Here is a 57,671-nt window from a genome sequence, read left to right as displayed (position 1 = left end):
TACGGGTGCCCTTTACCAAGCAAGGCATGGGTGCTGATGCGGCGCTGTCGACCATTCCGCTGGCGGGAGATTTGGCAGGATTGGCACTAACAAGCTATGCCTTTATATTAGGTCGGCAGTTGGGCGTCCCTGCGCATAAAATGACCCCAGCGGTTAGGCTGGCGCTGATTGATATGGTGGTTGGTATCGTACCTGGTATTGGTACCGTACTTGATATATTTATTCGCCCTAGTCGCAAGACATTGACCATCGTGCACGAGCATCTACACAATGAATATGGCATCACCGAAACCATGCATATGGATCGACCGTTTTTGCATCAATCATTGGAAGATAAGCAGCAGCAAAGCCGCTTTGCGTTCTTTTGGCGCAACCCTGTCGTTGCTTGGTTATATCTGCACATTCCTGACCTATTGGGATTAATCGTTATTGTGGTTATCGGCTGGGGCTTATGGGCGATGATAAGCTGGCTGGTCAGTCTGTTTAGCAAGACCACTGGTTTTGGCTAAAGGTAAAGCAGAGCAAAAAGGCGGCAAATATTATAAATATTTGCCGCCTTTTTATTGCGGGTTTTATTGTCTTTAACAGATTCTAAGCCAAGTTTTTATTGATAACATTATTCGGTGATGACTTCTGCTTCTACACTAATGGCCTCAAAGCTTGTTGTTTTATTATTTTGAATAAGGTCAATGCTGCTACCACCGCCATGACTGACCAGCTGAATACTGCCATCGCTTGAGCGGTAAGTAGGGTTATTGCCTTGGCCTTCTAGCGCACTCAAGGTCATTTTTGGTTTATTGGGCAGGTTGACGATAGCGTTAAGTACGCCTTTTTCTGAGGTCTCAAAAATGACAAATAACGTCTCACCGCTGGCGCTGCGATAGTTAACATCAGTGATTTGCGCGCCTTTGATGGCTTGTTCTGGATTGGGCATTATCGCAGCACTATTTGTTGAAGTATCCGCTGCGCTAAGCTCGTTTTCTGATTCATTTAAGCTTGTATCCTGTTCTAAAGTATTAGCTGGCTTAGCAGTATTTTCATCAGCAATTTTAGGCGCATTAATATTAGAGCTTACGGATGTCGTTTGGGTGCTTGTGTCAGCAGCAGTTTCTTCGGCGGTTTCAGGTTCTGGCGTCTTTTGGCAAGCACTTAGTAGGGATAGGCTTAAGAACGCAATAGAAAGCGCTTTAAGTGATGGTTTTGATTTCACTAAGGTAAAAATATCGGTTTTCATAATAGACAGCTATCCATTGATTAAGGTATGGGCTAGTTTTTACTTTAATTTTAATAAATCGTTACTGGTTGCGCTTTCTTGGTAGACATCATCTAAATAGCGACGACTGGCAAGCAGTTTATCAACGACGCCACTTTGGCTTTGGATGTTTAGCTTTTGTGCAAAGTCCAAAATAGAATGCAACTGCTCTAATACCATACTATAACTGGTAACAGATTTATCACGATCAATAATGACAGTAGTGGCATAATGCGGGTCGAGGCTGAGGTAATCATGAATCAGTTCGGGTATGCGTATCTCTATAAGTTTATTAAGAGTAAACAGCTGTGATTCGGTAATTTGCGTATGGTGCATGCGCTCATACTGTTGTCCAATATCGTCCATAATGGCACGAAATGCCTCAGGAACTTGTTCAGCATAGAGGTATTTTATAAATGGATGCTGCGCGGTAAACTTAATAACAGTCAGACCATCTGTTTTGTCGTTCTGCGGCACTTTTTGCTCGCTTTCAGACAAGGCGCTACTTGCGGACGCTAAATATTGCTTATGCCTATGGATCGAGTCAATTTGCAGCCGACGAGATTTCTCTTTTATGATAAAAAAGATGGGTACAATAATGATAAGGCTGAGTAAAATAAGTAGCGTAAAAAAAGACATATCAATACTCTGTCATAAAAAGCTATAAATATAAAAAAGCGCGCATTTTTCTGTGCATATTTGTGTATCACAACATAACATACTTGTGCTATTTTACCCCAAGGTAAAACACTAGTTGGCAAGCGTTGCGATAAAACAATTAATAATGGATAAGCAGTTAAGGACAATAATGGATAATGACACAATTACAAAAAGTCAGCTAGCGGCATATAAGCCGACGACCGCTTATGTAGGTACTTCTTGGGCGGTGATGCTGGTAGGCGTCTTGGCGTATTTGATGGGCTTATGGAATGCACAAAGTATGCTACTGAATGAAAAGGGTTATTACTTTGCTATTTTAGCATTGGGATTGTATTCAGCAATCAGCCTACAAAAAACACTGCGTGACCGTGCAGAAGGTATTCCGACCACCAATCTATATTATCTAATAAGCTGGGCGGCGTTGGCGGTTTCCATTGCACTTATTGCTATTGGGCTGATGAATGCCAGCGGTTTAAGCTTGAGTGAAAAAGGATTTTATATGATGGCGTTTACCATGAGCTTATTTGCTGCTGTCACGATTCAAAAGAACACCCGAGATGAAGCGCAAATCCGTGCATTAATTTCACCGAATAGTCTTAGCGATGATAATACCGCCAGAATATCGAATCAAAAGACAGACTCAGGAAAGTCACTATTTGGTTCTGTTAAATCAAGAATAGATAGTCGTGATCAGAACGATAGTGAATAATATTTTACTATATTCATAAAAGTTAGTTGAATAGCCTATTTTAAGCTATATAAAATAAATGATTAAAATAATAAATTAGCCCGCTTTATGCAATCGCGCCCGATTGGGTGACAGTCGCGCTAAGGTAACAGCGGATAAAGGCGTAAAGCAGCCAAGCATCATATCTGCTAATGCTTCAGCGCATATCGGGGCTAGCGCATAACCTTTTGCACCCATCGCGGAGAGCGTCCAAATGCGGCGGCTTTGCGCAAGTCGTCCGACCAAGGGATGATAATCAATCGTTTGCGTGCGTACACCGGCGCGCGCTTGCCATGCGCTAGTATCATCTGGCAATATATCGCTTAATTCAGGAATATCCTCAAGCAATTTGTCATAATTTTGCTGATTTTCTTCTTCACGGATATCAATGCTGGCGTCAGCATCTACAAAGCTGGCACCCAGTAAAAACTGAGGCTTACCTTCGCGAATGTTATTTATCTTAGCATCGCCGCTTTGTCCGATAAAGGGCGCGCAATAACCACTATATTTGAGCGGTAATTTAGGCAGACCAGCTACCTGCTCGTCAGTGGGCATAAACCAAGATAATTGCCCGCGAATAGTACGGCACTCAACGATACGTTTGTCTAGTTGATGGCTCTCATAGGCGGCGCAAATCACGACATTGTCAGCGCAGATAGTAATAATTTGATTATTGTTACTGCCACTTTCTTTCTTACCAATCACCGTCACTTTATCTGCAGTTTCTTTGATATCAGTAACGCTAAGCTGCTGATAATTGATATTTGAGTGCTTAAGAATAAGCGTTTTTAGCGCTTGTGGATTGACTAATCCAGATTGGGGTAAATATAAATTGTCCGTTAAGTCTTTAGTTTTTAAGCCGCTTAATTGCCGCGCCTCTTCAATCGTAACCGTGGTTGCCATTTCATTGGGATAATCGGCAATTTGCACAGGGCCGATATTGGTTTTGATTAGCAAGTCTAACGCGCCTGTTTGCTCAAGTATCGGTGGCGTTTGCTGCAGAGCTGCTTGCCGATTAAAATAACGATACAGCCTGCCGCTATAGAGATAACCGATAGAGTGCAAGTGCTCATAGACATGGTGAATGGGCGTCATGTTTGGCGCGAGGAGGGCGCGCGGATTGCCAGAGGCGGCAGCAAGCGGCGCGACTTTATCTACTATCGACACAGCCACACCGCGATTGGCCAGCGTCCAAGCCGTAAGTAGTCCCGCAACGCCTGCGCCAATCACCACTGTATGATTAGGAGTATGGTCATGAGGGTGTGGCAAAACGCAAATATTGTTATTGTCATTTAGTGCTAAAGCATCAGGCAAGGACTCAGCATTGTCGGCTATCACCGCCGTTAACATCTCACGCTTGCGTCCAAAGCCTTTTACCTTTTTAACGCTAAAGCCATGCGCTTGCAAGCCACGTTTAACGATACCGGCACAGCTATAGGTAGCAGCAGTGGTGCCAGTGCGAGATAAGCGCTGCATTTGGGTAAAAATCGACTCCGCCCACAAGCTCTCATTACAAGAGGGCGCAAAACCATCTAAAAACCAAGCATCAATATAAGGACGATTGATAGCAGTCTCAGTATTTAAAGTAGCTAAGCTATCAAAAGTAGCCAGACTTGCCAAACCATCGCCCGCATCGCCCAACCAAATATCAAGCGTGATATTATCGTCAATAAAATTTAGTCGATGACAGCCTGCAATCAGCGGTGGGTAGTTTGCTAAAAGTTCTTTAATCAATTCAGCAAGTTCGGGGGCGCGCTGTGCCCATAAAGCGAGTATCTGCGTTAAGTCGTTAAGCACAATGGGGTATTTTTCAGTGGTGATAAAGTGTAAGCGCGCGCTTGTTAAATGCGGCTTTTTAGCACGAAGCTGTCGCCAAAGCTGCCATGTCGCCAAAAAATTCAAGCCCGTACCAAAGCCCAATTCAGCAACAGTAAAGCATTGCTTGTCGGTAAGGTTTGCTAGGCGCACGGGTAATTGATTATGGGCTAAAAATACATGGCGAGATTCTGCCAAGCCATCAGCGTGCGAGAAATAGACATCGCCAAACTCCCCTGATACTGGCACTTGATTGCCAGCATCATCGGTTTGCCATGCAATCTTAGCAGGGGTAATCACGTTTGGCGGTGCGGGTTTTTTAGGGAGTTTGGTGGCTTTATAAGGTTTATGCGCGGCGGAAGAGGTAGGCTTAGATATAGCAGATTTAGACTTAGGTTTAGACACAAATTTGGACATAAAGCATCACACTTATAGAGGATTTGCTACCAGCGCTCGCGGCGCACAAACACCAACCACGAAATAAAAATCCCAACCAATAAGCTCATTAACACCGTAAATGCGCCGTATAAAAACAATTGACCTTTGCTTTCATATACTAAAACGTTTACTTGTGTTTGTAAGTCATTGACTTGACGCTGAAGCTGGGCATTACGGCTGAGCAATTCTTGATTGGCTTCAGAGAGCGCTTTAGTTGATGGTTGTAGCTGCGCGGCTAAAGTGTCGCTAATATTGGTCGCAGGCTGAGCACTAGTAGCTTGGTTCGGTGCTGTAGTAGACACCGTATTTGAGGCACTATTTGGTAGCACTAGTTGACTAACAGTATTGGGCGCTAATACAGCGTTAGGCGCTAGCGTAGCCGTTCCTGCCGCAGGATCAGCATTGGTCACAGTTGGCGCTGCTTGTACTGATAAACTAGCAAGCAACAATAGGCTAGCAACACTAACCTTAGCAACACGGCCAAAAACGCGCGCAATATCATGATGAGCGACATGATGAGTAACGTGATTAGAAACAGAATTATTTAATGAAAATGCCCGCTCAATCACGATGCTGTTACCTTATCGGCTGGTTTATCTGCTGCGCTGTCAGTAGGTTCAGGTAAGGTCTGCACAAACGGCTTGATATCTACATGGCTATAGACGCCATCACGCAGATAAGGCTCAGCGCTCGCCCATGCTTGCGCTTCATCAAGGGAGTCAAAGTCAGCAATAATCAAGCTGCCTGACATCTCGCTTTTACCGTGTTCGATGGGCGTTGGACCTGCGATAATGAGTCGCTGCTCGCTTTGTAATACTTGCAGGCGGGCAACGTGTTCGGCGCGTGTTACCTGACGTTGGGCACTGCTGCCAGCAACATCGTGGCCGATAATAGCAAATAAGGACATGGGACTTCCTCAAGTAAATAATATGTATAAAGCGCTAATAACCAGAATAAAAAATAATGATAATATGTCTCATTATATTTTTAAGTCTTATATTATGATTGAAATAGCTTCTATTTAGTGGTTTTATCGGTTAATGCTGGATTGAGATGGTTTTTTAATACGGCAAATTGGGCAATCACAAATACCAACATAATTGGAATCCAGCCATAAGTTTTAAAGTTAATCCAAGCCTCATCAGACATCGTAAATGCCGTGATATAATGCAAAATACCCATAAAGGCAAAAAACAGTGCCCAAGCGACGGTCAGTTTTTTCCAGCCACTCAAGGTCAGTGAAAACACTTCTTTCATCGCCAGTTGCATCAGTGGCTTATTGATGATGGCACTGACCAATAGCGTAACGGCAAAGATACCGTTGATGATAGGCGATTTCCAGCGCAAGTAAATGTCGTCACGCAATAGCAGCGTCCCACCGCAAAAGACGATGGTTAATAATAAAACGACCCATTGCTGTTTATCAAATTTGCCTTTTTGGCGCACAAAATGGATGGCATAAATAATAATAGTGGCCACAAGCAAGGCGCCTGCAGCCGCTAAAATGCCACTATAACGCGCGGCAATAAAAAACGCGATCAACGGAATGAAGTCTAATAAGGCTTTCATAGCAAATAGGATGTCCAACAAAAACGTAAGGGGTAGTTTACACGTCTACCGCCGCAAAAAAAAGCAATCAACCTGATAATCGTCCGATATGGCCTCGATATACTGTTGATATGCCATGTCTTCGCCGCATTTCCCATTTTTTACTGATAATATAGTCAGTAGTGACAGCATATCTACATGCACAAAACCTTCAACACCTTAAGGCCCTGCTTTATGAAAATCGACTTACATTGCCACAGTACTTGCTCTGATGGTACCTATGCACCGACCGAGGTAGTACAGCGCGCGCATCACGCTGGCATTCATGTACTGGCGCTGACCGATCATGATACCTTGATGGGTATTGACGAGGCACGCACGGCGGCGGCGGCCTATGATATACAATTAATTAATGGGGTTGAGATTAGCTGCGAGCATACGCTTAGTGGCGGTTATGGTAAAAATAAATCCACCAATAAAATTATCCATGTGTTGGGACTTGATTTTACCGATTTGGATAAAATGCATGCGACTTTGCAGCAATTGCAAGACAGCCGTGCCACACGCGGTCGACGTATCACTGAAAAACTCAGTGAGCTATTAGATATTGATTATAACGAGCTATGGCGAGCGGTGCTCGATAAAGCAGGCGGCAATCCACAGGCGGTAGGGCGTGCACATATTGGGCAAGTGTTATTTGAGCGCGGTGAGGTAAAAACCGTGCAAAAAGCCTTTGATAAATATCTGGCCGATAATAAGCCTGCTTATGTGGCGATTGAAGCATTAACGATGCAGCGCGGTATCGAGCTGATTCATGCTTGCGGTGGCAAGGCGGTACTTGCGCACCCAACGCGCTATCAGCTGTCTGCCACCCGCGTACGTAAACTGATCGAAGAATTTGCCGAGCTTGGCGGTGATGCTTGTGAGTTACCCTCAACTAGTGAGCCTATCAGTACGCGTCGAATGATCGATCGCAGTATCGCTGAACATCGGCTTGCCGCTTCTATCGGTAGTGATTTTCATGGTAGTAATATGCCGTGGCGACGTTTGGGCGACGTACCAAACCTGAATCCTGAGCAGCAAGGCGTTTGGCAGTCGTTTGCGGCATTGGCTTAGTCCAAAATAGGCTATCTCTTAACAATAGTAAGTAAGGTAAAATAAAAAATCAGCTATCAAGGCATAAATGAATTAAAGGGATTGATAATTAAAGGAAAAATTGCCACACTAACTACGTCAGTTTAGGTCTAATATAAGTCATGCTCTTTATTTTTATGTTTGATTTGGCTCAATAACTTTCACTATCTGCGGTAGCCCATTATGGCTGTATCGATATCTCATCTAGGCTATAGAAAGCTCTCGCGAGTGATTTTCGAGTGGCAAGCAGCTGATAGAGCCTCACTGCTGGCGCTGTTTGTGTTAATAGAAGTCACCTCACATTGGCTATGGTGTGTGTTTGTTTGGTGGCGCCAAGACCTTTATGGCTCCTATATAGATATGGATCTGCTCTATCCTTTATGGACTGGGGTGACGCTGATGCTGCTATTCTTTTTTTGGATGGTCAGCCGAGCATCGCCCATTAGAACAGATACAGGCTCCTTATATAAATGGCAAGCGATCATGATCACGCTTTATAGCCTTTATATTGCCGTGGTGATTTTAGTCATGGGACATAGCAGTTTGGTCGCTGGAGTTTCGCTGGTTGGTGGCGCGATGCTTGGGATGATGCTGATACGGCGGCGCTATGTATGGAAGGCCTTTTTAGCCCATATTGCTTTGATTTTTTTGGTTACCTTAATTCCTTATTTTGGTTTTACCATTCCCAATCTGCGTCAAATGACGATTACTTCTTTCCCCTTAGATACTTATAGCTATCTTACCTTTAGCGAAACGGCGGCAATCGAAAACGCCATTTCTGCTTCTATCTTTCAAAACGGTACGCTCAGCTGGGATACTTTTAATCAACTGCGTTCTTCATCAGCGTTTTTTTGGCGCACCACCCATATTTATATGGCGCTGCCAAAGGCGATTTTTATCATCTATATGTTTCGCACCCTGCTGTTGATATTGGATAACAGTAAAGCTGAAATCATGCAGTATGCCAATCAAGACGAATTGACTCAGTTAAAAAGCCGCCGTTACGGTTTGACGCAAATGCAGCAAGCACTGCTAGCGATGGGCGATAAACAAGATTTTAGCGTGATTTTATTGGATTTAGATTGGTTTAAAAATATCAATGATAATTATGGACATGATGTCGGCGACCAAGTTTTGTCTGAGGTTGCCCAAACGCTATTAAAATCGTTATCAGAAGAGGCGATTGTCAGTCGTTATGGCGGCGAAGAGTTTTTAATCGTGCTGCCCGATACCACGCATGAGCGCGCGATGGTTATTGCTAAGCAACTACGCAAAAATATCGCCCAACAAGTCATCAAGAGCGATGATGGTGCCGATTTTTATATTACTGCCAGCTTAGGCGTTTATACGCTGACGCATGAGGAGCGTGCGCGTATCCAAAATGAGTATAAAGCCTTAGCACTAGAGGCAAGTACGCACCCGCTGGAGATGCGTAAAAACCGTAGGCAAGGGGATCGTAGACAAGAGGGTGGCTCGCACAGTTCAAGCCAAGCAGGTGCACAACAAACCCATGCGCAAAAAAGGATTTCGCAGAGAAGAAAGCGCGCTGCTAAAGAAATACTGCAAGCCCAACTGCCCAGCGATATTTGTCAGCGCTTAATTTGTATTGCCGATAAAGCTTTATACGAAGCAAAAGACCGCGGTCGTAATCAAGTGGTCAGTGCCAATCATATGCTCGCGGCAGAAAAAGACAAAATTGCCGTCCTTTATGCCACTAGCTAATGATTAACTAGTGGCTGACGAGGAGCTTAAGTTCTGTACTAAGCTTGAAAGCACACTGGTTGCAAAGCTGCCCGTCGTTAAAGTAAAACTGAGCACCAATCTCGGCTCATCATCTGCGTCCTGCCATTCCCAGCTTAATTCTTCAATCGGTAATCTTAGCGCGCGTCGTTGGGATTTGATATCGCGCTTCTCTAAGCCTGCTGCCAACTGACTTAACAATGGACTTTTCTGTACGATATCATTTTCGATAGCAGCCGCTGCGCCACTGACTTTATCATTACCCACGCCCCATAATACCGCCGTTGGATGAATATCTCCGCTGGCAAGTCGCGCTTGCAAAGTGTCGTCCATTACTTCGCTGGCAAATATCGAACCTGAGCCGTCCAAATTAAAGACTTCACCGGCAAGCCCTGTATTCCAGCTACCATCGCGCACCCGCGCTGCCAATATCTCATTAAATATCAAGCTACGCGCCGCGGACAATTCCATGCTGTTTTGCTCGCGCGGCGCCTGCTTGCGTTTGCTCTTTTTGGGTTGCGGAAGACTTTCAGGTACAGGACGCGCAAATAACGCCAATGCTTCTCTAACATTATTACCGTGACGGCCAAAGCGCTGCGGACCAAAATAATTGGGCACGCCCGTTGTGCTGATATGAGCCAAATGCTGCTCGACGGTATACTTGTCGCTTTTGTTAGACGGCGTCGTCTCTGTGTTCGCAAAATGGATGTCACGCAAGGTAATGATAAATTGATTGGCTCGGTGGGTCCCGCGATTGAGTTTTTTATTGTGCCACTGCTGTGCAAGGATAGTAAGCGATTCATTAACGCCGATATCAATTGGAGCAAATTCAGACTCTGGTAATTGCTTTTTTGGTAGGCGCAGGCTAAACCACTGTGTCGTCAGCGCATGACGGTCTTTTAGCCCCGAGTAACCGACATCACGCAATGGAATCTCTGCCCACTCAGATAGCAGTTTAGCCAGATAGGCGGTATTCATACCGAGCTTTTCGATATGCAGCCATAAATGCTCACCTTCGCCCGTAAAGTCGAGCGGCAATATCTCATTGACCACAAAATCTGTGGCATGGGCTTTATAGGTCGCTTGCCTTAAAGGCGGCTGCGTCGGCTGTGGCAATTTGGCCGTATCAGTGGCGGCGGTAATATCGATATTTGAGGTATCAAAGGTTTTATCAGCCAAAGGTTTGTTATTAGGAGAATCGTTATTAAATGAGTCGTTAGCAAAATCGTCTTGAGAAGTCATAAAAGGTATCTTTTGTATTGATAAAAAGTGGTAAGAGCAAAACGTTAAAGAGGGAGTAAAGGTAAGTTTACGTTTTGCAACGCAGTCAGTATATAAAAAAATGGCGTCTGGCAATGGGTCTTGCTAGTATCAAAGTATCTGGCAAGATATCTGGTTTTTTAATCACGTATTTTTGGCGTTAATATTTTATTTAAACCGCCGATAAAAAATACGTTTGCAGCAGGGAATAATAAATTTTAATAATAACCGTTAAGGATAACTTATGAGTAAGGCAAGGATTCAAACCGTCACCATTAGCAAAGCCGACATCCCAAATGGTGGCATGAAATCCTATAAACAGGATGACGATAGTATCATTTTAATCACCCGTGATGAGGACGAGTTTAGCGCCTTCGATGGTAAATGTCCGCATGCTGGCGCAGATTTGGGTGAGGGGCTGCGCTGCGGTAACCGCGTCGTGTGTCCGTGGCATCACGGTACTTTTGACAGTCGCGACGGCACCCTATTGGAGCCAGTCGCCATGCGCGGCTTGACGCAATACGAGCTGAGCGATGAGGGCGATAGCATTACCGTCAATACCGCCGCAAAGATAGATAAGCGTGTGGAAAATGACAAGCTGACGGACACCCATACCATTATCATTGGCGGCGGCGGTGCGGGATTTATGACTGCCAATCAACTGCGTCATAGCGGCTATGGCGGCAAGATTACGATGATTAGTAAAGATGATAAAGCGCCTTATAATCGTCCTTTATTATCCAAGATGTTTTTGGCTGGCAAAATGAACGAGAAGTATTTGATGCTTGGCGGCGCGGATTGGGCGAGTAACAATAATATCGATTTGCGCTTAAACCAAACTGTCAGTGAAGTATTATCAAACGCGCGTACCATCATAATAAAAGGCGAAGACGGTAAACGTGAAGAGCAAACGGCGGACTTCTTAGTGGTGGCGACAGGCGCTGAGCCAAAAGTGCCACCGTTTAAAGGCGCAGATGCCAAGGGAGTCTATACACTGCGTAGTATGGATGATGCCAAAGACATTAAAGAGGCCAGTGAAAACAAGCAGGTGGTAATCGTCGGTACCGGCTTTATCGGTATGGAGGTGGCGTCAGCATTAATGGAGGCGGGGAAGGTCGCTTCTATTACCATCGTTGGTCGTAGCCCTCGGGTAATGAGCAATATCGTCTCCGAAAGTATCAGTGATGCTCTGATTGATTTGCATAAAGAAAAAGGCGTGAACTTCGCCTTTGGTGCCAACGTTGCTGAGATAGCGCAAGATAATGGCACAGTGAGCGGGGTTATCTTAGATGACGGCAACAAAATTGACGCCGACATGGTCATATTGGGTACAGGTGTGGCACCGCGTACCGAAATAATATACGAGGTCAACGATCCTGATGGCGTGCAAGTTAACGATTATTTAGAGCTGCGCGACGGCGTTTATGCGCTGGGCGATATTGCCAAAGCCACCAATCAGATGGGTCGTATGCGTATCGAGCATTGGCGCGTGGCGTTGCAGCACGGTATCGTCGCGGCCGCTGCTATCTTAAATGAAGACAATGTCAACTCTTTAGCCGAGCGTATTCCATTTTTTTGGACGGCACAGTACGGCAATAGCCTACGCTATAGCGGTCATGCCGCAACGCCTGACCACGGCATTGTGTTCGGCACGCCGAGTAAGTTCGACTGTATCGAGTACTATTTTGATGACGAAGCAGAAAACACCCGTGCAAGTGCTGCTATCTCACTTGGCCGTGATAAAGAGTTGGTTGCCTTCTCTGAGCTACTACGCCGAGGTCACGCGCCAACGCGCGCGCAAATCAATGCTGGGTTTGATATTATCGAGCAAGCCCATGCGTTATCGCGCTAGTAGTAAAAACGGATACGTATTATTATAAAGGCTGGCTTGGTTATCCGAGCCAGCTTTTTATATGACTTATAAGCTATGAACGGAAAAGGAAAACCGATGCTATGAATAAAGACCACATTACTAAAGAAGCCTTAAACAAAACAACCGTATTTTTACGTCAAGCTGAAGTAAGTGATATCGACGCGCTCGAGCAATTGCTCAATCGCTGTTATCGGCAAGCGGCAGGCTGGACCAATGAAGCAGATTTGGTCGGCGGTATTCGCACCACCAAGGACGAGCTATTGGCTGTCATTAATGACCCCAAGCATTACGTTTTTATTTATCCAAAAACCACGACAGGTGAGCGTGACGGAAAAGAAACAGGTGAGCTATTAGGCTGTATCGCGGTCGATATAAAAGACGAAGTTACTACAAATCAGCGTGCTGGTAATCAAAAAGCGTATATCGGTATGTTTGCCGTCTTGCCTGAGCTACAAGGGCTTGGCGTCGGTCATCAGATACTGCAGGCGGCAGAGACGTTTGCGCAGCGGCATTTACAATCAAATATCCAAGCTTCTGCTCAAAACCCTGCGCGTTTAACGATGTCTATTCTAAGTCATCGACCAGAGCTCTTGGCGTATTATCAGCGCCGCGGTTATCAGTTAAATGGCAATAGCATGCCGTTTCCCGTCGATGGCAATAATGGCGAACCTAAGCGCCAAGATTTAGAGTTATTAGAATTAGAAAAACTCGTAAGCTAATTATAAGTCAATCAGTTTTACTAAATCTAAAGCTATTCACCTCAAAGCAATGAACCCCAGAGCAACTAACGTAAAAGCCACTAACCCCAAAAGCTGCCAAAGGTCATAAATAAACCGACACTCAATAGGAGAAATGCCACGATAATCAAACGCTTAAACCAGTTAAAACCCAGCAAGCGCGTGGCATTATCATTGGACATCAAATAAGCAAACAAGCCGATTAGGCTTGCGACCAAGGTCATGATACCAAGACCAATCGGTAATATAGAAAAATACATCTGCCACACAAGCATCTCGCAACGGTGATTATTAAACGCATCATAGCAGTATCGTGATTGTGCTGTCTGAATTATCTGCCTCTTACGTTTGAAAAACGCTATCAGCATAACAGGAGGTCAAGGTGGAAGATTTTAAAAAATTGGCGTTAATCATCGTCTTTACACTATTTTTTGTCAGCTATTCTAAAGCGCCTCCTGACAGTACGGTTGCGCGCTTGATTGCAGCGCAATATGAAGAAGGTATCAAGATAATGCAGGCTGCCAAAGCGAATGCGAGCAGTGATAAGAACAATAAGATGGCACAAGATATAAGCAATCTAATGGAGCACATGATGCCAATACTTGAGAGTGTCGAGAATATCAACTGTAACCGCGTCAAAGGTGAGCATACTTATCGCTGTACTGCTGAGATCACTCAGACGATTGCGGGAAATAGCCGAACTAATAAAACCATATTTAACGTTTATCAAGTCAATGGAGAATGGACGCTGGATAATTAACCGCCTTGATAAATGAAGATTTATATGGAAAACGAAAAACGCCTTAATGACGTCTAATAAAAAAGCTACCTCGTTAAAGGTAGCCTTTTATGAATTTAGCCCAGTTTGTAAAAACTAGCGCATGGTCACAAATTCTTCTGAACCTGTCGGATGAATGGCAACCGTGTTATCAAAGTCAGCTTTCGTCGCGCCCATTTTTATCGCCACTGCAAAGCCCTGAATCATCTCATCGACGCCGTAGCCAATGCCGTGTAAGCCAATCACTCTTTCTTCTTCACCCAAGCACACCAGTTTCATCACGCACTTTTGACGGTGCTGGGTCACCGCACTATACATAGAAGTAAAGGTCGATTTATAGCATTTGATATTTTCTTTGCCATGCTGCTCAACGGCGTCGATTTCAGACAAGCCAATCGTGCCGATAGCAGGATGGGTAAAGATGACCGTCGGTATCAAATCATAATTGAGATGCTCATTGGTTTTATCGTTAAATAAGCGCTCTGAAAGCCTGCGACCGGCAGCGATAGCCACTGGCGTCAAATCAATGCTGTTTTCGATAATATCGCCCACCGCGTAAATGCCTTTGACATTGGTGTTTTGAAATTTATCGACTTTAATTTTGCCAAATTCAGTCGTTTCAACGCCGGTTACCTGCAAGTTGATATTGTCGGTTGAGGGCGCGCGACCAATCGCCCAAATTAAGCAATCTACCGTATCAAGGCTACCATCTTCAGTACATAACGTCAGGCTACCATCCTCATTTTTATGAATCTCAGTGAGTGTGGTATTGGTATGCAGCTGAATACCGTCTTGCTCCATCTCTATCAGCAAGGTTTCAACGATGGTGTGGTCAAATGAGCGCAGCGGCGAATGTTGACGCACATACTGATGCACCTCAGCACCGAGGCTATTGAGCACGCCTGCGATTTCGACAGCGATATAGCCAGCGCCAACGATAGCGACCCGTTTTGGCATTTCATTTAACGCAAAAAAGCCATCAGAATCGATGCCATATTCTGCGCCTTTGATGTCAGGGAGAATCGGATGACCGCCTGTCGCGATTAAGATATGGTCGGCGGTAATCAGCTCGCCATTGACCTCGACGGTGTTAGTATCAACAAATGTGGCAAAGCCTTTTATCACTTCAACGCCATTTTTTGCCAGATTATTATCATAAGAGCGATGAATATTTTCGATATATTGTTGGCGGCTATTGACCAGTTTTTGAAAGTCAAAACCCTTGACCTCGACGTCAAAGCCATAATCAGGCGCATATTTTTCGATGGCTTCGGCCACTTGCGCGCCGTACCACATGACCTTTTTGGGTACGCAGCCTAAGTTGACGCAGGTGCCACCCAATTGGTTGGCTTCTATAATGGCGCATTTTTTGCCATAGCTCGCTGCGCGGTTGATTGAAGCAATGCCGCCGCTACCGCCGCCAATGGAAATATAATCATAATGTTTGGTCATGGATAAGTCTCTTAATTTGGTTTTTATTAGCAAGGTTGTGAAATTGGCATTTATAGGAAGAAGGGTAAATATTAGCCTTTTTACCCTACAAAAAGTATGCTTGATGATACCATGAAGTGTGACTGGTTTTAATAAGGAAAACTCATGCATATCGTTATCTTAACTCTGACTTTCGCACTACCTGGCTGTAGCTCACTCAAAGAAAAACGCCAACGGATGGGCGGCTTGCACGCACGCTTTGGCAATACCCCAAGCGTCGCGGTCTGTGAGAGTGGTGAGCGTGATCGGCATGACGCCAGCGAATGGACGTTTGTGATCGTTGGGCTGTCTAAACGTGAGGTGGAGTCGCAATGCAGCCAAATCGAGGAAAAAATAGAGCGGACGGTAGATGCGCGGATGATGAATGTTGAGAGGGAGTTTGTTTAGGTAAAACTTATCTCAACAGTCTAACTAAGCAGTTGCCATGATTAAAAGAATACAGTTGGATGCTTCGAATATAGCTTAAGTAGAGATTACGACTTTCGAAAAACTAACTATAGTTTAACTCACTGATAGACATTTGTTCTTTGATATGATAATCTCTTTCATTAATTTAGAAACATTACTTACAGCTCAGTTACATGCATAGTTATATATTGCTATTAATTAAGGTCGTACAAGATATGAGGATAGATAATGAATTCCTCAACTTGCGCACTTTATGGACTTTAATTTAGTTATTTCATTTGCCTGTATTTTCCAATTAGGACGTTTAATGAAAACTGTTAATAAAATAAAAAGTGCTTTAGTTTTGACTACTATTACAACTTTAGTAGGTTGTACCACTGTAGCTGATATGGCAGGGTACGATACTGCTACGTTAAATACTAATGCGGCTAAAAGTTACTCTCAAGTGGTTTCTAAAGCCAATGGTCAAGGCGCAGTAGATAATACTTCTGCCACTGCTATTCGAGTTAAAAATGTCTTCAATCGTATGAAGCCTTATGCCGTTCGTGCTAATACAACAGGTGTTCCTTTTGACTGGCAAGTTACAGTTATACGTTCACCTGAATTAAACGCTTGGGCAATGCCTGGCGGTAAAATGGCTTTTTACACCGGTATTGTAGAAAAGTTGAAGTTAACAGATGCAGAGATTGCTGCGATCATGGGACACGAAATGACCCATGCATTATCTGAGCACAGTAAAAAAGATGCTGGGCAAAAAATTCTGACCGGCTTAGCGCTTCAATTAGGTGGTGCTGCGATACAGGAAAAAACAGGACTAAATGCTGAGGCAATGAGTTTAATTAGTGACTACGGCCTTGATAAGCCGTTTTCTCGTAGTCAAGAATCACAAGCCGATGCTGGTGGTTTACGTTTGATGGCACAGGCAGGCTACAATCCAGAAGCTGCAATTGCAGTATGGCAAAAAATGGAGGCCGCCAATGGTCGTAGCAATGCGATAGTTACTTTGATGTCTACGCATCCAAACTCTGGGCAGCGTATCGCTAAAATTCAGGCCCTGTTACCTGAAGTTATGCCAGTCTATCAAGCGGCGGCTAAAGCACCTGCTAAGGCAACTACTGGAGTAACTACTAACGCCACTACTACTAGAACTATTAAACGTAAATAACTCAGTAAGTATTCAAAAAAGTAAATGTTACCACAAAAGGTAAGTCAAACGACTTATCTTTTTTTTGCAAAAGGATATGTACAAGTGGCTGATTTGATGGTTATCTTATGTCTTAAGGGCTAGGTGTGGCAAGCTGTACTCATTTGGCAATACGCCAAGTGTCGCGGTTTGCGAGAGTGGCGAGCGTGATCGGCATGACGCCAGCGAATGGACGTTTGTCATTGTTGGGCTCTCTAAACGTGAGGTCGAGTCGCAATGCAGCCAAATCGAGGAAAAAATAGAACGGACGGTAGATGCGCGGGTGATGAATGTTGAGAGGGAGTTTGTTTAAACAACGCGACCTTATTGTATTTTCGAGTGTCGCAATTTTTATTAATTTATGAGCTAATTGTTCTTGGGATAGTTAATGAAAGTTAGTACTTTAGTAAAAATAACGCTCGGTGTATCTATTGGTTTGATGCTTTTGGCGTTAAATCAAGAAGCATACTGTACTGCCGAAGGTTGTATGCATTCAATGATGGCTTTTATTTTTGGCATATTTGGAATGTTTATTGGGGGTAATGAGACGCTTGCTTGGTTTGCTAATCCGTTATTAATTTCAGCATGGTTATTTATTAAGCACCGTAAAGCGTCTTTTTTATTGAGCTTATTATCTACTTTAATTGCAGTGTCATTCTTAATGTTTGATAAGGTAGTTATTAATGAGGCAGGACATAGGAGTATAATTACAAGGTATGTTGCAGGGTATTGGCTGTGGATAGGTAGTCACGTTGCTATGTTATTAGGCAATTCATTAATCGGACTCAAGGAATGTACCTATTTAAAAACAAAAACAAAAACAAAAACAAAAAACGATTAAAATTTAGCTCACGACTTGCTAATAGCGTCTGCGATATTTTATATCGCTCTATAAGTTATAATTGATCATTTATCTTACGTTATAATGTTGGGGGTCGCAAGCTCTGCCCAACCTACAGTGAATCGAAAGTTAACTATAATTAAGATAATGTAGGTTGGTGTCGATGTGTGAGAACTAATCTGAACGTGTTGGATTTTAGATATCTTGGCTGACCTAGAATAAGTAATTTTAAATTTTAAAATAACCAAGAGATATAAATTATGGAACAAGTAATTAAAGAAATAGATGCTCTTCTAGAAGAAAAAATCCCAAAATTTAAAAATACTTTCTATCCACCAGCGACAGATTCTGAGTTTGAAAGTATGGAAAATTTTGTAGAATCTAAACTACCTGATGAGTTCAAAATACTCTATAAATGGCATAATGGTCAAATTAGCTCCCCCTATATTCCTTTCCATGTTGAAACGCACGAGCTACTTATGCCAATATTAGAAATAATGGATTGGTATGAGGAGCTAAGTAGTCAGCTAGAAGACGGAGATATTAACGATGAAGTATGGAAGAAAAGTTGGGTACCGTTTACTGATGATGGTACTGGTAACTCTACTTGCATCGATATATCAAAGGATAACTTTGGTCAGATAATACATCAAGACCATGAAGGTGATGAGACTCGTGTTGTTTTTGAGTCATTAACAGAATGGTTGAAAGATTTATTAGATAAGATGAAAGTTTTTGATTATTCAACATGGACTTATCTTGATAGATTATAAAGCTTGAATACTGAGCGATATGGTGTACCGTTCAAAGCACTATTTATTTTAAGGTCACAAACCAAATCTAAAAAAAGGCTATTCTTATAAGAATAACCTTTTTTTATTCATCAATAGTTACCTAACTTCTATTAACTCACTTCTTTCATCTTTTGCTTAAGCATCGGTTTTAAGAACTCACCAGTATACGAGCCTTTCACTTCCGCTACTTCTTCAGGCGTGCCTTCAGCGATAATCATGCCGCCACCTTTACCACCTTCAGGGCCAAGGTCAATCACCCAATCCGCCGTTTTGATGACGTCGAGATTATGCTCGATGACCACGATAGTATTGCCTTTATCGCGTAAGGTGTGGAGGATATGCAGCAGCTTATCGATATCATGGAAGTGCAGACCAGTGGTTGGCTCATCCAAGATATACAGTGTCTGTCCGGTATCACGTTTGGCAAGCTCACGCGCCAGTTTGACGCGCTGCGCTTCACCGCCTGATAGCGTTGGCGCTGATTGACCCAAACGGATATAGCTCAGACCAACATCCATCAGCGCTTGCAGGCGACGATGAATCGCTGGAATCGCTGAGAAGAATTCAGTTGCATCCTCAACCGTCATGTCAAGCACATCAGCGATGTTTTTACCTTTATAGTGAATCTCTAGTGTCTCGCGGTTATAGCGTTTGCCATGACAAGTATCGCACGGCACATACATATCCGGTAAGAAATGCATCTCAACTTTGATAAGGCCATCGCCTTGACACATCTCACAGCGTCCGCCTTTGACGTTAAAGCTAAAGCGGCCGGCTTTATAACCACGCGCGCGCGCTTCTTGGGTTTGCGCAAACATCTCACGCACTGGCGTAAAGACACCGGTATAGGTCGCAGGGTTTGAGCGCGGCGTCCGGCCAATCGGACTTTGATCGATATCGACCATTTTATCCAAATGCTCAAGACCGCTAATACTATCATGCTTATCAGCGATAAGCGTTGAAGCATTATTTAACTGGGTGGCAGCGATAGGCATTAAGGTGCGGTTAATCAAGGTCGATTTACCAGAACCAGAAACCCCTGTAATACAAGTCATAATGCCAATCGGCAAGCTCAAATCGACATTTTTTAAGTTGTTGCCTGTTGCGCCTTTTAGCTCAATCGACATCGGTACTTGTTTAGGTTCGGCTTTACCTTTTGCTTCAACTTCAATGGTTTTGGCTTTATGACGAATACTTGGAATCTCGATTCGTTTCTCACCGGACATATACTGCCCTGTGAGCGAGCCCTTGGTTGCCATAATGTCATCAACCGACCCTTGCGCAATGATATGACCGCCATGAACGCCCGCGCCGACACCGATATCAATCACGTGATCGGCTTGGCGAATGGCATCTTCATCGTGCTCGACGACCAGTACCGTATTGCCCAAATCGCGTAAACGCGTGAGGGTTTTAAGCAAGCGATCATTATCGCGTTGATGCAGGCCGATTGATGGCTCATCGAGGACATACATGACGCCCATCAGCCCCGCACCGATTTGGCTGGCAAGACGAATACGCTGCGCTTCACCGCCTGATAGCGTTTCAGCAGAGCGGGCAAGGGTCAAATAATCAAGCCCGACACTGACAAGGAAGTTAAGACGTTCATTAATCTCTTTAAAGATTTTTTCTGCAACTTCACCTTTATGACCGCCAATCTTTAGTGTTTTATAATAGTCAGCCGCATCACCGATAGACAGCTTAACAATTTCTGCGATGGTTTGGTCGTCTACGCGGACATTGCGTGATATCTCATTCAGGCGCGCGCCATCACAGACGTTACACGTGGTATCCGCCAAGTATTTTGCCAACTCGTCACGTACAAGATTGCTCTGCGTTTTGGCATAGCGGCGTTCCAAGTAAGGCAGCACGCCTTCAAACGGCACAGTTTTATTGGTTTTACGTCCGCGCTCATCAGTAAAATTAAAGGTCAGTTTCTCTTTACCCGAGCCATGCATGATGATATCTTGCTGCGCTTTTGGCAGGTCTTGCCATGGCGTATCCATGTCGATTTTAAAATGATGACAAACGGTCGATAGCAAACCAAAGTAATAGGCGTGCCGCTTATCCCAGCCATTAATCGCCCCTTGATTGAGCGATTTTTCATGATGGGTAATCAGCTTTTCTGCAGAGAAATACTGACGTTTACCGAGACCGTCACAACTTGGGCAAGCACCATAAGGGTTATTAAAACTAAACATCCGCGGCTCAAGCTCAGAAACCGCGCGATCACAAACAGGGCAAGAATGCTTGGCTGACATGACTTGATTTTCGTCACCGCCTTCTTTTGGATTGCCATCCATAAAGTGCAGCGTGACTAGACCTTGACCTAAGCGTAGGGCGGTCTCTAAACTTTCAGCAACGCGGTTACCCAAATCATCACGGACTTTAAAGCGGTCAACGACCACTTCGATGGTATGCTTTTTCTTTTTATCGAGCGTTGGTAGCTCATCGGTATCATAAACATCACCGTCGACGCGTACGCGGACAAAACCTTGCCCAATTAATTGCTCAAGTAGCACTGTATGCTCGCCTTTACGCTCACGAATCACCGGCGCAAGTATCATGATCTTGGTATCTTCTGGCAGCGCCATGACTTGATCGACCATTTCAGTCACCGACTGCGCGACCATTGGCTCGCCATGCTCAGGGCAAAAGGGCGTACCGATACGCGCATAAAGCAGGCGCAAGTAATCATAAATCTCGGTAATCGTTCCAACGGTCGAGCGCGGGTTATGGTTGGTGGATTTTTGCTCGATAGCAATGGCTGGCGACAAGCCTTCGATACTATCAACTTCTGGCTTTTCCATCTGTGAGAGGAACTGACGCGCATACGCCGACAAGCTCTCGACATAACGGCGTTGGCCTTCGGCATAAAGCGTATCAAACGCCAAGGACGACTTACCAGAACCTGATAAACCAGTAATCACCACGAATTTATCGCGTGGAATGTCTAAATCGATGTTTTTTAGATTGTGCGTACGTGCGCCGCGTATTGCAATATGGTCATGTGCCATCGTTGATAGGTTTCCTATTTGCTAATGGTATATAAAATCTAAGCGTTAAATATAGTTAGTGGAAGGGCTGTTAAAAGCATATTTGGTTGTTAAGTTGCTATGGCTTTATAAAAATCTGCCGTTAAGACGAAATTTTCTTAATAAAGCAACAGTTATAAAATGGTTTTTCATACGCTAATTTTTTTCATAAAGCGCCAGTGATGTAGGTTTATATAAGCGTAACGTTCAAAGCCAACTTACGTCTTAACCTTAAAATCATTAAAACAATCTAAATGAAATGTTTGTTAACTAACATAAGTGCTTTGTTATAGATTGAATCCAGCTTTGTTTTTCCGCATGGTTTGCGAAAAAATGTCGGTTTTGAATATTGTTAGTTGTAAGCACTGCTTCTTTAAATATTGGTTGTTTATGTCATGCTACTTTAGATTTTATTATTTTAAATATCGTATTTCTTAAAAGCTTGGCTGCTTTAAAAACCAATATACTTGCTATAAATCTGTATCATTAAAATCAGTTTAAGAACAGCCATACGGTCAAGGCAAGTATCTTGTCAACGTCTTACTTTATTGTCATGGCAGCGGCATTATTCAAGGTGTAATGAGCCATTAGATGCACTTGGTAACAAAATTATCGCCTCCATAAAAAGCGCAAATAGAGGCCAACCGTGCGGCTGCAGCAGTAAGATAAAAGTTTCGGCAAGCAAACGGCGAATGACTTATACTAGTGGGCTTAATTTGTAGGCTAACGCCTTGATAAAGGCGTGATAATACCAGCAAGCCGCAGTGATAAACCAGCAATGATGAACCAGTGAGGCAAGTATGAATAGCGTAGAAAAACGGGCAATTATTGGGGTCGGTGGTATCTTCGCCTTACGGATGATTGGCCTGTTTATGATTGTGCCCGTGTTTTCGGTGTATGGTGATAATTATGCGCACGCAACGCCGTTTCTGATTGGTTTGGCGGTCGGTATTTATGGGCTCGGGCAAGCGTTATTTCAAATACCAATGAGCCTTGCCGCGGATAAATTTCCGCGTAAGCCGATTATCTTTTTGGGGCTTATATTATTTGCTATTGGCGGCATCATCGCTGCCAATGCCACTGATATTTACGAGGTTATTATTGGGCGAGCGCTGGCAGGCAGTGGCGCGGTATCGGCGGTATTGATGGCACTACTTGCTGATGTGACGCGTGAAGAGATGCGCACCAAAGCGATGGCGACCATGGGTTTGACCATTGCTACCTCTATTATGCTGGCCTTTGCCTTCGGGCCTTTATTGGTCGGCTCGCTAGGCATCTCAGGGCTGTTTTGGCTCACCGCTGGTTTCGCTGTTTTAGCGATGTTATTATTATTGTTCGTACCGACGCCGCTACGCGTGCTTAAGCACAACCTCGATAACAAGTCGATTGGTCAGCAATTGGCTGATGTGCTAAAAATTGGCGATTTAAACCGTTTGCATATCGGTATTTTTGCCCTGCATTTAACCATGACGGCTATCTTCGTTATCTTGCCGCATCAGCTTAGTGAGGTACTTGGTTTATCGGTACGTCAGCAGGGTTTGGTTTATTTGCCGTTATTATTTATTGGTTTTGCCGTAGCGATACCCTTTATTATTATTGCTGAAAAGAAACGCAAAATGCGCCAAGTATTTTTGGCAGCGATTGCCTTGATGACCGCGGCTCTGGCATTATTAGCACTTGGTAGTCAGGTCGGGGTTGGTATTATTCTAGGCTTGTTGCTGTACTTTATGGGCTTTAATTTACTCGAAGCGACCATTCCCTCATGGATATCGAAGCGTGCGCCAGTCGCTAATAAAGCCACGGCGATGGGGCTAAACTCATCGAGTCAGTTCTTTGGTGCTTTTGTTGGCGGGGCGATGGGCGGTTTATTGTTAACCCAGCCGAATTTACTGGCGTGGGGCGTATTGGCTGTCATTATGGGCGCGGCATTGCTGCTGATTATTCCGATTGCTGATCCACCGTATTTATCAAGCACCACGGTGACCATTCCCAAAGATATTAATATCCAAGACTGGTCACGGCAAATGCTGGCGGTAGACGGCGTTGATGAGCTGGTCGTGATGGCAAAAGAGCAGGTCGCTTATTTAAAATTGGATAAAACGCAATTGACAGATTCTGCACGACAAGAGCTGTCGCATTTAGCGCAAAGCCCCCTAGATATTTAACAGAAAAATGGTTAAAGTGAAGTCATATTACTGCTAGTATTCATACTCTATATTAAATACTCGATTAAAGCTGGCAAACAAATTATTTATAAGTAAAAGGACGATATTATGCGCGGAGTTAATAAAGTTATCATCATCGGTAACCTTGGAGCAGACCCCGAGGCTCGCCAATTCAGTAATGGCGGTAGCGTGACCAACATTTCGGTTGCCACCTCAGAGCAGTGGACTGACAAGCAAAGCGGTGAAAAAAGAGAAGCGACGGAATGGCATCGCATTTCATTGTTTAACCGTCTAGGTGAAATCGCAGCACAATATTTGCGTAAAGGCAGTAAGGTTTATATCGAAGGTAGCTTGCGTACGCGTAAATACCAAGATCCTAACGGCCAAGACCGTTATATTACCGAGATTCGTGCTGAGCAAATGCAAATGCTTGATGGTGCGACTGGCGGTAGTAATGATGGCGGCGGCTTTGGTGGCGCTCAAGGCTCGAATCAATATCAGAACCAAGGCGGCTATGGCAATCAGGGCGGCGGTTTTGCTGGTCAGAACCAAAACCAAGGTGGCCAAAATAACTATGGCCAACAGGGAAATAACCAACAAGGCGGTTATAACCAAGGCGGCGCTCAGGGTAGCAACCAAAACAGCTTTAATAATCAAAATGCGCCTGCACAGCAGAACCAATTTAATAAACCTGCCCAAACAAAACCGACGGCAATGCCTGACGGTCCGGTAGATGATGATATTCCTTTTTAACGAATACATAAATCCAAACTGTTGATTAAATTAGATAGGGTCTATGTAAATAGACCCTTTTTCTATATCTAAAGAATAAAAATAGTTTATAATAGATCCATGAATAACATACATGATTAATTGTTGATTAAAAGGTTTGTCACATGGCTCAGATTAAGAACTTAATATTTAGTAATGGGGAAAGATATCCAATGCTAATGGATTCAGATGGTACTCCTGACTATTGGGTTACATTATATGTGACAGAGAAGCTAAGACCTTCTCAAACACAATCCGCAATTATCAATACTCTTGGGCATTTGATACACCTTAAACTATGGGAAGAGATAAACAATAGAAACCTTATAGAAGAGTTTATAGATTCTAAATTCTTAAGTAATGAAGATGTCTACTCTATTCGTGATCATTGTATGCTAGATAGTAGAAGCTTAAGGAGTTGGTTAAAAAGATCAAAGAGCAACGTAGTAAGGTTTCCGTCAGCATCAGCTGCGAACTTTATGCCTATTCAAAGTGTTTCTAGTAACCATGCTTCAAATAGAATGTCACATATAGCTTCCTACTTAGACTTTATAGTCCGAGTCTTACTAAAAAACAAACTAGTAAATGAGAGTGTGTCAACTTCAATTACTAACATGAATAATTCCCTATTATCTAATAAGCCCAAGGGTAACAAAGGAAAAGGTCTTGCTGCTGACCCTAATTCAAAGTCTGCACCACCTGAAGCCTTTTCTAGAATATTAGAGATAGTGAAAGAAGATTCACCTGATAACCCTTTTAAAGGTATAGACGTCAAGTTACGCAATGCAATTATATTTGAAGTCATGAATAATACAGGTATGAGAGCAGGTGAAATCTTAGCGTTGCAAATTGATGACATAGATTTCTATGATAATGCTATTTCAGTTGTGAGACGTCATGATGCCGTTGAAGACCCTAGAAAAATGCAGCCAGTAGCTAAAACGAGAGAACGTAGAATCCCTGTTAGTGCAACTCTCGTTGAACGATTAAAAAGCTACATTATGGAAAATCGTGCTGCTACAGATAAAGCTAAAGGACACCCTTATATCTTTGTCACTCATAAACGTGGTAACTATTATGGTAAACCAATATCTAATAGTACGTTTGTTAATCGTATTCTTAAGCCTGCAATAGCAGTTAGCCCAGATTTACTTGAAGAAATAACAAGACACGGGTTTCGACATAATTTTAATTATAACCTTTCAAAGCGTATAGATGCGATAAATGCAGCAGCAAAAGGAAACTCAAGCATAGATTCAATAAACGAAAAAAAAGAGATGCAAATTAGAAAGGATCTTAATGGATGGAGTTCTGAGAGTACTGCTGAGGGATATAATTTAAGACATATAAGGGAAGAAGCAGATCGAGTTATGCGTGAAGATATAGAGCATTGGTCTGAATTTATACACAAGGATGCATAGCATGAATGGCTTATTAAAAAATAATGGTGATTCAGAAGCCCATGATGATTTTGAAACAACAGAATTAAAAGTTCCTATACGACATATTAGTAAAGGCGGATATACTTTTGATTTTGATAATGATGAGTGGCGTTTAGATGGCTCCACTGTTATATATTTCAAACGTCTCACACCTATGAATAGAGAGTTAAAACATAGCTTTAAGGAAGCTTTGTGTCGATATGCAGAAGAGCTTTCAGCAATGCATACCTTCAATATGTTTAATAACTTTAATCTCTTTATGAAAGCCAATACTGATGACAGGATAACAGTAGAGGCTTTGTCTAATTATAGAGCTTCACTTGATTCAGTTGATGAGCACAAGTTAGGCGCTTTAAAAGGGTTCCTACTATCTTGGTATGAGTGGCGCTTTGCAGGTATTAATAAAGTAGTAATGAATTACTTAGATGAATTAAAACTTAAAGGCTTTGCAAAAGGTAAGGCGGTTAAAGGAGCATGTCCACATTCTGGGCCGTTAACTCATAATGAGTTAGGATCCTTAATTGATTGGGCGTCAAATGCATTCAATACAAAATTACTGAACCTCACAGAGTATTCTTTCTTCATGGTACTAGCATTCACTGGTCGTCGAACTGTTCAAATTCGCTCTTTGAGGTCAAAAGACATTATTTACCGTGAGGATAGTCATGGGCACGATTATATTATTAACTGCCCTAGGGCTAAGCAACGTGGATTTGGTTTTAGAGAACAGTTTACACCTTTCACAATCAACGAAGATTTATACCTTATTTTGAATAACAAACGTAATGAATCAATAAAGCTAATTGAAAAAAATTTAGGGATTACTCTGCATCCAAAAATACAGTGTGAGATTCCCATTTTTTTAGAAGAATCTAGGCTAATTGAGATAGTAGATGAAAAAGATTTAGTTAAAAAGTTAAATGATTTGCCTGACTATCTACATATGACAAGAAGCAATGCCATCTCCTTGCTTAAAGGAGTATCTATTAAAAATACCGCTTATTCTGAGAGAACTGGGGATTTTATTAATTTTACGGCTTATAGGTTCAGATATACAAAAGGTACTAATCTTACACGTAGAGGAATAACAGGTGTTGCTTTAGCGGCGGCATTAGATCACTCGGATACTCAAAATATTGGTATTTATGTAGAAAACACCGAAGAAACTGCCCAACAGATTGATGAAGTGATGGCTCCAATATTAGCGCCGCTAGCGCAGGCATTTGCGGGAAAACTAATTTCTTCTGAAAGAGATGCTATTAGGGCAAACGACCCTAATAGCAGGGTTAAGAATAGAGCTTCTGAAAACGTGGGTAATTGTGGAACGCATTCCTTTTGTGCATCTGGGTATAGAGCATGCTATACCTGCATAAATTTTCAACCTTGGTTAGAAGCTCCTCATACTAATGTTCTCACGGAAGTCTTAGCAGAAAGAAAAAAACAAGAGGAGCTAGGTATTTCACAAAACGTTATTCAATCAACAGACAGGTTACTACTTGCTGTACAACAAGTCGTTCTTATGTGTGAAGCTATCAAGTCAGAGGAGAGAATAGTAAATGTCTAATGTTATTCATTTTCAACCTAAAGACGAGCTAACAGCTAAAAGGAACTTAGAGAGTTTTATTGTCGATTGTCGTGATAAATTGACGCTCTATGATGATCAGGGCGGTTGGCAGAGTAATAACTGGAAACACGAACAAAAAGGGCGTTCAATAGCAATGACCTTTTCAAAATATCGTGAAGTTTCGAATCCTGCTAACTTTGATCCTTTAGAAGAACCTTTCCTATCTTTCGCAAAATCTTATATTCGTTACAACCAAAGCATCAAAGCTGTTTCAAGTGTTACTAATAAGATGGTCGCTTTACGCCTAATTCATGATGCTTTGTTTGAGGTTCATGATGATGCCGATATATTAAAAGTTGACGGTTTAGTCCTTAGTAAGGTGAATGAACTAACTACGCTTCGGATAACTAATGATGACCGCAGAAATAAAGTAGGTTACCAAATTCAAATTCTGCTTGATTTCATTCGGGATAAGAGGTTTGTACCTACACTACAGGCATGGGTAAATCCTTGGCCTAAAGTAGGCGCAAAAGCCGAAAGAACTGACAAAGAATCTATAGAATGGCAGGATACACGTTGTCCAAGTATGCATCAAATGTTAGCTTTGGCAGATAGTTTTGCAAAAGCTGATAATCAAGAAGACAAGTATTGGTCTAGTATTGTAGCACTGCTAATGTTTGCACCTGGAAGAGGTGGCGAACTTTCGGAATTAACGGTTGATTGTATTCACCGAGGCGAAAATGGAGCGTTAGGTGTCAGATGGTATGCTAAAAAGGGCTTCGGTCATACAATCAAGTGGGTTCCTAAAGACCTTGAAGAAACTGTTTTAGAGGCTCATAGAAGGCTAATTGAGATTGGGCAGCCTGCACGAGATGCTGCTAGATTTGCCTACGAAAATCATAATACCTTCTTGCGTCACGAAGACTGCTGTACTTCAAATGATTTTTCTGAGAATAGAAAGTTAAATGCATACGAATTTGCATGTGCAATGAACTTCTCAAGAGCTACTACAGAAGGGTTGTTGTATAAGAATATAGATCTACACTCTGATGAAGCTTGGGACTATATCGGTCAAAGAAAGACTAAATGGATAGAAAGTTTAAGGTCTAGTGGAAGCCCTACATATACAGCGCTAGCTAAATACACATTAGAAGAATACAGAAACTCAAGTTGGCCAAATTTACAGTCAATTGAACGTCCAATATGGGAGTCTCTAGTCCTTATACGTGATCGCGAGTTCCATAATCAGTTTGCTGTCAGAGCTTTCTCATGGCGTCTGCCTACGGTTAACGAATTAAATGCTCAACTAGCTATCCGAGACAAACTTGGGAATCCGCCTAAAACACTTTTTCAAAGAATGGGTTATAAAGACGAAGATGGATCTGAGATTCGTCTAACTTCACATCAAATTCGTGTTTGGCTATCCACTAACGCTGAGCGTGGAGGTATGGATGCATGGCAGTTAGCGCGATGGGCAGGACGAGCAAGGATAAACGACAACCGTCATTATGATCTTCGAACTAGCGAAGAGCGAGAGCAACAAGTTAGAAGTGTCATAGAGTTTAATGAACGTCCGACGGCGCTTCAAGCTATAAAACTTAATTTACCAGTAAGCTATACAGACTTAGGTTTAAACCGTATTGGTATCGCTGATGTTACAGAATATGGCATGTGTACTCATGATTATGCTATGTCACCCTGTACTAAAGGTGGTGAGTGCATGACATGTAAAGAGCATGTGTGTATCAAGGGGATGCCCAGCACTTTAGAAAGCATTATTAGGCTAGAAGACCAAGTGGAGTCTCAGTTTAAAAAAGCAGAGCGTGATGAAATTAGCGGTCATTTTGGTGCTAATAGATGGGTGACTCACCTTAGTTGGAAGTTGGCACATATTCGCACGCAGCGCGTATTGCTTGAGTCAGAGGATACGGCTGAAGGAGCTATTTTGTGGATTCCACCAGACCATGACCCTAGTCCAATCAAACGTGCGCTAGAACAGAATGATTTACAGGTTACAGCCAACAGCGAAGATTACATTGAAGAAACTACACTTAAATCACTATTAGGGATTGAAAATGCCTAAAAATATTATTACAGAGAAAACTCTGAAAGTTGCGTTGCACGAGCTAGATAGTTGGAGTGGTAAGTTAACATGGGATAGGTATGCTAAGCAGCTTGCTAAGGTATTGGGTGAGGATACAATTAGTCGCCATACCCTAATGGCATACAAAGTATTAGTTGAGGCTTTTAGAGAGCGAAAAGAAAGCTTAAAAGAAGCTAAAAATAGTGAAACATCGGATATTACTTTGGATTTTGCTAAAAAACAAATTGCCATGCTAGAAGCTAAAGTAAAGCGACTTGAAAGTCAGAATGAGAAGTTACTAGAACAGTTTGTTAGATGGCAGCATAATGCTTATATGATGCCGAAAGTGGATATGACTTTGCTTAATCAGCAGTTAGATAAACCTTTGCCTCAAGTAAATAGAAGATAGTTAATACGCTTCTATATAGCCCTGTATTAGGCTCATAGAGTAGAGATGGGTAGTTTGTACTAATTATGCTTTAAAGAGCCTGTATGGGCAAATATGAGACTCTAAGCACTTGATTAAGACATCAAATAGACTTAAAGAACTACCTTAGTTCGAACTTTTACTTATAAAAAACTAAATATTCAACCAAATTGGAATAATCATGCCGTTATTAGACTGGGTAAACCGCAATCAAGCAGAGGAAACTGCTGATCAAGTGCCATACCATTTGCTTAAGTTTGAGCAGTCTTATGGTGATGTCGATAAAGCAAAGGAAAACCTAATTATACAAGGGGATAATCTTCAAGCGTTAAAAGCTTTACTCCCTCTATATGGTGGTCAAATTAAGTGTGTATTTATTGATCCACCTTACAACACCCAGAATGCTTTCGAACATTACGATGATAAGTTAGAGCATTCCCAATGGTTATCTTTACTATACCCACGACTTGTTTTATTACATCAACTATTATCTCAAGATGGATTTATGTGTGTCCACATTGATGACAAAGAAGGATCTTATCTTAAGGTAATGCTTGATGAAATATTCGGGCGACAAAACTACCAAAATACAATTTATACACAAGTTAGGTATGCTGAAAAAACTTTAAAAGAAGATATGGCTTACCATAAGCAAATCGAGTACCTCCTAATTTATAGGAAGTCACATCTTTCAAAGCCTAATAGGCCTCAATTAAGCTCTAATAATGATAAGTTTTGCTATTCAATAAAAACTATCTCTGCTGCTTCAGAAACTATAATGATGGGTGGTAAACAGGTAGAAGTATTCAAAAAAGGTGATTATAAAATAATAAAGCACGATAAAGGATTTAATGAGGGATTAAAAGAAATTTGGGCAAGTGGAACTATTTTAGATGGTAATTCTTCAGGTCGCTTCTTTCGAGATTACTTAACAGGCAGGGTTGAAGAGGATGGCTTAGGCGCTTTATATAGAGTACCCAATATTGGCGATGATATGTATGAGTATAGGTATTTTACTGGGCCTAAGAGAGCTGGAGCAACCAAGGGTAAGTATTATCAAGGTATACCATTAGAGAAATTAGACCAAACTCATAAACACGTTCCGATACCTAACTTTTACGATTTTGCTGATCGTTTTGGAAATTGTAGAAATGAAGGAGGAGTAGCATTTAGGGGCGGAAAGAAGCCTGAAGAGTATATTAGAACTATTCTTGAAATATTTTCTAACGAAGGAGATTATATTCTTGACTCATTTTTAGGTTCTGGTAGTACAGCTGCATCTGCCCATAAAATGAAACGTAAATATATAGGCATAGAGATTGGTGAGCATGCCACAACCCACGTACTACCTAGATTAGAGTCAGTAATTAATGGTGATAACACAGGTATTTCGAGTGATGTAGGTTGGAATGGTGGTGGTGGATTTGACTTTTATACTCTAGGATCACCTGTATTCGACGAACAAGGTTTTTTGCATTCGGATGTTAAGTTTAATGACCTCGCAAGTTATGTATGGTGGTTAGAGACAAAGACTCCTTTACAGTCTAACAAGCATAATACACCATTCTTAGGGGTATATAACGAAGTCGCCTATTATCTACTATATAACGATGTACTAGGCGATAAACGTCCGCGTGGAGGTAATTTACTAACTCATAAAGTTCTTAAATATCTTGATGAGCACTACGCATACGAAGGGAAACGTATCATTATTGGGGAAGCTACACGTATTGGTGATTCAAGCTTAGAAGCATTAAATATCGAGTTTAAGCAAATTCCGTATGCTCTTTACGGTACTCAAGCGAATAAGGATTAAAAAATGAGCTTAAAATTAAAAAATTATCAAAAGAGATCGCTAGAGGCTTTAAACAGGTTTTTTGTACTAGCTTCTTCATTCGGAGCTAAATCTGCTTTTGAGGAATGTATTGCTGAAAATAGCTTAGAGGCTGTTAGTTATAACGACCGTCTTGAAGGTGTGCCAAGTGTATGCTTACGTGTTCCTACAGGTGGTGGTAAGACGCTGATGGCGGCTCACAGCATTCCTATTGCTGCTGAACAATACGCTAATACTGATACGCCTATTGTGTTATGGCTTGTACCTACAGATATGATTAGGACTCAAACTCTATCAGCCTTATCTAATCCTCATCATCCTTACCGAAAAGCCTTGCAAGGTCAATATGGTGACCGATTAAAAGTATGTGATATTGAAGCACTACAGACCCTGAATAAGCATGATATTGAAAGTTCGTGTGTAGTCGTAGTGACTACCATACAGGCTTTCAATATTGATAAGGAGAAGACTTATCAGCGTAATGCTTACGCATTCGACGAAAATTTAAGTGAGTTTTTTAGAAGTTTATCAGCTGATCAAGTATCTAAACTAGATAAAGTCACGGAAGATACCTTGCAGCATCAACCGTTCTTGACTACAAAAGATATAGGTCGAGTTAAACATTCCTTAGTTAATTTTTTCAATATATATAGACCAATCATCATTGTTGATGAAGCACATAAAAACCGAGGTGGTCAAAGCTTCTTTCCTACGCTAAAACGTCTTAATCCTAAATGTTTAGTAGAGTTTACTGCTACTCCTAAAGATAACAATGTGCTGTATTCTGTATCTGCCGCTGAACTTAAAGCGGAAAACATGATTAAATTACCCATTGTTTTAACTGAGCATTCTAATGAAGATTGGCAGTCCTGTATTCGCGACTCACTCATTCATCGTGAGAACTTAGAAATACTGGCTCAAAAAGAGCATGAATACATTCGACCAATTTTATTGATTCAAGCTCAAGATAAAAATGGGGTGGCAAACGTTGATTCTGTTAAAGACTACTTATTGTCTGAATGTAATATCACAGAGGACTGGATAGCTATCTCAACGGGTCAGACCAAAGAGCTTGAAGATATAAATCTATTTAGTGAGTCCTGTCCTATAAGAGTTGTTATCACTGTAGAGGCATTGAAGGAAGGGTGGGATTGTTCGTTCGCTTATATTTTAGCGAGTTTACAAAATGTCAAATCGGCTACTGATGTAGAGCAGCTACTAGGGCGAGTATTAAGAATGCCTTACGCTAAAGAACGTGCACAATCAGAGCTGAATAAAGCTTATGCACACGTTATATCAAACGATACAACTGAAGCTACCACTCACCTAAAAGATCGTATGGTAGAGAATATGGGCTTTAATAAGTGGGAGGCAGATGCAGCTCTGATTCCGAAAGCTCAATCCGAACTAGGTTTAGGTGAAGCAGGAGGAAGTGCAACTAAGCCTAAAGAGCCTGAAGTCTCAATACCTTTACCGTTCGATTTAAAAACAGAAGACTTAGGGTTAGAGCTGCAGTCATCGGTTAAGAAATATGAAACTAGCCAAGGTTCGTCATTAGTGATTATGAAGGGTACGAGTGATGAAGTTTTTGATCGCTTACAAGATATAGCGCTAAACCAAGCATCTCCTAAACAGCAAGAAAGCATACAATCTTCTTTTGAAGAGGCTAGAGCACAAAGACAATCAGTATTAGCTCCTGAGAATTGGAACGCTACATTTGCACCCATTGCGCAATTAGGTTTGTTGCTAGAAGGAGATTGGCAACTTGCTGATAAGGAAACCATTGAAGATAGTGTTGAGTGGGATTTACTTGATTTTCCACTGAGCTTAGAGCAATTCAGTATTAGAGAGACTGCTACTAGTTTTGAAATTGATATAAATACAGAACAGAAGTCCCTTAGTTACAAGCGTTTGCATACAAAGCAGCTTCATTTTGAAGATATGCCAACACCAATTACAGAGGATGACTTGATTAATTGGTTAGATAGAAGAACTAGAAGATCGGGATTAACTCAAATACAGCTTAGAGCATATCTTGTGAAGCTACTGTCATACCTTATTCATGAGAAGAAATATAGCTTGACCAGTTTACATCGTGCGCAGTTTCAGTTGGCACAAGCTGTAAATGATGAGATTAATAGACTTTTCAGCTTAGCAAGAAAAAAGGCTTTTCAATCAGACTTATTTGAGCATCTTAAGGTAAGCGAAACTATTACTACATATAACTCTTTTGAGTTCAAAGCAGGTATATACCCTGTAAGAAAGCCATACAGGGGTAGTTTTAAGTTTGAGAAACACTTTTATGGGCAAATAGACGATTTGAAAGAGAAAACTAATTCAGGAAAGATTACGGAAGAGTTTAAGTGCGCTCAGCTGTTAGACTTTCATGAGAAAGTTAAGCATTGGGTAAGGAATATTCCTAAACAGCCACATTCATCATTTTGGTTGCCAACTCAAAAAGACTATTTTTATCCTGATTTCGTTGCCGAGCTTATCGACGGCTCTATTTTTGTACTTGAATACAAAGGTGGTCATATAGATACTGCTGATGATGCTCGTATCAAAAATGATATTGGTAAACAATGGGCTAAAGATAGCAATGGTACGCGAATATTTCTAATGGCAAAAGCACAAGATAACATGGGGCGAAGTTTGGAAGAGCAAATTAATCAGGCGATTGGATAGATGTATTTTAACTAAAAATGTTGATTAAGATCCTTAAAAGGTGGTATTTTATCTCTTAATCAACTATTATATTATTTGTTGTTGATTAATAATTTTATTTTAACTTCTTCTCTTTGATTTTAAAGGCTTTATTTGAATTTATTTGATACGTTTAATATTTATGTATTCATTACCATTCTAGGATACGTAATCTAATAATGTTGAATGAATCAGAGAAAAGAGCTTACTTTTAGAGGCTCTTTTTTTTATATGATAAATTCTATTTAATATAAAAGTTTATTTTCTCAAAAATAATTATTTGCTTGCTGATATTTATTATTAAATATCAATCAATACTTGTAGCGGTTTATATTTTTGTTTATATTACTGCTACTTACGATTTTTATTACGCATAAGTTTTTAGTAAAAATCCAACTCGGTTATAACCTTAATATAAAAGTGGAGTTTACGATGAACAAAAATAACGTCATAGATTTAAATAGTTTAAACGTTGATGAGCTACGTGCGATTACTGAAAATGCGCAGCAATTGATTGAAGAAAAACAGCATCAGCGTTTATATGACGCCTATATGCAGTTTGAAAAAATCGCTGAAGAAAGCGATGCCAGCATCGAAGAAATTCTACAAGCGGGCGAGAAGCTGGAGAAAAAACGCAGCATTAAATATCGCAATACCGATAATAATGAAGAAACTTGGACTGGACGCGGACGCAAACCGACTTGGTTGGTAGATGCACTAGCGTCAGGTCGCAAGCTTGAGGATTTTGCCATTTAGCCATTTAAAAACTCTTGGTTAAAGGCTTATTCTATTCTGCTTTCATGTATTATTAATTATGATGGTTTTATAAAATAAGTTGCTAGATAAAAGCCAGTCTCTTTATCGCCACTATTTTGGTGCAAAGATACTGGCTTTTTTTCTGTCATCTGTACGCCATTGTTTGCTATGATAATGACGTTTTTGTCTTCTATAAGAGTTAGCTAACCGTGCCTCACGTTTCCACGTCGTCTCACAAGCGTCCCCGCAAGCTCTGGTGGCTACTTGGCTTTATATTATTTGCGCTATTTGCCGTGTTGCAAATGCCTGCCGCGTGGCTGCTTGAAAAATATGCCCCTGATACGCCGTATGTACAACATGTGTCTGGCAATTTATGGCAGGGCTCAGCGATTTGGCAGCTACCTGTGTCAGCAACACCGCTTACCGGTGCTGCTGAGTGGTCGTGGCAGCCATGGCATCTACTATTAGGCAAATTAGGCGCAGAGGTCGATATCAGCTCAGAGCAGACCCGCTTAAATGGTCAGGTGAAAGTAGGCACCAGCTCATGGCAAATTCAAAACATGAGCGGTAAGATTGCCCCTGAAACTTTATCAAATGTGGTCGATTGGCAGCTGCCTAATACCCCCATTCAGGTCAATAACGTTTCATTAAAACGTCAATCTGCTAAAAATTCTGAAGCAAGCAGTTCAGATAGAAACGCCGCCGGTTTTAGTGAGGCCAGTGGTCAGTTAACGTGGGTTGGTGGCGAAGTCGGTTATCCTAGCGGTGGTAAGGTTTTTTATCTCACCATGCCTGCGCTGCGAGCTGAGCTCAGTGCCGAGCAAAAAAATAATAAAAATCTGCTGCATGTCAATCTTATCAACAATCAAGATAAGCGCTTGGGCGATTTGTATATCGATGGCGATAATATGCTAGATGTGAGCTTAACCCAGCGTTTACTAGAAAATATGCCAGAATATAAAGGGCAAGCTCCGCAAGACACGCCTGTGGTCAGTGTGCGCCAGCCATTGCTTAGTGGCTTAGGGGCGCGCTAGATGATGAATGTTGCCGATGTATCTAGCCGTTTAAAACCTGTTATTAATACCCTAAATCGCTTTTCAGCAGCACTATTGCTATTAGCGATTGTTTGGCTATGCTGGAGCGCGGCGCGTTTGCTTTGGTTGCTGCTGGCTGCGCCATTAGCGCCTGCCTTACCACTTGCTCCTCTGCAGAGTACGGCGAACAGTAGTACAGATCATAGTGGTTTATTTGCCATTTTTGCGGACCCTGATCCTATCGCTGCGCCCGTACAACCGCCGCCCAATGTTTTGTTAAAAGGTGTACTTATCGCCATACCAGAGAGTCTGTCTTCGGCGATGCTGGACGTCAATGGCGAAGTAAAAAATTACCGTATCGGTGACACTTTAAAAGACAGTGACTATACGCTGGTCGCCGTCGATTGGAATGAAGTCATTATCGCCGATGCTTACGATAAAGAAGTCGTCATCAGAATGCCAGAAGCCATGCCGCTTGATCAAAGTGCCATGCTGGCGGGTGCGGTGGGCAATCAGCGTTTGCCCGATAATAGTATGTTGCCAAACCTGTCTAATGCGCCAATGTCCGAGCAAGGCAATCCTGAAACTGAGCAAAATGGCCAAGAAAATGGTCAGGCAACCGATCAAAGCGCGCCGCAGTCGCCAATTGATGAAGCCGTTACCGAATTACAGTCAAACCCAGCCAGTTATTTAAGTCGGATGGGAGTGATGGCATCTGGAGAAAGCTATCAGGTCACCGCCGCCATGCCAGCCAAACTGCGTAACCGTTTAGGGCTAGAGCCGGGCGATAAGGTACTAACTGTTAATGGTCAAAGCGTTGGCAGCAATCCCGGCCAAGATGCCAGTATACTGCAGCAAGTCAAACAATCTGGCGAAGCGCAAATAGAAGTACAGCGCGGCGATCAAGTTATCACCATTCGCCAGCAGTTTTAGTTAAAAAGTTCATCGGTTAATACATTTGGTTCATATTATATTTAGCAAAAGTTTTATTCAGCAAGCACGAAAATCAGTATATCCGCGTCATCACTGTAGGTAATTATCAATATGGTCAGTTCTCAAAATTTTTCGGTCACGCCTTTGTACCATATCTTGCAGCGTTTGATGCGTTTGTGTCGGCCGCTATGTTTAGCCGTTCCTTTATGGGCAGCGAGTACAGGTCTTGTCAATGCAGAAAGCTGGAAGGTTAATCTGCAAGATGCTGATATCAAAGCTTTTATTAATGAAGTGGCGACCATTACCAATCAAAACTTTGTCCTTGATCCGCGTATCAACGGTAACGTCACGGTCATCTCTAATAAAGCGCTGTCGCGTGACGAGATTTTTCAGCTGTTTTTAAGTGTCATGCAGGTCAATGGTATTGCCGCTATCGATTCGGGTACGACCATTAAGCTGGTACCAGATAACGTCGCCAAACAATCTGGCGTGGCGGTGGACTTACGCGGGGACAGTGTCGGTGAAGCCTTAGCGACACGGGTGATTTATTTGACCAATACCCAAGCGGCAGAAGTGCTTGGTGTCATTCGTCCCTTGATGCCGCAGTCGGCGCACGCAGCAGCGGTACCGGGCGTTAATGCGCTAGTATTGTCTGACCGTGCTGATAGTCTTAATCAGCTCACGTCACTTATCCGCGATTTAGACAGCAACGTCAATGATAGTTTGCAAGTCATACCGCTGCGTCATGTCGACGCTGAGCGTATGATGGAGTTGATTAGTGCCTTGGTGGCAAGCGCAGGTAGCGGGCAAGCACAAGGTGGCAGTAATCAGCTAAAAGTCATCGCTGACACCTCTAGTGATAGGCTGCTCGTCAAAGGCAGTCCGGAGATGATTGCCAAAGTTCAAGAAATGGTCAATCAATTAGACACTACGCCTTCGAGACGTTTAAGTGGTCTGCGCGTCTTTCGCTTAAAATATGCCAGTGCCGGTCACATTGCAGAGATGCTGCGCGGCTTGCTTGCCAGTCAGTCTATTAATAGCGCTGGTGCGGCTTCAACCTTAGAGTCAGCTTCGCTAAACGGCGCCAGTAGTACAGGCTCAGCCCTTAACAATAATACTAATGCGCTTACCAACAGTGCTACGAATACCAGTACTGGCGCTACGGGAGCAGCGTTATCTACGGCAAGTTCAGGTGGCACAGGTAATGGTATCGGCGGGCGACCTTTTAGCATTATCGCGGATGAAACGCAAAATGCTGTTATCGTCAATGCCGCGCCCGAGCTGATGTTTGAGATTGAGGATGCCGTCGCTCAGCTCGATAGCCGCCGTGCCCAGGTTTTGATTCAAGCGGCGATTGTCGAGGTTTCAGGCGATGACGCTACCCAACTTGGCGTACAATGGGCGCTGGGTAATGCCAATAGTGGCTATGGCGTGGTCAACTTTAATAACGTCGGCGCGAGTGCCGTCTCGCTTGCCGCCGCCGCGTTATCAGGTGGCGCAAATATTAGTGCAGCAGCAGGTTCTATTGCTGGGGCGTTAATTGGCATCGGTGATAGTAAAAAAGACAGCCAAGGTAATACTCAGTTTTATGGTGCAATCTTACAAGCGCTTGATTCGTCGACCAGCGCCAATCTGCTGTCGATGCCATCAATTCTAACCTTGGATAATGAAAAGGCCAGTATTTTGGTCGGTCAAAACGTGCCTTTTGTCACCGGCTCTTATACCACAGGCAGTGACTCATCAACCAATCCATTCCAGACCATTGATCGCCAAGATATTGGTATTAATCTAAATGTTATACCTCATATCGGCGACAATGGCACCGTACGTCTAGAGGTTTCGCAAGAGGTTTCGTCGGTAGTACCTGGCAGTGCCGCCAATGCCAGTGGCCTGATTACCAATAAAAGCTTGATTAATACCACGATTTTAGCCGACGATCAGCAAACCATTGCTTTGGGTGGTTTAATGCGCGATAACACCACTACCCGCCAACAAAAAGTTCCCGGTTTGGGCAGTGTACCCGTCATCGGACGGCTGTTCCGTTCTGATAATGACAGCACGCAAAAGAGTAACTTAATCATATTTTTGCAGCCGACCATCTTACGTGACGGCGGCGCTGTCGCTAGTGTGACTGAGCGCAAATACAATCAGATGCGCGTCCTACAGTTGGTTATCGACAAAAACGGCACTATTAAACAGCTGCCACTTAGCGGTACAGAAGGCTGGAATGGCAATGTCAGCGCAGACTATGAATTGATGCCACTCAATCCACTGGTACCTAAGCGTGACCAAACGCCAAAAACCACTTCACAAGGGTTTACCAAAGTAGATACGCCAAGTAGTAGTGGCATCACCACGTATCCTTTAAAACGCTAAATTCTAATATAGAGCGCTTGCGAATGGATAACGCAGGCGCTAACTTCTTGATTAGAATACAGCCCATCTCATCAGTAAATGTACGGCATGATAGCGCTGCCGTACATTAGCTTGCGTATTCATAACACAGATAAACACAGTACATTTTAGAGGAGCGTATAATTAGAGTGAATCTAATAACATATTGCTTTTATAAGCAATTTTTTAAGATAATTATTTAAATAACTGTCCTTTAAGTAGACTGGGTTAAGTTAGTGATTTTTAAGTTAATAGTAAAAATAGCTAGAATCTTAAAAGTAGCTAGAACCTATAGGCGCCACTAATGAGCAATCTTGATAATGAAAAGAAAAAGAAATGGTTAGCCTTAAGTGCGGTTACCATGGCTTTATTACTGATTCCGCGGCGTAGTAGTAAAAAGGCCGATAGCCAATTATCAAATCATAATAACGATGATAAAGTGCCTGACGAAAAAGCAGCTAATAAAGTCTCTAATTTAAAATAAACGTCTATATTTAAGAAAAATAATGAAAACCATTAAATTTGGAGGCTATTGATGACTGCGATTTACGCCTCATTTAACGCTAATGAGAAATTGCCTACAATTTTTCCTCTCATTGATACCCATACCCATTTTGACGCTCCCGTGTTTGATGTCGACAGAGAGGAGCAAATACAAAAAGCGTATCAGCGAGGCGTGCGCCATTTGGTATTGGTAGGGTATTTACAACGGCATTTTGACCGTTTATACGCAACTAAAGAATTTATTAATAAACAGGTGCACGCTATTGCAGGACAGACATTTGAGCAAAAAGAAATCTCTCTGCATGCGCATATTGCCCTAGGCTTGCATCCTTTTTATATCGATAATCATACGGATGAGCATTTAGAAAACATGGCGCAGATGTTAAATGACAAACGTCCTTTGGCCATCGGTGAAATCGGCTTTGATACCTTTACGGATGAGATGAAACAGCCTGATATGGTCGCCAAGCAAGCGCGTTTTTTTAAAGCCCAATTGGATATGGCGGTGAGCCAGCAGTTACCTGTGATGCTACATATCCGTAAAGCGCATGCTGAAGCATTGGCGTTGTTAAAGGCGCATGACTATGATGCTCATGAGCTTGGCGGCGTTGCCCATAGTTTTAGTGGCGGTGAACAAGAAGCAAAAGCCTTTGTAAAACTGGGCTTTAAACTTGGGGTGACCGGTCAGGTGACCAATCCAAATGCCAAAAAGCTGCGCCGTGCGATTCAAGCAGCGGTCGATACTTATGGTATTGAATGTTTGGTCATCGAGACAGATTGCCCAGATATGACGCCGATAATGTGTCAAGTTTCGAGCGGTAGTCAGTCAGCACTTGGCCAAAGCCCAGATGATGAATGGGGCGATGCACCCGCTCATGATAGAAATGTCCCAGCCAACTTACCTTATGTATTAGGCAGTTTAAGTGAATTACTTGCTGTGCCAACCGAGACGCTTGCCGAGCAATTTTGGCACAACAGTTGCAATGCTTTACGTACCGATTGGCGTTATCCAGTTCAAGAGTAGTCCAAGATACTTATTAATAATAAACAACCTTTTAATCGAGCTTTAATTTGTTATGACCGAAGAGACACAATTGCAGCAAACTATAAAGCAAACAGATACTTTAGTTAATAAAGAGGTCACTGCGCGCAGCGAGCAACAACTTGCTGCTGACAGCGTCGATGTGATTGATGACTCGTCCGAGCAGTATGAACGCCGTTTTAAAGGCACGCAAACATTGTATGGTGCCTCTGCTGTCGATACCTTTGCCGCAGCGCATGTTTACGTCATTGGCGTTGGCGGGGTGGGTTCTTGGGCGGCAGAAGCGCTGGCTCGCACCGCCGTTGGTACGATTACATTGATTGATTTGGACATATTGGTGGCGTCAAATGTCAATCGTCAGCTACCCGCGTTAGACAGTACCTTTGGTCAAAGTAAGATTGCGGCAATGGCAACACGTATCCGTGAGATTAATCCGAAAGTTGAAATAAATCTGATAGATGATTTTTTAACACCTGAAAATGTCGCAGCATTATTGCCCACGCGCGAGCAAGCAAAAATGGCTATGCAAAAAAATCCAATTGTTATTTTAGATTGTGTTGATGATATGAATGCTAAGCTTGCTATTGCCCTGCATTGCCGTTTTAACAAACTAAAATTGGTGTGTGCAGGCGGAGCAGGTGGTAAAATAGACCCGAGTCAAATTCGTGTAAGCGATTTACGCGATAGTTATCAAGATCCGTTGTTGGCAAAGCTACGCAATAAACTGCGCCACGAAAAAGGGATTAATAGTACGCTTAAAGAGAGATTTGGCATCAAATGTGTCTATTCGACAGAGCCACCGCGTGTTGATAAAAGCTGTCAAACAGGCGGTTTACACTGCGGTGGCTATGGTTCGGCGGTCGTCGTCACCTCAGTGGTCGCGATGCTGATGGTTAGTGAAGCATTACAATTATTGCTCAAACAGGCGGCGGTCAAGCCAAGCGTCTGACCTGAATTAACGGAGTCCATTTTGTCTACATCTAACTCGTCAGAAATCGGTTATCGTTATCCTGTCGCTGCGGAAGACGCTGAGCGTATTAGTAAACTCAAAAAATATCAGGTACTCAACAATAATGAAGAACCTGCTTTTGCGCGTTTAACCGAGCTTGCGAAATTGTTTTTTAATATGCCAGTCGTAGCCATTACCTTTATGGATGAGGAAACCCAGTATTTAAAATCGGTACACGGGCTTGATGGTATTTGTACAACATCACGCAAAGTCGCTATTTGTAATTATACTGTCCTGTCGGATGAGGTTTTGGTACTGCCAGATTTGACAGAGGACAGTCGCTTTAGTCAAAACCCGTTGGTGACAGAAGCGCCATATTTGCGTTTTTATGCGGGCGCGCCGATTATTATGCAAGAAGATGGCAAGACCTATCGTTTGGGTTCTTTATGTTTGATGGATATGCAAGCGCACCACGATTTTACCGAAAAGGATGCAGATATATTGGCGCAGTTTGCTGCGATGGCTGCCGATGCTTTGAAACTTCAAGACCAGCAGCGCCATGCCAAGCATGCTAATGAGATGAAGTCAGAGTTTCTGGCCAACATGAGCCACGAAATACGTACGCCGATGAATGGCATCATTGGTATGGTTGAGATGCTCGCTGAGACTAAGCTGAGCGCTGAACAACAAGAGTACGTCGATAATATTAAAGTCTCAAACGAGCACTTATTGGCGATTATTAACGGTATTTTAGATTTATCAAAAGTTGAATCAGGCAAAATGACCATCGATTCAATACCGATGAATATATCGAGCCTTTGTAACGAAGTGGTGAGTTTGTTTGCGGTCAAAGCCCGTCAGCGAGGTTTGACGTTAGATTATCATTATACCGAGGCATTATCGCCTTATATCAAGGGTGATCCGGTACGCATCAAACAAATCATGGTGAATTTGGTCAATAACGCCATTAAATTTACCCGTGAAGGCGGACGGGTGACCATTGACGTTAAACACATGGAAAACAACCCTTGTGAGGATAAATACGGTAATCATAAGTCTATATGCAGTCATGAGCTACAAGTAGAGCAAGCGTCTCATTATAATACTGATGATAGTGGTTCGGTTAATCATCAAGACATGACGCTCTGTATTGAGGTTACAGATACCGGTGTCGGTATCAAGCCAGAATCTTTAGAGGCGATATTTGATGCTTATGATCAAGCCAATAAATCGACTCATCGCCTTTATGGTGGAACAGGTCTAGGTCTGTCAGTTTGTAAATCTTTGGTAGAGCTGATGGGCGGCTATATCGAAGTAGATAGTGCCGTCGGTATTGGTACGACTTTCACCGTATTATTGCCGCTACCTCCTATCGATGAAGCGCATTACGAGAGCTGGCAAGACTCAAACGACTTTGGTATGACAGAACCAAGTCATGAGCTTATTGGTCATATATTGCTGGTTGAAGATGATAGCGTCAATGCCATGATTGCTAAAAAAGCACTGAACAATAGCGGTCATACGGTCACTCACGTCACGGATGGACAACAAGCCATAGAGGTTTTTGCGTTAAATCCTGAGCAGTATGATGTCATTTTGATGGATCATCACATGCCGATTATGGATGGTGTACAAGCGACGATTAAACTGCATGAGCTTTATGACCCGCAAGCATTGCCGCCTATCATCGCCTTGACCGCCAATGCGATGGATGGTGAGCGTAAAAAATATCTTGATGTCGGTATGCAGGATTATTGCACCAAACCCTTTAAACAAGAGCAGCTTAATGCCTTGGTGCAATACTGGCTGATGTATAAGCAATCGATGGAAGAATAATTTCCTCATCTAAAAAGCATTTGACATTAAAAAAGCTTAACCCCTAATAGCGGTTAAGCTTTTTTTAAACGAGATAAAGACGCTTAGTTAACGCGCGTTTGGTAATCACCAGTACGGGTGTCAACACGAACCACTTCACCTTGCTGGACAAATAACGGTACACGTACCACAGCACCTGTCTCTAGGGTTGCAGGTTTGCCGCCACCACCTGACGTATCTCCGCGCACACCAGGATCGGTTTCAGTAATTTGCAGTTCAACAAAGTTAGGCGGCGTTATAGATAACGGCACACCATTGAATAGAGTGATGGTGCAAAGCGCGTTACTGTTTTCTTTTAGCCATTTTAGCGCATCACCAACCGCGGTTTTGTCGGCTTGTAATTGCTCAAAACTCTCAGGGTGCATAAAGTGCCAAAACTCACCATCGTTATAAAGATAGTTCATTTCTGTATCGATAACATCCGCCGCTTCCAAGCTATCGCCTGATTTAAACGTCTGCTCGAGCACGCGACCACTGCGTAAGTTGCGCATTTTGACACGGTTAAAGGCTTGCCCCTTACCCGGTTTGACAAACTCATTCTCAAGAATGGCATACGGGTTGCCATCGAGCATGACTTTGAGACCAGCTTTAAATTCGTTAGTAGAAAAACTTGCCACGGAAGACTCCTAAGGGTTGTAAGTATTGTCATCAATAATTGGATGTGGGGTTTGCGCCTTGCTGTGCTAAAGCTGTCTATGACGCTCGAGGTTTATGAATAATTCGTATGCTTTGATAGCAGACGTACTAAGAGCGTATAATAGCGGCTTTTGGGCACAGGTATAAGGTTGTCATGATAAACCATTTAATCACACAAAAAAACTGGCAAACGCAATTATCCGAAGCGATAACCTCTATTGATGAGTTGCTTGAGCTACTAAAGCTTGAATCATTGCGCTCAGAGGTCTATATACCTGAACATTTTACGCTGCGTGTGCCGCGCGGTTTTGTGGCAAAAATGACGGTTGGTGACGTTGATGACCCTTTGCTTAAACAAGTATTGCCCAATAAACAAGAACAAATTGCTGTGACCGGTTATGTGGCAGACCCTTTAAGCGAGAATACGCACAATCCGGTGAAAGGTTTACTGCATAAATACCAATCAAGAGTCTTATTAACCATTACGGGTGCTTGCGCCATCCATTGTCGTTACTGTTTTCGTCAGCATTTTGACTATAGCGCCAATATGCCAACCGCCGATGCCAAAGAGCATATTATCAATTATATTAGCGCCCATTCTGAGATTAACGAGGTGATTTTAAGCGGCGGTGACCCGTTAAATGTTACCAACAGACGCTTATTTGCTTGGCTCGATACCTTAGAGGCGATTCCGCAACTGACCACCATCAGGCTGCATACCCGTTTGCCATTGGTCATTCCAGCGCGTTTAGATGAGGCGCTATTAGAAAGACTGTCGCAAAGTCGCTGCCAAATAGTGATGGTGATTCATTGTAATCATGCCAATGAGATTGATGCGCTGACCGCTGAGTATTTGCAGCGTGCGCGCGCAGCGGGCGTCACTTTATTAAACCAAGCGGTACTGTTAAAGGGTATCAATGATAGCGTGACGGTGCAAACAGCATTGAGTCAGCGCTTGTTTGCTGCTGGCGTCCTGCCTTATTATCTACACGTATTGGATAAGGTAGCTGGTGCTGCCCATTTTGATAGTGACGAGCAAGCTGCTATTGCGCTTTATTGGTCGTTACTGGCAGTATTACCTGGTTATTTAGTGCCAAAATTGGTGCGCGAACTACCGAATAAACCCTTTAAAGTACCGATTGATATTTACAATGAAACTTAAAATAGGCAATATGGTACATCAGAATTTTAGTAGACAAATAACGATTAAATTATTATTAACAGTCGTTTTCAGTGATAAGTTTAAAAAATTCCATAAATCAGCATCTTTAAAAAAACACAGATCAGACTTATTTGTAGAGCAGTTAGCGGTCGGATTTGAGGTTTGTGCTTAAGTGTTTTTGGCTAAGTGATTTGTACCTGAGTGGTTTAAGCCTAAGCGTCGTCTATAAAGGTAAATTCTAGAGATAGACTTCTATTGATAGCCTACGCAATTACTAAGGATAGTAATGGTAAATTTATCGACATTTCAGCAGTATTTAACAACGAATGCGCCCTTATCGCAACCATTGCCTAGATCGTTTAATAGCGATGAGCAGCATTTGCGCAAATGGGCTGCGCTGTTGCCCCTGCAAACAGAGACGCAGCAAATAGAGCAATTAGAACAAGTGCTTACAGAATTGCGCACGGCAAATATAGATGATCGACAACGTCTGACGCTATTTAATATTGTGCTGGATGCGGCCAATCAGCTGATTGCGCTGCTGCGCCAGCATTATATCTATGAGACGCAGGCTTTCAACGCTTATCAGTTGGATTATGTGGCACAAGTGAAGTCGCTATACTATTTAATGATTATGGGTTACGACGGCGTTATAAAACGAGAGATTATTTTTTTAGCAGATAATGAGTCGCAATCAACCACCAATCTGTGGCAGCGCTATTTTACCAATGACAAATCCTCGCCGATTACTTTGGCCATTGCAACCTATCAGACGCTGCTGATGTATCAAAAGTTACTGTTTGAAGAAGCGCTTTGCTATCAAAAGCCTACAGCGTCCTTATGGTCTAATATTAATCAGCTCTACTATATGGCTTGCCAACAGCGGACAGTGGATATTGATGTCAGTACTTATATCACCACCTACTGTGCGGATACTATCCATCAGTTATATGCTCAGTTATGTTTGCATAGCTTGTTAAACGTGCGTGCCATGCGCCGAGCCAATATCTTGATGGTACAGCGTTTGCTATTAGAGTGGAGTGAACACCTTATTATAACAGTAGAGCCGCAGACGGAGACAAAGGTGTTCGTCAATTTAAATAGTGACAGCGCACCGACGTATTTGACCGCCCATTGTGCGATCAATCCTTATGATGCCCATCATGATTGTGTATTTATCGAGTTAGCGGCGCTGGTCGCTCATTTGAAATCGCGTAGGGATAAACTTATCGAGGAAGGTCGAGAAGGCGCTGAATATTGCTTGCTTAACACGGTTGCCATGACATTAAGCTATCGCTATATCCAGCCTCGCTTGACACTACCCATCAAGCAAAGTGCCAAACAAGAGGCTTACGTCATCACGCGATTCAATGACATTCATTACCGCGTCAGTAACCAGCAAAGCTTATCAAGTTTGATTGTCGCTAAAGTGCTGCCAGATTATCAGCAACCCCGCTACGATACCTTGCCAAAAAAACATGCCAACGATAAAGGGTTAGCGGTAGAGACATTTGACGGTAGATTTAATGATGGCGCTGTCAATAATGACGATTTTTCTATTTTTCGTACCTTGCGATTATTGCCCAAACCAAAAGAACCAGTGGCAACGGCTGAGCATATGGCGTGCAAAAACGTTCATTCATTTTTTGGCCCTGAGGCATCAATAAAAAGCAGAGAGACAAATGATACCCTCGAAAAAGACTATAGTCCTAAAGGTATAAAAGATATAGCAAGGATTGCTAATAATGACGTGCTAGATTCTATTAAACCGCCATCACTGCGTATTATGAGTCTGTTCTTATTATGTCGTCCTCATCAATCAGCGTCACCTGACTGGTCAATAGGGGTGGTACGCTGGCGCGAGATGGATAACGAAAAGCCTGAAATTGATTGGCAAGTACTTGGTCATCAGCTCATCGCCTGTGGTATTCGTCTGCACAATAGAGACAATCGCAGTCGGCATTTTGTACCAGCGCTTGTCGTTGGGGGCGATGAGCAATTACAGACTGTTTGTAGTTTGATCGTGCCGACTTCCCATTTTCAAGTAGGAGATAAAGTCATGATGCGTATTGATAGCAAACAAAAAACATTGCGCTTGGTACGGCGTTTAATGATGAACGACGAGTTTAGCCAATATGAAGTGGTACAACTTTAAATAGTTATCTATTAATAGCTTAGATAAGTGTAGGACGATCAATACTTAAGAATTGATCATAGGTTAAGCATGTTTGGTTTAAGTTTGTTTAAGTGTTTATAACATCGCATTGAGGTTGTAACTTAAGCAGCAGTCGATTACATTATTGTTTATAATGAAAAAATCGCTACTACCATTTAAAAGGCTTTTTATGCGTACTCAGTCCATCTTAAACTTATTAGTAATCGATGACGATCAGCTCTATGCTGAGCGTATCGTCGACTTGCTAGGTTCATATTATGATAGTGTGAACTTGGGGTTTTTAGATGATAAAGAGGAGCTGCTAAAGGCGTTACGCCAGCCGTGGGATACCTTGGTGTTTGGGCAAGCTTATGATATGAACTTTACCGAGGTAGTCGGTATTGTCCAAGAGCAAGGTATTGATTTGCCATCGGTTTGTTTGATAAATAAAGATACGATAGCCAATGCTCATAACGAAGCGGGCTTACCCTCTATTTTAAATGGCACAATGGTCAAAGCGCTGAGCGCCGATCAAGAAATGGCAGTAGTCATGGCGATTTGTTTGCTCCATGACAACCTACGCAGTCGTCAACAGCTTAAAACTTTACAGCATGTCATCTCTGAAGCAGAGCAGCGCGCCAATGTGCTGATTAAAAACTCTAAAAGTGCCGTTGCTTATATCGATCAAGGTATTCATATTTTTGCCAATGACCCGTACTTACAGTTGTTTGGTTTTGAATCAATGAATGACATTATTGGTATACCGGTAATTGATTTAATAGCAGGCGGTGATAATGTCAAAGCCTTTAAGCAGTTTTTACGTCAATTTGATAAAGGCAACCGCAAAGATGTTGAGTTTAATTTTGAAAGCAAACGTACCGATGGCAGTACCTTTGAAGCAAAATTACAGCTGGCAGTCGCGACGCTTGATGGCGAGCCCGTTACCCAAATTATTATTCAGCAAAATAACACTAATAGCGCCGACGTTGCCAAGCGTTTGGCAGCAGCCGAACGTAAAGACAGCTTAACGGGTATTGATAATCGCCTCGGCTTTGAATTGCAGCTGACTAAAGTGTATGAACAAGCGAAACAAGGCGCTTTGACGGCAGGATTATTTTATATTCAACTCGATAATGTGGGTAAGATTAGAAGTAGCTTAGGTTTACAAGGTGTTGATACCACCGTACAACAAGTCGCGTATGCCTTAGATGAGCTAATGACAAATGAGGTAGCAGCAGACAGCTATGTGAGCCGCTTTAGCGATACCGCTTTTACTATCTTGGTAGAAAATCAAAATACCGCTGCGCTTGAGAAATTGGCTAAGAAAATTGGCTCGACCATTAGTGACATGCTAATCGAGGTAGATAAACGGACGACAAGTACCACAGCAAGTATTGCGATCGTAAAAATAGAAAAAAATACGCCTGAGCCAAGAGTGTTGCTCGAGCGGGCGCTAGATGCTATCAATCAAATTATGATTGAAACCTCCAATCACGGTGATAAATACCATCTGTATGACGCCAGCGAACATGCCAATAGTGATGATCATGCCCTTGCTGAGTCTTTAGTCGATGCCATTGCTAATAATCGCTTTGAGCTGTCTTTCCAGCCCATATATGATATCAATCATGATCGTAGTGATTTCTTTGAAGTATATCTGCGTTTGCCACTAGCGGATGCAAATAATACAGTATTGACCCCCGACCAGTTTATGGCGGTGGCCAAAGCGCACAAGCTCCTTGAAAAAATTGACCGCTGGATATTGATCAATGCCTGTAAAAAAATCAATGACGTGCGTAAATCCCATCCAGATGCAAGGTTATTGGTACAACTGACCAATGCGTCGTTGATAGATAAAAAACTGCCGAGCGTCGCTAGTCAACTCATCAATGCTGTTGGTGGCAAAGCGGGCGCGTTAACCTTACAGTTTAACGAAAAAGACATTGCCGATCATTTGACTGTCGCAAAATCGCAATTTAAAGCGCTTAACCAAGTAAACTGTCAGCTGGGTATTAATAATTTTGGCTCGTCTGCTAAATCGGTTGAGCTGGCCAATTTTGTGCAGCCTGATATGGTGCGCTTAGCCCGCAATTATGTCGATAGCCTTGATAACCCAGAGAATTTAGAAACGGTTAAGTCGCTCATCATGCGTACCAATGAAATTAGCGTTGATGTCTTGATGCCATATATTGAAGATGCGGCGACCATGTCAGTCGCGTGGAGCGTGGGCGCACGCTACTTACAGGGTTATTATTTAGAAGCACCTAGTAATACCATAAAAGTGGCAAGCGAGAGTTAAGTCTAGGTAACTAATTTTTATTTTTACCACATAACCCATATTTAACGGTTAGCAACGATATATACTTCTACGCAGCGCTATGTATGTTTGTCCTTTTTATCTTGTATTGTGGTTGAGATAGACGCATACATAGCCCATGCTTCTCAATTTAAGATTATTCCACCATGTCTATTATCAAAAGATACCCATTAGGCGCTGTATGTGCCGCTATGCTATTGCTCACCGCTTGTGAAAAAACACCGCCTGATTATCGAGATCCGGTTACGCTGCCGCTTTATACTGAGGGCGATGCCGATAACGGTGCGCTGATATACCAAGACGCATGCGGTCAGTGTCATCAGCTTAACCCTGGGCTCAATAAAAAAGGGCCGCAGCTGATGAATATTTATGGCGCAAAAGCCGCTGAGCTAGAGGATTATACTTATAGCGAAGGGCTTGCAACTTCAGGTTGGGTATGGGATGCCAAAACATTAGACACTTATATCGCTGATGCTGAAAAAGCCATGCCCGACTCAAAAATGCTGTCAGATCCGATGCCCGATAGTAAGGAGCGTGCCGATGTGATTGCCTATTTATCTACGCTGCGGGCACCGGTACCAACAGTTGATGAAACAAAATAGCAGCAACGCCTGATTGAGAAGTACCTGACAGAGAGGTGTTTTTTTTTAACCTATTTCATTAAAAAATGAGCCAAGAATCGATAATGAACCAAGCCACCAATGACTATCGCCATAATCAGCAAAAAATTGCTCAGCTAATGGCGCAATTAAATCAAATAGTGCTAGATAAACCCGAGGTGGTTAAACTGGCGCTCAGTGGTATTTTGGCAGGCGGGCACTTGTTGTTGCAAGATCTGCCAGGTATGGGTAAAACGACGTTGGCGCAAGGCTTGGCGCAATTGCTCGGGTTGAGTTTTAGCCGTGTGCAATTTACCAATGATATGCTGCCAGCAGATATCTTGGGTATGAGTATTTTTGATCAAAGTCAGCAGCAATTCGAGTTTCGTGCCGGTCCTATCTTTACGCAGTTGTTACTCGCCGATGAGATCAATCGCTCTAGCCCTAAAACCCAAAGCGCGTTATTAGAAGCCATGGAAGAGCGGCAAGTGACGCAAGATGGTCAAACCTATCCATTGCCGCAGCCATTTTTTGTCATAGCCACCCAAAACCCTTTGCAGCAAGCGGGCGTCTATCCGCTGCCTGAATCGCAGCTAGATCGTTTTTTATTGTGTTTGTCGCTTGGTTATCCATCGCCTGCCGCTGAGCGCGAGCTGTTAAAGGGACAAAATCGCCGTGAGCTATTAAAACAGCTTGGCGCCGTACTAGATACCGAGGCGGTCCTATTAGCGCAGCAAGGCGTCAAGCAGGTTTATGTCGCTGATGTAGTATTGGATTATCTGCAAAGACTGGTTGCAAAAACGCGTGCAAGCTTTGATTATCATGGTTTATCACCGCGTGGCGTACTATCACTACAGCGTGCGGCGCAAGCCTATGCTTATGTATCGGGACATATGGAAGTGACGCCTGAAGATATTCAAGCGGTGTTTGCGGCGGTCACTGACCATCGACTTGGCCAGCGTTTCGTGCCTGCACACGTGACTGGCGGACAAGTCACACAAACTATCGCTCAACGTATATTGGCAGACGTGGCTGTCGTTATTTAATTGTTTGCATCTTTTATGGTAAGGATAGGGTAGTCATGAGCATATTGCCAAAAGCCTTAACCGTACCAGCTAGATCATTATTAAGCCGTTGGTTTGCCGCGCGTGCCCCCAAAAGCGATAATGCGACGCTGAATTTGCGTAACGTCTATATCTTTTTTAGCCGTGAAGGGTTGCTGTTTGCCGTTTTATTAATCATCACCTTTATCGCTGGTATCAACTATGGTAATAACTTGGTATTGGGGCTGTGCTTTTATCTCATTAGCGTCTGGCTCATTAGCTTTCATGTAACCTTCGCCCATATCTCGGGTCTGCAAGTCCGTCTGCTTGATGTCACCATGGCGGAAGCCGGCGCGCCTGTTTGGGTCACGTTGCAGCTGCGTAATGACAGCCGCCGACCAAGACGACAGTTATTATTTACCTTTGAGCAAGTTGCCTCTGAGCAGACTGAGCAAAAGCCTTATAAAAAAGCCGATAAAAACAACGATAACCAGCATGAGATTAATGCTGATAGTCAGCTCTCAGTATTGGTCACGCGCCTACAAGACGAGCAAATCATTCGTTTGCCGGTGCAGACTTATCGTCGTGGGCAGTTGCAACTACCAAGATTAAAAATAAAAACCGTTTACCCCTTAGGGATTATGCGCGCATGGTCATATGTCTATTTCGCCCGTAGCGCGTGGGTTTACCCAAAACCTGAAACCTTTGATTGGCAAGCACAATATGCCATTGCCAGTCCGGAGGATTTGCCGATAGGCGGGCAATATCGCCAAGGTCAAGACGACTTCGAGCGGCTTGATAACTATATCGAAGGCGAGTCGTTAGCACGCGTTTCTTGGGGTCACGTGGCGCGCGGCCAAGGGATGTTTACCAAGCATTTCGCTGATCCTGTTGGCCATGAGCAAACCTTAGACTATACTGATATGCCAGCGGCGCAGCATGAACAAAAACTGGCGCAAATGGCGTACGGGGTGCTGACATTGGGTGAACTTGGCGTCCCATTTAACATGCGCTTACCCAATGAGATAACGGTTAATAAGCATGCTACTGCAACGATGGGCGAAGGCGAGGCGTTTGCACAAGCCTGTTTGTTAAGATTGGCAAAATCACCATGAACAACTTCAAACACCATGCTGCAAGTGAGACACAGATAAACCCTGCGAACTTTGCGCAATTGGCATTGGGGCAAAATATCAGTGCCCCTAATGGCGTGAGCAGCCATCATAAATGGACTCGCAAGCTACTTGCCTTGCCAGCCTATTATTGGGTATTGATTGCGCAAGTTATCGTTATTTTACCGCATGCAGCGCACTTGCCGTTATGGCTCATAGGTTTTGCGCTGGTCAGTATCATTGCCCAACTACCGCGTATTAAAGCTAAGTTTAAAAAACTGACGCATTTAAAACGTGTCTATCAAAGTATGCAAATGCTTGGCTTTTTACTTGGGCTAGTAGGTTTATGGCTGACCTATAACACGGCATTTGGACTGGATATGGGCGTGGCGTTTTTAGTGCTGTGCCTTATCAGTAAGCTGTGGGAATTGTACAAGCGCCGTGATGCTTATGTGGTGCTCAATTTATCTTTGTTTGTCCTTGCTTCACTGTTTTTGATGGATCAAGGCATTGTGACGACAGTAGAGGTAATCATCGGTGCGGTCATTGTATTATTAGCGTTTATAGCGCTTAACGATGATGGCAATACTCGCGGTGATGGTCGCCTGCGTACTTTGGGTGTGCTGGGTATTGGCGCATTGCCGCTGTTGGTCGTGCTGTTTTTATTCTTTCCACGCTTGCCGCCACTATGGTCAGTACAGCTCTCAGGTCAGCAAGCGACTACAGGTGTCTCTGACAGTATGTCGCCCGGCGACTTTGCCAATTTGGGTCAGTCAACTGAGCTGGCTTTTCGGGTAGAGTTTGCAGATAAGCGCCCGCCACAACAGCAGCTCTATTGGCGTGGTTTGGTTTTTAGTGATTTTGACGGGGTCACATGGCGTCCCAGTTCGCAGCAACGAGAATGGCAACCCGCGCCGCGAATGCCAAATTGGATAGCGAATGCCTTAGCGACTGTTCCTGATGAGGTGAAAACTACCCCGAATCGCTATCAAATTATCTTAGAGCCGACGCAGCAAAACTGGCTATTTGGCCTGGATTATCCTTTTGCTCAGCAGCAAGATATCAGTATTACCTCAAATTTTACCTTAAAAAAAGATCAGCCGGTTACCCAGCAGCTGCGCTACGATGTCTTGCAGTTTGCGCCGATGCGTATCGACCCTGTACTGTCTGATGAGTCGCGCCGTCTTAATCTTGCATTGCCAAGTAGCGGTAATCCGCAAGCACGCCTACTGGCGCAGCAGTTATTTGCCCAGTCTGACTCGGATCCCGTGCGTTATATACAGGCAATCGAGCGCTGGATAAATCAAACCGAATTTCGCTATACGCTATCACCGCCACGTTTAAATACCAACCGTATTGACGAGTTTTTATTTGACACCAAAGCGGGATTTTGTGAGCATTATTCTTCTAGCTTTACCTTTATGCTGCGCGCTGCTGGTATTCCTGCGCGAGTAGTGGCAGGCTATCAAGGCGGTGAGCCTAGCCGTAACGGTAACGTTTGGGAAGTGCGGCAAATGGATGCGCATGCTTGGACGGAAGTCTGGCTTGAGGGTCAAGGCTGGGTACGTGTCGATCCCACGGCTTTTGTCGCCCCTGAGCGCGTCGAGCAAGGCATGGATGCGCTGACACAGGCGCGAGGAGCGACAATGTTCGGCGATGGTGCTGGGGCACAAATCAGCTATCAGCAGTATCAAATGCTGCAAACCTTACGCCGTCTATCAGACCAAGCGAGCTACTATTGGCAAAAAGACGTCGTTGGTTATGATCAGGATAAGCAAGCTGACTCATTGCTCAAATGGTTTAATATTCGCTCAATTATGCAGCAAATCACTTGGTTGGCAGTAAGTGCCATTAGCGTTATGGCGATTCTTGTGTTTGTTATCTGGCAGCGTCGCCGCAAACGTTGGCATCCAGCAGACCTGCCACTTGCCCAACTCTCAAAACGCATCGCTAAAGCGGATAAGTCGCTTGCTCGTGATGATAGCGAAGGCCAATTGGCTTGGCTTGCGCGTTTGGCAAGCGTAATTGATGATGACAGTGGTCAAAATAGTAGTAAGCATAATAATGCCAGTAAGCTAACTGCTAGTGGTGACTCAAAAACTGTTCAAGTAAAAATTGAGCAGATTCAACAACACTATCGCAAGCTACGCTATGGCCGTTTAAGCACACTTGCAACCAGCGATAGCGAATATCAAACGGTGCTTAAACAGCTCAAGAAAGAGACAAGTGAATTGTTCTAAATAATTTTAAAAGAATCACTTAATCACTTAAACTATACAAAGAGGCCCTAATCACAAGATTGGGGCTTTTTTGCATCCATCATAACTAACTAAATTTAAACGGGAGGTTTACGCTATCAAAAGAAAGTCGTTTTTGAGGCTTATTTTAGCTAGGAGGTGAATGACTGTTTAGTTATATACCTAGCATAGACTTTAGTTCTATATTATCTACCTATTATTAATAGAATGCTATTTTCATTATATGTATTTAAATGAATATAATTTTAAATAAATAAGTTCTATCTTACTGAAAAAACTGATGAGCGGTTCTAATTTTAAGATGAGTGACGTTGTGCTTCTGTACATATATGTATTAAAATGTAATAAACAAAAGTTCTAAATGTTTATAGACTTTTAAATCTTAATTAAGTAATTTTTAGATATAGCAGTTTAGCGTATTAGTAGTTTGTGCTCATCTATGCTTCGCCATAATCACTAAGCTATTCATCTTTTAATGAAGACAGGGAAATTCAGTATGAACCGTAATTACAAAGTTATTTGGAATACCTCATTAAATTGTTTTATGGCCGTCGCAGAGTATGCTAAAAGCCGTGGTAAGTCATCTGGCGGTGTTGTCAGTTCTAATGCAGGTGCTAGTGTGACAACAGGAGGCACGCGACTATTGCGCTTGAGTGCTTTGTGTGCAGGGTTAGTGGCTGCTGGAATGAGTGTGCCGACGATGGCTGCTTGTACAGGTACTAATAAGGTTCTATGCGGAGATAATACCTCTGGTGGTACTAGTGCAGTTGTTGTTGGAGCATATGCTAATGCAGCAGGAACTCAATCAATAGCTATCGGTGGAACTGATGGAGGAGGCACTCCAACCACCGCTAGTGGCGATCAATCTATTGCTGTTGGTGCTAACGTTGTATCTTCAGGCAGCTCTTCTATTGCTATCGGTGGAGATGATTTAAATAGAGCTTCAAAAACTAATATAAACGGTTCAGAAACTAGTGGTGCTACTACTAATAACGGTGAAGTAAATACAATTTTTAAAAAGTACTCTGGTGGCCGTAACTTAGTAGGAAGTGGGTCAGCAGGTACTCCTGAAGCCCAATACGTAGATACGAAAGCTAGTGGCGCTGCATCAGTGGCTATTGGTGTGCAATCTTTATCAAGTGGCGCTTTATCAACTGCCTTTGGCACGCAAACTAGAGCTTCGGGTATTGCTTCTGCCGCGTTTGGTGTATCAGCAAATGCTTCTAAAGAAGGCTCAGTTGCTATAGGTGCAGGTAGTCAAACTGACGGAAGTGCAACTAAGATCACAAAACAGACCGTGAATGGTGTTGAGTTTACAGGATTTGTAGGTAACTCTAGCTTTGCTGGTACTGCCGCTGATGCTGGACGCCAAGTGTCTGTGGGTCTTATTGGCAATGAGCGCCAAATAAAAAATGTAGCACCAGGTGAGTTATCTGCAACTTCTACCGATGCAATAAATGGCAGCCAGATTTACGCAGTAAGTAGCAAGTTAATTGATAATATTAATGCAGTCAAAACAACGACTGATGCTGTCGTTGCCGGTACTGCTGGTTTAGTAAAGCAAGCAAATGGTACAGCACCAATCACAGTAGGCGCTCAAACAGGCGGCACAAGCGTTAGCTTTGCGAACTCAGCTAATGTAGATCGTCAATTAAAAGGCGTAGCAGATGGTATTAATACTAACGACGCCGTAAACGTTGGTCAGTTGAATACCACCAATACAAACGTCACCAATGCTCAAAATGCAGCCAATGCAGCACAAACTACTGCCACTACCGCCAATACAACCGCTAATAGCGCATTAGGCAAAGCCAACCTAGGCATTAAAGTAGGTAATGGTACAACCAATAACCAATTTGCGTTAGGTAGCACCATCAACGTAAAAGGTGATAACAACCTGACTAGCACCACCACAACCGATGGTGTGCAAGTGAGCTTGAACAAGACTCTTAATCTTGGGGCAACTGGCAGTGTCACCACAGGCAACAGCACGTTAGATACCACTGGCTTGATCATCACAAATGGTCCAAGCGTAACGGCGAGTGGCATTAACGCTGGCGGCAAAAAGATCACCGGTGTGTTAGCAGGCGTGGCTCCCACAGATGCAGCCAACGTATCTCAGCTTAAAACCAGCTCAGTTGTAGCGGGTAACAACACCCGCGTCAGTTCGACCACCACAGGCAACAACACTGAATACAC

The 57,671-nt window shown here is 43.0% G+C and carries 47 protein-coding genes (1 of these 47 running past the window's edge); 36 read left to right on the top strand and 11 right to left on the bottom strand.

All coding sequences use genetic code 11. The features are described 5' to 3' along the window. Positions 1–509, top strand: the 3' portion of a protein-coding gene (locus B2866_RS05835) for a DUF4112 domain-containing protein (RefSeq protein ID WP_296191516.1). 169 nt of this gene lie to the left of the window's left edge; the window shows 509 of its 678 coding nt (coding positions 170–678); its start codon lies off the left edge, out of view; the stop codon is at positions 507–509. Between the two features lie 107 nt (positions 510–616). On the opposite strand, the gene B2866_RS05830 is transcribed toward B2866_RS05835, so the two are convergent. Beyond that, the gene (locus B2866_RS05830) at positions 617–1,234 is read right to left on the bottom strand and encodes a hypothetical protein (protein ID WP_296191514.1); all 618 of its coding nucleotides are present in this window, start codon (positions 1,232–1,234) and stop codon (positions 617–619) included. Positions 1,235–1,273: 39 nt separating this feature from the next. Continuing rightward, a complete protein-coding gene (locus B2866_RS05825; protein ID WP_296191513.1) occupies positions 1,274–1,891 on the bottom strand; it encodes a hypothetical protein in 618 nt (205 codons plus the stop codon). Between the two features lie 169 nt (positions 1,892–2,060). On the opposite strand from B2866_RS05825, the gene yiaA reads away from it, so the two are divergent. Continuing rightward, positions 2,061–2,621 carry an inner membrane protein YiaA gene (gene yiaA, locus B2866_RS05820; RefSeq protein WP_296191512.1) on the top strand — a complete coding sequence of 187 codons (561 nt, stop codon included), beginning with the start codon at positions 2,061–2,063 and terminating at the stop codon, positions 2,619–2,621. A gap of 75 nt (positions 2,622–2,696) precedes the next feature. On the opposite strand, the gene mnmD is transcribed toward yiaA, so the two are convergent. The 4 genes from mnmD to ispZ all read right to left on the bottom strand — a co-directional run bounded on the left by mnmD (position 2,697) and on the right by ispZ (position 6,461). Continuing rightward, complete coding sequence (gene mnmD, locus B2866_RS05815) at positions 2,697–4,871, bottom strand: tRNA (5-methylaminomethyl-2-thiouridine)(34)-methyltransferase MnmD (RefSeq protein WP_296191511.1); 2,175 nt, start codon at positions 4,869–4,871, stop codon at positions 2,697–2,699. Between the two features lie 26 nt (positions 4,872–4,897). Continuing rightward, the gene (locus tag B2866_RS05810; protein WP_296191510.1) at positions 4,898–5,461 is read right to left on the bottom strand and encodes a hypothetical protein; all 564 of its coding nucleotides are present in this window, start codon (positions 5,459–5,461) and stop codon (positions 4,898–4,900) included. Beyond that, positions 5,458–5,799: a YciI family protein gene (locus B2866_RS05805; protein WP_296191508.1), complete on the bottom strand. Its 342-nt coding sequence runs from the start codon at positions 5,797–5,799 to the stop codon at positions 5,458–5,460. The genes B2866_RS05810 and B2866_RS05805 overlap by 4 nt, the downstream gene beginning before the upstream one ends. Positions 5,800–5,909: 110 nt before the next feature. Beyond that, positions 5,910–6,461, bottom strand: coding sequence for a septation protein IspZ (gene ispZ / locus B2866_RS05800; RefSeq protein WP_068403925.1), 552 nt, complete (start codon positions 6,459–6,461; stop codon positions 5,910–5,912). Positions 6,462–6,674: 213 nt separating this feature from the next. Here ispZ and B2866_RS05795 point away from each other — a divergent pair, with 213 nt between their 5' ends. Then, the gene (locus B2866_RS05795) at positions 6,675–7,556 is read left to right on the top strand and encodes a PHP domain-containing protein (protein WP_296191505.1); all 882 of its coding nucleotides are present in this window, start codon (positions 6,675–6,677) and stop codon (positions 7,554–7,556) included. A gap of 201 nt (positions 7,557–7,757) precedes the next feature. Beyond that, positions 7,758–9,296 (top strand): GGDEF domain-containing protein, encoded by a 1,539-nt coding sequence (locus B2866_RS05790; RefSeq protein ID WP_296191504.1) that lies wholly within the window; start codon positions 7,758–7,760, stop codon positions 9,294–9,296. A 3-nt stretch (positions 9,297–9,299) separates the two neighbouring features. Here B2866_RS05790 and truD read toward each other — a convergent pair whose 3' ends face one another. Next, positions 9,300–10,556, bottom strand: a complete 1,257-nt coding sequence (truD, locus tag B2866_RS05785; RefSeq protein WP_296191502.1) for a tRNA pseudouridine(13) synthase TruD — start codon at positions 10,554–10,556, stop codon at positions 9,300–9,302. Between the two features lie 262 nt (positions 10,557–10,818). On the opposite strand from truD, the gene B2866_RS05780 reads away from it, so the two are divergent. Both B2866_RS05780 and B2866_RS05775 read left to right on the top strand, forming a co-directional pair. Then, entirely contained in the window at positions 10,819–12,426 is a 1,608-nt protein-coding gene (locus B2866_RS05780; RefSeq protein WP_296191500.1) for an FAD-dependent oxidoreductase, read from the top strand. Positions 12,427–12,527: 101 nt separating this feature from the next. Beyond that, positions 12,528–13,166 carry a GNAT family N-acetyltransferase gene (locus B2866_RS05775; RefSeq protein ID WP_296191498.1) on the top strand — a complete coding sequence of 213 codons (639 nt, stop codon included), beginning with the start codon at positions 12,528–12,530 and terminating at the stop codon, positions 13,164–13,166. An 80-nt stretch (positions 13,167–13,246) separates the two neighbouring features. On the opposite strand, the gene B2866_RS05770 is transcribed toward B2866_RS05775, so the two are convergent. Next, positions 13,247–13,444, bottom strand: a complete 198-nt coding sequence (locus B2866_RS05770) for a hypothetical protein (RefSeq protein WP_227678315.1) — start codon at positions 13,442–13,444, stop codon at positions 13,247–13,249. 122 nt (positions 13,445–13,566) lie between these two features. Here B2866_RS05770 and B2866_RS05765 point away from each other — a divergent pair, with 122 nt between their 5' ends. Next, on the top strand, positions 13,567–13,944 hold the full coding sequence (locus B2866_RS05765) for a hypothetical protein (protein WP_296191494.1): 378 nt from the start codon (positions 13,567–13,569) through the stop codon (positions 13,942–13,944). 114 nt (positions 13,945–14,058) lie between these two features. On the opposite strand, the gene gorA is transcribed toward B2866_RS05765, so the two are convergent. Continuing rightward, a complete protein-coding gene (gorA, locus tag B2866_RS05760) occupies positions 14,059–15,414 on the bottom strand; it encodes a glutathione-disulfide reductase (protein WP_296191493.1) in 1,356 nt (451 codons plus the stop codon). Between the two features lie 144 nt (positions 15,415–15,558). On the opposite strand from gorA, the gene B2866_RS05755 reads away from it, so the two are divergent. From B2866_RS05755 to B2866_RS05735, 5 genes are all read left to right on the top strand, one after another. Further along, positions 15,559–15,840, top strand: coding sequence for a DUF503 domain-containing protein (locus B2866_RS05755; protein ID WP_296191491.1), 282 nt, complete (start codon positions 15,559–15,561; stop codon positions 15,838–15,840). A 328-nt stretch (positions 15,841–16,168) separates the two neighbouring features. After that, positions 16,169–17,026 (top strand): M48 family metallopeptidase, encoded by an 858-nt coding sequence (locus B2866_RS05750; protein ID WP_144296618.1) that lies wholly within the window; start codon positions 16,169–16,171, stop codon positions 17,024–17,026. A 133-nt stretch (positions 17,027–17,159) separates the two neighbouring features. Continuing rightward, on the top strand, positions 17,160–17,357 hold the full coding sequence (locus B2866_RS05745; RefSeq protein WP_227686194.1) for a DUF503 family protein: 198 nt from the start codon (positions 17,160–17,162) through the stop codon (positions 17,355–17,357). Between the two features lie 75 nt (positions 17,358–17,432). Beyond that, on the top strand, positions 17,433–17,885 hold the full coding sequence (locus B2866_RS05740) for a hypothetical protein (protein WP_296191487.1): 453 nt from the start codon (positions 17,433–17,435) through the stop codon (positions 17,883–17,885). Positions 17,886–18,145: 260 nt separating this feature from the next. Further along, positions 18,146–18,658, top strand: a complete 513-nt coding sequence (locus tag B2866_RS05735; protein ID WP_201609465.1) for an SMI1/KNR4 family protein — start codon at positions 18,146–18,148, stop codon at positions 18,656–18,658. Positions 18,659–18,789: 131 nt separating this feature from the next. Here B2866_RS05735 and uvrA read toward each other — a convergent pair whose 3' ends face one another. Next, positions 18,790–21,696 (bottom strand): excinuclease ABC subunit UvrA, encoded by a 2,907-nt coding sequence (gene uvrA / locus B2866_RS05730; protein WP_296191482.1) that lies wholly within the window; start codon positions 21,694–21,696, stop codon positions 18,790–18,792. An 818-nt stretch (positions 21,697–22,514) separates the two neighbouring features. On the opposite strand from uvrA, the gene B2866_RS05725 reads away from it, so the two are divergent. From B2866_RS05725 to B2866_RS05650, 16 genes are all read left to right on the top strand, one after another. Further along, positions 22,515–23,879: an MFS transporter gene (locus B2866_RS05725; protein WP_102077612.1), complete on the top strand. Its 1,365-nt coding sequence runs from the start codon at positions 22,515–22,517 to the stop codon at positions 23,877–23,879. A 108-nt stretch (positions 23,880–23,987) separates the two neighbouring features. Then, positions 23,988–24,632: a single-stranded DNA-binding protein gene (gene ssb, locus B2866_RS05720; protein WP_102077613.1), complete on the top strand. Its 645-nt coding sequence runs from the start codon at positions 23,988–23,990 to the stop codon at positions 24,630–24,632. 143 nt (positions 24,633–24,775) lie between these two features. Next, the gene (locus B2866_RS05715) at positions 24,776–26,071 is read left to right on the top strand and encodes a tyrosine-type recombinase/integrase (protein WP_296191480.1); all 1,296 of its coding nucleotides are present in this window, start codon (positions 24,776–24,778) and stop codon (positions 26,069–26,071) included. A 1-nt stretch (position 26,072) separates the two neighbouring features. Continuing rightward, positions 26,073–27,656 (top strand): site-specific integrase, encoded by a 1,584-nt coding sequence (locus tag B2866_RS05710; protein ID WP_296173495.1) that lies wholly within the window; start codon positions 26,073–26,075, stop codon positions 27,654–27,656. Continuing rightward, on the top strand, positions 27,649–29,739 hold the full coding sequence (locus B2866_RS05705) for a hypothetical protein (RefSeq protein WP_296191478.1): 2,091 nt from the start codon (positions 27,649–27,651) through the stop codon (positions 29,737–29,739). Before B2866_RS05710 ends, B2866_RS05705 begins: the two co-directional genes overlap by 8 nt. Then, positions 29,732–30,148 (top strand): hypothetical protein, encoded by a 417-nt coding sequence (locus B2866_RS05700; protein ID WP_296191476.1) that lies wholly within the window; start codon positions 29,732–29,734, stop codon positions 30,146–30,148. The genes B2866_RS05705 and B2866_RS05700 overlap by 8 nt, the downstream gene beginning before the upstream one ends. A 199-nt stretch (positions 30,149–30,347) precedes the next feature. Beyond that, positions 30,348–31,982 (top strand): site-specific DNA-methyltransferase, encoded by a 1,635-nt coding sequence (locus tag B2866_RS05695; protein WP_296191474.1) that lies wholly within the window; start codon positions 30,348–30,350, stop codon positions 31,980–31,982. A gap of 3 nt (positions 31,983–31,985) precedes the next feature. Then, a complete protein-coding gene (locus B2866_RS05690; protein WP_296191472.1) occupies positions 31,986–34,685 on the top strand; it encodes a DEAD/DEAH box helicase in 2,700 nt (899 codons plus the stop codon). Between the two features lie 450 nt (positions 34,686–35,135). After that, positions 35,136–35,459, top strand: coding sequence for an H-NS family nucleoid-associated regulatory protein (locus tag B2866_RS05685; RefSeq protein WP_068403902.1), 324 nt, complete (start codon positions 35,136–35,138; stop codon positions 35,457–35,459). Between the two features lie 209 nt (positions 35,460–35,668). Next, positions 35,669–36,493: a type II secretion system protein N gene (gene gspN, locus B2866_RS05680; protein ID WP_296191470.1), complete on the top strand. Its 825-nt coding sequence runs from the start codon at positions 35,669–35,671 to the stop codon at positions 36,491–36,493. Further along, positions 36,494–37,426: a type II secretion system protein N gene (locus B2866_RS05675; protein ID WP_296191468.1), complete on the top strand. Its 933-nt coding sequence runs from the start codon at positions 36,494–36,496 to the stop codon at positions 37,424–37,426. A gap of 111 nt (positions 37,427–37,537) precedes the next feature. After that, a complete protein-coding gene (gene gspD / locus B2866_RS05670; RefSeq protein ID WP_191690411.1) occupies positions 37,538–39,802 on the top strand; it encodes a type II secretion system secretin GspD in 2,265 nt (754 codons plus the stop codon). A 322-nt stretch (positions 39,803–40,124) separates the two neighbouring features. Then, a complete protein-coding gene (locus tag B2866_RS05665) occupies positions 40,125–40,304 on the top strand; it encodes a hypothetical protein (RefSeq protein ID WP_068403893.1) in 180 nt (59 codons plus the stop codon). A gap of 51 nt (positions 40,305–40,355) precedes the next feature. Next, positions 40,356–41,348 (top strand): TatD family hydrolase, encoded by a 993-nt coding sequence (locus B2866_RS05660; protein WP_191690413.1) that lies wholly within the window; start codon positions 40,356–40,358, stop codon positions 41,346–41,348. A gap of 160 nt (positions 41,349–41,508) precedes the next feature. After that, positions 41,509–42,315 (top strand): tRNA threonylcarbamoyladenosine dehydratase, encoded by an 807-nt coding sequence (locus B2866_RS05655; protein ID WP_409520832.1) that lies wholly within the window; start codon positions 41,509–41,511, stop codon positions 42,313–42,315. A gap of 21 nt (positions 42,316–42,336) precedes the next feature. After that, positions 42,337–44,151, top strand: coding sequence for a GAF domain-containing hybrid sensor histidine kinase/response regulator (locus B2866_RS05650; protein WP_296191462.1), 1,815 nt, complete (start codon positions 42,337–42,339; stop codon positions 44,149–44,151). An 83-nt stretch (positions 44,152–44,234) separates the two neighbouring features. Here B2866_RS05650 and efp read toward each other — a convergent pair whose 3' ends face one another. Beyond that, entirely contained in the window at positions 44,235–44,807 is a 573-nt protein-coding gene (gene efp / locus B2866_RS05645; RefSeq protein ID WP_102077618.1) for an elongation factor P, read from the bottom strand. Positions 44,808–44,980: 173 nt separating this feature from the next. Here efp and epmB point away from each other — a divergent pair, with 173 nt between their 5' ends. From epmB to B2866_RS05605, 8 genes are all read left to right on the top strand, one after another. Then, positions 44,981–45,988, top strand: a complete 1,008-nt coding sequence (gene epmB, locus B2866_RS05640) for an EF-P beta-lysylation protein EpmB (RefSeq protein ID WP_296191460.1) — start codon at positions 44,981–44,983, stop codon at positions 45,986–45,988. Between the two features lie 286 nt (positions 45,989–46,274). After that, positions 46,275–48,143 carry a hypothetical protein gene (locus tag B2866_RS05635; protein ID WP_296191458.1) on the top strand — a complete coding sequence of 623 codons (1,869 nt, stop codon included), beginning with the start codon at positions 46,275–46,277 and terminating at the stop codon, positions 48,141–48,143. 190 nt (positions 48,144–48,333) lie between these two features. Continuing rightward, positions 48,334–50,442, top strand: a complete 2,109-nt coding sequence (locus tag B2866_RS05630; RefSeq protein ID WP_296191456.1) for an EAL domain-containing protein — start codon at positions 48,334–48,336, stop codon at positions 50,440–50,442. A 164-nt stretch (positions 50,443–50,606) separates the two neighbouring features. Further along, the gene (locus B2866_RS05625) at positions 50,607–51,062 is read left to right on the top strand and encodes a c-type cytochrome (RefSeq protein ID WP_296191453.1); all 456 of its coding nucleotides are present in this window, start codon (positions 50,607–50,609) and stop codon (positions 51,060–51,062) included. Between the two features lie 83 nt (positions 51,063–51,145). Next, the gene (locus B2866_RS05620) at positions 51,146–52,105 is read left to right on the top strand and encodes an AAA family ATPase (RefSeq protein ID WP_296191451.1); all 960 of its coding nucleotides are present in this window, start codon (positions 51,146–51,148) and stop codon (positions 52,103–52,105) included. A 35-nt stretch (positions 52,106–52,140) separates the two neighbouring features. Then, complete coding sequence (locus B2866_RS05615) at positions 52,141–53,217, top strand: hypothetical protein (protein WP_201589287.1); 1,077 nt, start codon at positions 52,141–52,143, stop codon at positions 53,215–53,217. Continuing rightward, complete coding sequence (locus tag B2866_RS05610) at positions 53,214–55,454, top strand: DUF3488 and transglutaminase-like domain-containing protein (RefSeq protein WP_296191446.1); 2,241 nt, start codon at positions 53,214–53,216, stop codon at positions 55,452–55,454. The genes B2866_RS05615 and B2866_RS05610 overlap by 4 nt, the downstream gene beginning before the upstream one ends. Positions 55,455–55,968: 514 nt before the next feature. Next, positions 55,969–57,671: ESPR-type extended signal peptide-containing protein (locus B2866_RS05605; protein WP_296191443.1), on the top strand; the 1,703-nt coding region annotated here is incomplete at its 3' end.

Source organism: Psychrobacter sp. UBA3483, from assembly GCF_002377905.1.
Taxonomy (GTDB): Bacteria; Pseudomonadota; Gammaproteobacteria; order Pseudomonadales; family Moraxellaceae; genus Psychrobacter.
This window is presented reverse-complemented; position numbering and strand designations above follow the sequence as displayed.

Excerpts from the sequence above, each read along its gene's own strand:
- B2866_RS05790 (WP_296191504.1), top strand. The coding sequence starts at position 7,758 with ATGGCTGTATCGATATCTCATCTAGGCTATAGAAAGCTCTCGCGAGTG.
- B2866_RS05825 (WP_296191513.1), bottom strand. The coding sequence starts at position 1,891 with ATGTCTTTTTTTACGCTACTTATTTTACTCAGCCTTATCATTATTGTA.
- ssb (WP_102077613.1), top strand. The coding sequence starts at position 23,988 with ATGCGCGGAGTTAATAAAGTTATCATCATCGGTAACCTTGGAGCAGAC.
- B2866_RS05700 (WP_296191476.1), top strand. The coding sequence starts at position 29,732 with ATGCCTAAAAATATTATTACAGAGAAAACTCTGAAAGTTGCGTTGCAC.
- B2866_RS05715 (WP_296191480.1), top strand. The coding sequence starts at position 24,776 with ATGGCTCAGATTAAGAACTTAATATTTAGTAATGGGGAAAGATATCCA.
- B2866_RS05775 (WP_296191498.1), top strand. The coding sequence starts at position 12,528 with ATGAATAAAGACCACATTACTAAAGAAGCCTTAAACAAAACAACCGTA.
- yiaA (WP_296191512.1), top strand. The coding sequence starts at position 2,061 with ATGGATAATGACACAATTACAAAAAGTCAGCTAGCGGCATATAAGCCG.
- B2866_RS05610 (WP_296191446.1), top strand. The coding sequence starts at position 53,214 with ATGAACAACTTCAAACACCATGCTGCAAGTGAGACACAGATAAACCCT.
- B2866_RS05685 (WP_068403902.1), top strand. The coding sequence starts at position 35,136 with ATGAACAAAAATAACGTCATAGATTTAAATAGTTTAAACGTTGATGAG.
- B2866_RS05755 (WP_296191491.1), top strand. The coding sequence starts at position 15,559 with ATGCATATCGTTATCTTAACTCTGACTTTCGCACTACCTGGCTGTAGC.
- gspD (WP_191690411.1), top strand. The coding sequence starts at position 37,538 with ATGGTCAGTTCTCAAAATTTTTCGGTCACGCCTTTGTACCATATCTTG.
- B2866_RS05695 (WP_296191474.1), top strand. The coding sequence starts at position 30,348 with ATGCCGTTATTAGACTGGGTAAACCGCAATCAAGCAGAGGAAACTGCT.
- B2866_RS05635 (WP_296191458.1), top strand. The coding sequence starts at position 46,275 with ATGGTAAATTTATCGACATTTCAGCAGTATTTAACAACGAATGCGCCC.
- B2866_RS05735 (WP_201609465.1), top strand. The coding sequence starts at position 18,146 with ATGGAACAAGTAATTAAAGAAATAGATGCTCTTCTAGAAGAAAAAATC.
- epmB (WP_296191460.1), top strand. The coding sequence starts at position 44,981 with ATGATAAACCATTTAATCACACAAAAAAACTGGCAAACGCAATTATCC.
- truD (WP_296191502.1), bottom strand. The coding sequence starts at position 10,556 with ATGACTTCTCAAGACGATTTTGCTAACGACTCATTTAATAACGATTCT.
- mnmD (WP_296191511.1), bottom strand. The coding sequence starts at position 4,871 with ATGTCCAAATTTGTGTCTAAACCTAAGTCTAAATCTGCTATATCTAAG.
- B2866_RS05770 (WP_227678315.1), bottom strand. The coding sequence starts at position 13,444 with ATGTATTTTTCTATATTACCGATTGGTCTTGGTATCATGACCTTGGTC.
- B2866_RS05675 (WP_296191468.1), top strand. The coding sequence starts at position 36,494 with ATGATGAATGTTGCCGATGTATCTAGCCGTTTAAAACCTGTTATTAAT.
- B2866_RS05625 (WP_296191453.1), top strand. The coding sequence starts at position 50,607 with ATGTCTATTATCAAAAGATACCCATTAGGCGCTGTATGTGCCGCTATG.
- uvrA (WP_296191482.1), bottom strand. The coding sequence starts at position 21,696 with ATGGCACATGACCATATTGCAATACGCGGCGCACGTACGCACAATCTA.
- B2866_RS05630 (WP_296191456.1), top strand. The coding sequence starts at position 48,334 with ATGCGTACTCAGTCCATCTTAAACTTATTAGTAATCGATGACGATCAG.
- B2866_RS05725 (WP_102077612.1), top strand. The coding sequence starts at position 22,515 with ATGAATAGCGTAGAAAAACGGGCAATTATTGGGGTCGGTGGTATCTTC.
- gorA (WP_296191493.1), bottom strand. The coding sequence starts at position 15,414 with ATGACCAAACATTATGATTATATTTCCATTGGCGGCGGTAGCGGCGGC.
- B2866_RS05690 (WP_296191472.1), top strand. The coding sequence starts at position 31,986 with ATGAGCTTAAAATTAAAAAATTATCAAAAGAGATCGCTAGAGGCTTTA.
- B2866_RS05750 (WP_144296618.1), top strand. The coding sequence starts at position 16,169 with ATGAAAACTGTTAATAAAATAAAAAGTGCTTTAGTTTTGACTACTATT.
- B2866_RS05660 (WP_191690413.1), top strand. The coding sequence starts at position 40,356 with ATGACTGCGATTTACGCCTCATTTAACGCTAATGAGAAATTGCCTACA.
- ispZ (WP_068403925.1), bottom strand. The coding sequence starts at position 6,461 with ATGAAAGCCTTATTAGACTTCATTCCGTTGATCGCGTTTTTTATTGCC.
- B2866_RS05740 (WP_296191487.1), top strand. The coding sequence starts at position 17,433 with ATGAAAGTTAGTACTTTAGTAAAAATAACGCTCGGTGTATCTATTGGT.
- B2866_RS05795 (WP_296191505.1), top strand. The coding sequence starts at position 6,675 with ATGAAAATCGACTTACATTGCCACAGTACTTGCTCTGATGGTACCTAT.
- B2866_RS05705 (WP_296191478.1), top strand. The coding sequence starts at position 27,649 with ATGTCTAATGTTATTCATTTTCAACCTAAAGACGAGCTAACAGCTAAA.
- B2866_RS05830 (WP_296191514.1), bottom strand. The coding sequence starts at position 1,234 with ATGAAAACCGATATTTTTACCTTAGTGAAATCAAAACCATCACTTAAA.
- B2866_RS05615 (WP_201589287.1), top strand. The coding sequence starts at position 52,141 with ATGAGCATATTGCCAAAAGCCTTAACCGTACCAGCTAGATCATTATTA.
- B2866_RS05620 (WP_296191451.1), top strand. The coding sequence starts at position 51,146 with ATGAACCAAGCCACCAATGACTATCGCCATAATCAGCAAAAAATTGCT.
- B2866_RS05805 (WP_296191508.1), bottom strand. The coding sequence starts at position 5,799 with ATGTCCTTATTTGCTATTATCGGCCACGATGTTGCTGGCAGCAGTGCC.
- B2866_RS05665 (WP_068403893.1), top strand. The coding sequence starts at position 40,125 with ATGAGCAATCTTGATAATGAAAAGAAAAAGAAATGGTTAGCCTTAAGT.
- B2866_RS05710 (WP_296173495.1), top strand. The coding sequence starts at position 26,073 with ATGAATGGCTTATTAAAAAATAATGGTGATTCAGAAGCCCATGATGAT.
- B2866_RS05780 (WP_296191500.1), top strand. The coding sequence starts at position 10,819 with ATGAGTAAGGCAAGGATTCAAACCGTCACCATTAGCAAAGCCGACATC.